At 67.4% G+C, this 56,318-nt stretch carries 50 protein-coding genes and 1 other RNA gene (2 of these 51 cut by a window edge); 13 read left to right on the top strand and 38 right to left on the bottom strand.

What is annotated here, in order from left to right; genetic code table 11:
• On the top strand, window positions 1-706 hold the 3' portion of the coding sequence (locus BGO20_RS17440; RefSeq protein WP_291660477.1) for a 50S ribosomal protein L11 methyltransferase. The gene continues 242 nt to the left of window position 1, outside the view; 706 of the gene's 948 nt are visible here — the last part of the coding sequence; its start codon lies beyond the left edge, outside the window; its stop codon occupies window positions 704-706.
• 51 nt (window positions 707-757) lie between these two features.
• Here BGO20_RS17440 and BGO20_RS17435 read toward each other — a convergent pair whose 3' ends face one another.
• Both BGO20_RS17435 and BGO20_RS17430 read right to left on the bottom strand, forming a co-directional pair.
• Window positions 758-886 (bottom strand): hypothetical protein, encoded by a 129-nt coding sequence (locus BGO20_RS17435; RefSeq protein WP_291660476.1) that lies wholly within the window; start codon window positions 884-886, stop codon window positions 758-760.
• Window positions 887-934: 48 nt separating this feature from the next.
• Window positions 935-1,180 carry a hypothetical protein gene (locus BGO20_RS17430; protein ID WP_291660474.1) on the bottom strand — a complete coding sequence of 82 codons (246 nt, stop codon included), beginning with the start codon at window positions 1,178-1,180 and terminating at the stop codon, window positions 935-937.
• 299 nt (window positions 1,181-1,479) lie between these two features.
• Between BGO20_RS17430 and BGO20_RS17425 the strand changes: the two genes are divergently transcribed.
• Window positions 1,480-3,315 (top strand): aminopeptidase P family protein, encoded by a 1,836-nt coding sequence (locus BGO20_RS17425; RefSeq protein ID WP_291660473.1) that lies wholly within the window; start codon window positions 1,480-1,482, stop codon window positions 3,313-3,315.
• Window positions 3,316-3,351: 36 nt separating this feature from the next.
• Here BGO20_RS17425 and BGO20_RS17420 read toward each other — a convergent pair whose 3' ends face one another.
• The 4 genes from BGO20_RS17420 to BGO20_RS17405 all read right to left on the bottom strand — a co-directional run bounded on the left by BGO20_RS17420 (window position 3,352) and on the right by BGO20_RS17405 (window position 6,595).
• Window positions 3,352-3,651 carry an AzlD family protein gene (locus BGO20_RS17420; RefSeq protein WP_291660472.1) on the bottom strand — a complete coding sequence of 100 codons (300 nt, stop codon included), beginning with the start codon at window positions 3,649-3,651 and terminating at the stop codon, window positions 3,352-3,354.
• Entirely contained in the window at window positions 3,648-4,370 is a 723-nt protein-coding gene (locus BGO20_RS17415) for an AzlC family ABC transporter permease (RefSeq protein ID WP_291660471.1), read from the bottom strand. The genes BGO20_RS17420 and BGO20_RS17415 overlap by 4 nt, the downstream gene beginning before the upstream one ends.
• 26 nt (window positions 4,371-4,396) lie before the next feature.
• Window positions 4,397-5,260 carry an AraC family transcriptional regulator gene (locus tag BGO20_RS17410; protein ID WP_291660469.1) on the bottom strand — a complete coding sequence of 288 codons (864 nt, stop codon included), beginning with the start codon at window positions 5,258-5,260 and terminating at the stop codon, window positions 4,397-4,399.
• A 96-nt stretch (window positions 5,261-5,356) separates the two neighbouring features.
• Window positions 5,357-6,595 carry an MFS transporter gene (locus BGO20_RS17405; protein WP_291660468.1) on the bottom strand — a complete coding sequence of 413 codons (1,239 nt, stop codon included), beginning with the start codon at window positions 6,593-6,595 and terminating at the stop codon, window positions 5,357-5,359.
• Between the two features lie 95 nt (window positions 6,596-6,690).
• On the opposite strand from BGO20_RS17405, the gene BGO20_RS17400 reads away from it, so the two are divergent.
• A complete protein-coding gene (locus tag BGO20_RS17400) occupies window positions 6,691-7,665 on the top strand; it encodes an AraC family transcriptional regulator (protein WP_291660467.1) in 975 nt (324 codons plus the stop codon).
• A gap of 3 nt (window positions 7,666-7,668) precedes the next feature.
• Here the strand turns inward: BGO20_RS17400 and ligA are convergent, their stop codons facing one another.
• Window positions 7,669-9,837: an NAD-dependent DNA ligase LigA gene (ligA, locus tag BGO20_RS17395; RefSeq protein ID WP_291660466.1), complete on the bottom strand. Its 2,169-nt coding sequence runs from the start codon at window positions 9,835-9,837 to the stop codon at window positions 7,669-7,671.
• Between the two features lie 214 nt (window positions 9,838-10,051).
• Here ligA and BGO20_RS17390 point away from each other — a divergent pair, with 214 nt between their 5' ends.
• Window positions 10,052-10,843 carry a DUF2189 domain-containing protein gene (locus BGO20_RS17390; protein WP_291660465.1) on the top strand — a complete coding sequence of 264 codons (792 nt, stop codon included), beginning with the start codon at window positions 10,052-10,054 and terminating at the stop codon, window positions 10,841-10,843.
• Window positions 10,844-11,129: 286 nt separating this feature from the next.
• Here the strand turns inward: BGO20_RS17390 and BGO20_RS17385 are convergent, their stop codons facing one another.
• On the bottom strand, window positions 11,130-13,181 hold the full coding sequence (locus BGO20_RS17385; RefSeq protein ID WP_291660464.1) for a DEAD/DEAH box helicase: 2,052 nt from the start codon (window positions 13,179-13,181) through the stop codon (window positions 11,130-11,132).
• 227 nt (window positions 13,182-13,408) lie between these two features.
• Here BGO20_RS17385 and aidB point away from each other — a divergent pair, with 227 nt between their 5' ends.
• On the top strand, window positions 13,409-14,233 hold the full coding sequence (gene aidB, locus BGO20_RS17380; protein WP_291660462.1) for an AidB family quorum-quenching N-acyl homoserine lactonase: 825 nt from the start codon (window positions 13,409-13,411) through the stop codon (window positions 14,231-14,233).
• Here the strand turns inward: aidB and recN are convergent, their stop codons facing one another.
• From recN to BGO20_RS17320, 12 genes are all read right to left on the bottom strand, one after another.
• Window positions 14,234-15,913: a DNA repair protein RecN gene (gene recN / locus BGO20_RS17375; protein WP_291660460.1), complete on the bottom strand. Its 1,680-nt coding sequence runs from the start codon at window positions 15,911-15,913 to the stop codon at window positions 14,234-14,236. It abuts the gene before it with no gap.
• Between the two features lie 60 nt (window positions 15,914-15,973).
• Window positions 15,974-16,834, bottom strand: coding sequence for an outer membrane protein assembly factor BamD (locus BGO20_RS17370; RefSeq protein ID WP_291660851.1), 861 nt, complete (start codon window positions 16,832-16,834; stop codon window positions 15,974-15,976).
• A gap of 229 nt (window positions 16,835-17,063) precedes the next feature.
• Entirely contained in the window at window positions 17,064-18,011 is a 948-nt protein-coding gene (lpxC, locus tag BGO20_RS17365; protein ID WP_291660458.1) for a UDP-3-O-acyl-N-acetylglucosamine deacetylase, read from the bottom strand.
• A gap of 289 nt (window positions 18,012-18,300) precedes the next feature.
• The gene (gene ftsZ / locus BGO20_RS17360) at window positions 18,301-19,986 is read right to left on the bottom strand and encodes a cell division protein FtsZ (protein ID WP_291660457.1); all 1,686 of its coding nucleotides are present in this window, start codon (window positions 19,984-19,986) and stop codon (window positions 18,301-18,303) included.
• 123 nt (window positions 19,987-20,109) lie between these two features.
• Complete coding sequence (gene ftsA / locus BGO20_RS17355) at window positions 20,110-21,405, bottom strand: cell division protein FtsA (RefSeq protein ID WP_291660850.1); 1,296 nt, start codon at window positions 21,403-21,405, stop codon at window positions 20,110-20,112.
• Between the two features lie 32 nt (window positions 21,406-21,437).
• Window positions 21,438-22,406, bottom strand: coding sequence for a cell division protein FtsQ/DivIB (locus tag BGO20_RS17350; RefSeq protein WP_440142740.1), 969 nt, complete (start codon window positions 22,404-22,406; stop codon window positions 21,438-21,440).
• A complete protein-coding gene (locus tag BGO20_RS17345; protein WP_291660454.1) occupies window positions 22,373-23,287 on the bottom strand; it encodes a D-alanine--D-alanine ligase in 915 nt (304 codons plus the stop codon). The genes BGO20_RS17350 and BGO20_RS17345 overlap by 34 nt, the downstream gene beginning before the upstream one ends.
• Before the next feature lie 98 nt (window positions 23,288-23,385).
• Window positions 23,386-24,312 carry a UDP-N-acetylmuramate dehydrogenase gene (gene murB / locus BGO20_RS17340; protein ID WP_291660452.1) on the bottom strand — a complete coding sequence of 309 codons (927 nt, stop codon included), beginning with the start codon at window positions 24,310-24,312 and terminating at the stop codon, window positions 23,386-23,388.
• Window positions 24,313-24,351: 39 nt separating this feature from the next.
• A complete protein-coding gene (gene murC, locus BGO20_RS17335; protein WP_291660451.1) occupies window positions 24,352-25,755 on the bottom strand; it encodes a UDP-N-acetylmuramate--L-alanine ligase in 1,404 nt (467 codons plus the stop codon).
• Window positions 25,756-25,771: 16 nt separating this feature from the next.
• On the bottom strand, window positions 25,772-26,875 hold the full coding sequence (gene murG / locus BGO20_RS17330) for an undecaprenyldiphospho-muramoylpentapeptide beta-N-acetylglucosaminyltransferase (protein WP_291660450.1): 1,104 nt from the start codon (window positions 26,873-26,875) through the stop codon (window positions 25,772-25,774).
• Between the two features lies 1 nt (window position 26,876).
• Window positions 26,877-28,010, bottom strand: a complete 1,134-nt coding sequence (locus tag BGO20_RS17325) for an FtsW/RodA/SpoVE family cell cycle protein (RefSeq protein WP_291660448.1) — start codon at window positions 28,008-28,010, stop codon at window positions 26,877-26,879.
• Between the two features lie 136 nt (window positions 28,011-28,146).
• Entirely contained in the window at window positions 28,147-28,764 is a 618-nt protein-coding gene (locus BGO20_RS17320; RefSeq protein ID WP_291660446.1) for a TetR/AcrR family transcriptional regulator, read from the bottom strand.
• 192 nt (window positions 28,765-28,956) lie between these two features.
• Here BGO20_RS17320 and BGO20_RS17315 point away from each other — a divergent pair, with 192 nt between their 5' ends.
• From BGO20_RS17315 to BGO20_RS17305, 3 genes are read left to right on the top strand one after another with little or no spacing between them, the layout of a single operon-like run.
• Window positions 28,957-29,415, top strand: coding sequence for a (2Fe-2S)-binding protein (locus tag BGO20_RS17315; RefSeq protein ID WP_291660444.1), 459 nt, complete (start codon window positions 28,957-28,959; stop codon window positions 29,413-29,415).
• Window positions 29,416-29,418: 3 nt separating this feature from the next.
• Window positions 29,419-31,599 carry a xanthine dehydrogenase family protein molybdopterin-binding subunit gene (locus BGO20_RS17310; RefSeq protein WP_291660443.1) on the top strand — a complete coding sequence of 727 codons (2,181 nt, stop codon included), beginning with the start codon at window positions 29,419-29,421 and terminating at the stop codon, window positions 31,597-31,599.
• Window positions 31,599-32,222 (top strand): Isoquinoline 1-oxidoreductase subunit, encoded by a 624-nt coding sequence (locus BGO20_RS17305; RefSeq protein WP_291660441.1) that lies wholly within the window; start codon window positions 31,599-31,601, stop codon window positions 32,220-32,222. The genes BGO20_RS17310 and BGO20_RS17305 overlap by 1 nt, the downstream gene beginning before the upstream one ends.
• A gap of 14 nt (window positions 32,223-32,236) precedes the next feature.
• Here BGO20_RS17305 and murD read toward each other — a convergent pair whose 3' ends face one another.
• The 9 genes from murD to BGO20_RS17260 all read right to left on the bottom strand — a co-directional run bounded on the left by murD (window position 32,237) and on the right by BGO20_RS17260 (window position 42,464).
• A complete protein-coding gene (murD, locus tag BGO20_RS17300) occupies window positions 32,237-33,685 on the bottom strand; it encodes a UDP-N-acetylmuramoyl-L-alanine--D-glutamate ligase (RefSeq protein WP_291660439.1) in 1,449 nt (482 codons plus the stop codon).
• A gap of 66 nt (window positions 33,686-33,751) precedes the next feature.
• Window positions 33,752-34,834 (bottom strand): phospho-N-acetylmuramoyl-pentapeptide-transferase, encoded by a 1,083-nt coding sequence (gene mraY / locus BGO20_RS17295; protein ID WP_291660437.1) that lies wholly within the window; start codon window positions 34,832-34,834, stop codon window positions 33,752-33,754.
• A 104-nt stretch (window positions 34,835-34,938) separates the two neighbouring features.
• Window positions 34,939-36,363 carry a UDP-N-acetylmuramoylalanyl-D-glutamyl-2,6-diaminopimelate--D-alanyl-D-alanine ligase gene (locus BGO20_RS17290; protein WP_291660436.1) on the bottom strand — a complete coding sequence of 475 codons (1,425 nt, stop codon included), beginning with the start codon at window positions 36,361-36,363 and terminating at the stop codon, window positions 34,939-34,941.
• A complete protein-coding gene (locus BGO20_RS17285; protein WP_291660434.1) occupies window positions 36,360-37,811 on the bottom strand; it encodes a UDP-N-acetylmuramoyl-L-alanyl-D-glutamate--2,6-diaminopimelate ligase in 1,452 nt (483 codons plus the stop codon). The genes BGO20_RS17290 and BGO20_RS17285 overlap by 4 nt, the downstream gene beginning before the upstream one ends.
• A 104-nt stretch (window positions 37,812-37,915) precedes the next feature.
• On the bottom strand, window positions 37,916-39,697 hold the full coding sequence (locus tag BGO20_RS17280; protein ID WP_440142561.1) for a peptidoglycan D,D-transpeptidase FtsI family protein: 1,782 nt from the start codon (window positions 39,695-39,697) through the stop codon (window positions 37,916-37,918).
• Window positions 39,694-40,080, bottom strand: coding sequence for a cell division protein FtsL (gene ftsL / locus BGO20_RS17275; RefSeq protein ID WP_291660432.1), 387 nt, complete (start codon window positions 40,078-40,080; stop codon window positions 39,694-39,696). Before ftsL ends, BGO20_RS17280 begins: the two co-directional genes overlap by 4 nt.
• Window positions 40,081-40,082: 2 nt before the next feature.
• A complete protein-coding gene (gene rsmH / locus BGO20_RS17270) occupies window positions 40,083-41,099 on the bottom strand; it encodes a 16S rRNA (cytosine(1402)-N(4))-methyltransferase RsmH (protein WP_291660430.1) in 1,017 nt (338 codons plus the stop codon).
• Window positions 41,096-41,620 carry a division/cell wall cluster transcriptional repressor MraZ gene (locus BGO20_RS17265; protein ID WP_291660428.1) on the bottom strand — a complete coding sequence of 175 codons (525 nt, stop codon included), beginning with the start codon at window positions 41,618-41,620 and terminating at the stop codon, window positions 41,096-41,098. The genes rsmH and BGO20_RS17265 overlap by 4 nt, the downstream gene beginning before the upstream one ends.
• A gap of 361 nt (window positions 41,621-41,981) precedes the next feature.
• The gene (locus BGO20_RS17260) at window positions 41,982-42,464 is read right to left on the bottom strand and encodes a MarR family winged helix-turn-helix transcriptional regulator (protein ID WP_291660426.1); all 483 of its coding nucleotides are present in this window, start codon (window positions 42,462-42,464) and stop codon (window positions 41,982-41,984) included.
• Window positions 42,465-42,609: 145 nt separating this feature from the next.
• On the opposite strand from BGO20_RS17260, the gene BGO20_RS17255 reads away from it, so the two are divergent.
• On the top strand, window positions 42,610-43,032 hold the full coding sequence (locus tag BGO20_RS17255) for an organic hydroperoxide resistance protein (RefSeq protein WP_291660424.1): 423 nt from the start codon (window positions 42,610-42,612) through the stop codon (window positions 43,030-43,032).
• A gap of 166 nt (window positions 43,033-43,198) precedes the next feature.
• Here BGO20_RS17255 and rnpB read toward each other — a convergent pair.
• Window positions 43,199-43,590, bottom strand: an RNA gene (gene rnpB / locus BGO20_RS17250) — RNase P RNA component class A.
• Window positions 43,591-43,646: 56 nt separating this feature from the next.
• Window positions 43,647-44,180, bottom strand: coding sequence for a lytic transglycosylase domain-containing protein (locus BGO20_RS17245; RefSeq protein ID WP_291660423.1), 534 nt, complete (start codon window positions 44,178-44,180; stop codon window positions 43,647-43,649).
• Window positions 44,181-44,660: 480 nt separating this feature from the next.
• Here BGO20_RS17245 and BGO20_RS17240 point away from each other — a divergent pair, with 480 nt between their 5' ends.
• The 3 genes from BGO20_RS17240 (at window position 44,661) to BGO20_RS17230 (ending at window position 47,241) form a co-directional block, all read left to right on the top strand.
• Window positions 44,661-45,410, top strand: a complete 750-nt coding sequence (locus BGO20_RS17240; RefSeq protein WP_291660421.1) for a TerB family tellurite resistance protein — start codon at window positions 44,661-44,663, stop codon at window positions 45,408-45,410.
• 5 nt (window positions 45,411-45,415) lie between these two features.
• Entirely contained in the window at window positions 45,416-46,216 is an 801-nt protein-coding gene (locus BGO20_RS17235) for a peptidoglycan recognition protein family protein (protein ID WP_291660419.1), read from the top strand.
• 107 nt (window positions 46,217-46,323) lie between these two features.
• Entirely contained in the window at window positions 46,324-47,241 is a 918-nt protein-coding gene (locus tag BGO20_RS17230) for a GGDEF domain-containing protein (protein ID WP_291660418.1), read from the top strand.
• A gap of 26 nt (window positions 47,242-47,267) precedes the next feature.
• On the opposite strand, the gene BGO20_RS17225 is transcribed toward BGO20_RS17230, so the two are convergent.
• The 6 genes from BGO20_RS17225 to BGO20_RS17200 form a co-directional block, all read right to left on the bottom strand.
• Window positions 47,268-47,681: a GNAT family N-acetyltransferase gene (locus tag BGO20_RS17225; RefSeq protein WP_291660417.1), complete on the bottom strand. Its 414-nt coding sequence runs from the start codon at window positions 47,679-47,681 to the stop codon at window positions 47,268-47,270.
• Window positions 47,682-47,694: 13 nt separating this feature from the next.
• Complete coding sequence (locus BGO20_RS17220) at window positions 47,695-47,997, bottom strand: alkylphosphonate utilization protein (RefSeq protein ID WP_291660416.1); 303 nt, start codon at window positions 47,995-47,997, stop codon at window positions 47,695-47,697.
• A 151-nt stretch (window positions 47,998-48,148) separates the two neighbouring features.
• Window positions 48,149-51,901, bottom strand: coding sequence for a methionine synthase (metH, locus tag BGO20_RS17215; RefSeq protein ID WP_291660415.1), 3,753 nt, complete (start codon window positions 51,899-51,901; stop codon window positions 48,149-48,151).
• Window positions 51,902-51,905: 4 nt separating this feature from the next.
• Complete coding sequence (metF, locus tag BGO20_RS17210; protein ID WP_291660413.1) at window positions 51,906-52,817, bottom strand: methylenetetrahydrofolate reductase [NAD(P)H]; 912 nt, start codon at window positions 52,815-52,817, stop codon at window positions 51,906-51,908.
• On the bottom strand, window positions 52,817-53,830 hold the full coding sequence (locus BGO20_RS17205) for an ArsR/SmtB family transcription factor (protein ID WP_291660411.1): 1,014 nt from the start codon (window positions 53,828-53,830) through the stop codon (window positions 52,817-52,819). The genes metF and BGO20_RS17205 overlap by 1 nt, the downstream gene beginning before the upstream one ends.
• 461 nt (window positions 53,831-54,291) lie before the next feature.
• Window positions 54,292-54,495: a cold-shock protein gene (locus tag BGO20_RS17200; RefSeq protein ID WP_291660410.1), complete on the bottom strand. Its 204-nt coding sequence runs from the start codon at window positions 54,493-54,495 to the stop codon at window positions 54,292-54,294.
• Window positions 54,496-54,818: 323 nt separating this feature from the next.
• Between BGO20_RS17200 and BGO20_RS17195 the strand changes: the two genes are divergently transcribed.
• The gene (locus BGO20_RS17195; RefSeq protein ID WP_291660408.1) at window positions 54,819-55,988 is read left to right on the top strand and encodes an alpha-hydroxy acid oxidase; all 1,170 of its coding nucleotides are present in this window, start codon (window positions 54,819-54,821) and stop codon (window positions 55,986-55,988) included.
• 137 nt (window positions 55,989-56,125) lie between these two features.
• Here the strand turns inward: BGO20_RS17195 and BGO20_RS17190 are convergent, their stop codons facing one another.
• Window positions 56,126-56,318, bottom strand: the 3' portion of a protein-coding gene (locus BGO20_RS17190; protein ID WP_291660406.1) for a peptide ABC transporter substrate-binding protein. Its footprint extends 1,595 nt past the window's final position; 193 of the gene's 1,788 nt are visible here — the last part of the coding sequence; its start codon lies off the right edge, out of view; its stop codon occupies window positions 56,126-56,128.

Genomic DNA, 56,318 nt, shown 5'->3' with positions numbered 1-56,318 from the left:
CGTCGGCGAGGTCGTCGACGCAACCCCCTTCACGACGGTGAACCAGCAGGACTGGGTCGCGACGAGCCTCGACGGCCTGAAGCCGGTGCGGGCCGGCCGCGTGCTCGTCCACGGCGCGCATGACCGCGGCACGGTTCGGTCCAACGACATCGCCATCGAGATCGAGGCGGCGCTCGCCTTCGGCACCGGCCATCACGGCACGACATCAGGCTGCCTGCTCGCGCTCGACGCCGAGTTGAAGAAGTGCCGCCCCCGCCACGGACTCGACGTCGGTACCGGCACGGGCATCCTCGCGCTGGCGCTCGCCAAGCAGACGAAGCGCAAGGTGGTCGCGGGCGACATCGATGCGGTGGCGGTCGAGGTTTCGGCCCACAACGCCCGTCTCAACCATGCCCCAGGCGCGCTCGACCTCTATGTCGCGCCCGGTCTGCGCCACGCCAAGGCCGACCGGCCCGGCCATTTCGATCTGATCTTCGCCAATATTCTGGCTGGGCCGGTAAGGCGCCTCGCGCCGGCTCTGGCCCGCGCCCTGGCGGCGGACGGAACGCTCATCCTGTCCGGCCTGCTCGCGATGGATGTCGCCGGTGTCGTCTCGGCCTACAGGCACCAGGGCCTCGCGCTGGCAAGCCGGTCCCTGCGCGAAGGCTGGGCGACGCTGGTCATGAAAAAGGGCGGCGCGGCCCCGAGGCCCCGCCGCCCTGCCTGACCTGCTGCATCGCCGGATCTGGCCGGCGGCGCGAGGCCGTTATCCTTCGGCTCAGAAACCGAGAAGGCCGTATTTCTGCTCGGCTTCGCGCTGGAGGCCGCGTGCGTCGTGCCAGACGGCGGCGGCGAACTTCACCGCATCGGCAATCCGCTCGACAGTATGCTTGATGACAGCGATCATCGCTTTGATCCGTTCGGTTATGGTGCCCCTGTCGGGCGCACCGGAAAATCAGCGGTTGAAGGGGAGCGTGGCGTCGTTCGACAGGCGCGTGAACGGAATACCGCCGAGCACGATGCCTGCCTCGTTGACGACGATGTTGCGGGCCCGCAGTTCGCGCGCCGCCGAGCGCATGCGGCTCTCCAGAATCGCGGCATAAAGGCGCTGCAGCAGGCCCGGCTTCCCCGTGCGCTTCGCGTCCGTCTCGGCCATGACAGGCACGGGCAGCACATCGGCGTTGTTCAGTACGTAGGTCATGGGTCTATCTCCGATCGAAACGAAGGACAGTCCCGGTCGCTTCCTCGTTCTCTTGTACGACTAAAGTGGATGCATTTCGCATGTGCGAGAAGATGTGTTCGCATATGCGAGATATGCACAAAACGCATGCAGTAAGTTCGATCTCTTTAATGTTTGCGCAGATTGCATAACGAGACGGCACAATGCGGTTTCAGCGGGCAGCGCGCTCCCGCCAAATGGGCATCGCCCTGCCGCCGTATTTGCGCTGGCGCTTTCGTCCCGGGGGCGCAACCATCGCGCATGTTGCGCCGGACCCTGCCATGATCGAATCGTCTTCTCCGACCTGCCGCTTCCAATCCTTCACCGAGCCGAGCGACCCCGCCCAGGTCGCCGGCCGGATCGCAGCTTTGCGTCAGGCTCTGATCGCATTGGGACTCGACGGCTTCGTCGTGCCCCGTGCCGACGAGCATCAGGGCGAGTACGTGCCGGCGCATATGGCCCGCCTCGCCTGGCTGACCGGTTTCACGGGTTCGGCCGGCAATGCCGTGGTGCTGGCCGACAAGGCAGCGCTGATCGTCGACGGCCGCTACACCATCCAGTCGGCCGAGCAGACCGACACCAGGGTCGTCACGCCGGTGCGCATGGAGGAGACCCCGTTGGACCTCTGGATTGAGCGGAATCTGCCGGCTGGCGGCAAGCTCGGCTACGATCCCTGGCTCCACACCGTCGACGGCGTGGCGCGGCTGGAAAAGGCGGCCGCGGCGGCCGGCGGCTCTCTGGTACCCGTCGCGAAAAACCCGATCGATGCGCTCTGGTCGGACCGCCCTGCCCCGCCTGCCGCACCCGTCAAGGCGCACCGCGCCGACTATGCCGGCGAGGACGCCGCCTCCAAGCTCGCGCGCATCCAGAAGGCGCTGGCCGAGGCAAAGGTCGATGCGCTGATCGTCTCCGATCCGCATGCACTGGCCTGGACCTTCAATGTCCGCGGCGGCGATGTCGAGCACACGCCACTGCCGCTCGGTTATGCCATCGTTCCGCGCACCGGGCGCCCGACCGTCTTCCTCTCGCCGGAAAAGATCACCAACGAGGCAGGCGACGCCATCGGGGCCGTCGGCGAGATCGCGCCTCCGAGCGATCTCGAGCGGCAGATCGCGAGGCTCGGCGCGGCGGGGGCCAGGGTCCGGCTCGACGCGGCGACAGCCGCCTCAGCCCTGGCGACCCTGATCCGCGATGCCGGTGGCACGCCCGATGCCGGCGCCGATCCGATCGCCCTGATGAAGGCGCGCAAGAACGCGGCCGAGCTTGCAGGCTCCCGTGCTGCCCACCTGCGCGACGGCGTGGCAATGGCGAACTATCTGTCGTGGCTCGCGCGCGAGGCGCCGAAGGGCGGCCTCACCGAGATCGACGCCGTCGCGGCACTGGAGAACGAGCGGCTGAAGACCGGCCTGCTGAAGGACGTCTCCTTCACCACCATCGCCGCTGCGGGTCCCAACGCGGCGCTGCCGCATTACCGCGTGACCGCGGCCAGCAACCGGCCGATCGAGCCCGGCATCTTTCTTGTCGATTCCGGCGGCCAGTACGAGGACGGGACGACCGACATCACCCGCACCATCGTCGTCGGCGAGCCGACGGCCGAGATGCGCGATCGCTATACCCGGGTGCTCAAGGGCCATGTCGCCATCTCGCGGCTCGTCTTCGTCAAGGGTACATCGGGCGCGCAGCTCGACGCCTTCGCCCGGCTGCCGCTCTGGCAGGGCGGCTTCGACTTCGACCACGGCACCGGCCATGGCGTCGGCAGCTATCTCTCGGTGCATGAGGGGCCGCAGCGCCTGTCGAAGCTCGGCACCACGCCGCTGGAGCCAGGCATGATCCTTTCCAACGAGCCCGGCTACTACAAGGAAGGCGATTACGGCATCCGCATCGAGAACCTGATCGTCGTGGAGGAGCGTCATATCCCCGGCGCGGAGCGCACGATCTACGGCTTCGAGACGATCACCTGGTGCCCCTATGAACGGGCGTTGATCGACTTGAATCTGCTCGACGACGGCGAGATCGCGTGGATCGACGATTATCACGCCAAGGTCCGGGCGAAGCTATCACCGCAGGTCGAAGGCGAGGCAAAGGCCTGGCTGGAGGCGGCCTGCCGGCCGTTGTGACGATTCGTCCGTGTCTCTTGAAGAGCAGGACGCCGGTCACAGGACCATCCTGAAGGCCACCACGGCGACGACGCCGACCGCCACCACGGCCAGCAGCGGCAGCCGCGTCGCAGCCAGCGCCGTGATCGCTGCGGCGGCGGTCTCGGCCCAGCCGGTGGCGAGCGCGCTGGGCGCGATCACCGCGACGAGCACGGCAGGCGGAATCGCGTCGAACGCAGCCTGCGCACGCGGGGAGAGATTGAGGCGTCCCACCAGCGCCAGCCCGGCGACACGCGTGAAATAGGTCACGATCGCCATGCCGAGGAAGGCGACGAGATTGATCGGATCGACGCTCACGCCTTGGCCTCCTCGATGACGACGGCTCGCGCCCGCGGCTCGCGGCCCGCCGCGAGCCAGGCGGCCAGCAGGCCACAAAGTGCGCCGGCCGCGACATGCCAGGGCGGTCCGGCGAGCCGATAGGTCGCGGCCGAAGCGACACCGGCTGCAGTCACGGTCCAGAACGTCACCCGCCCCTTCCAGAACGCCGCGACGAGCGCGATGAACAGTGCCGTGAAGGCGAAATCGGCACCGAGCCGCTTCGGATCGCCGAGAACGGCGCCGATCACGGCCCCGAGCGTCGAGTTGACCAGCCAGCCCGCCACGAAGGGAACGACCATCGCGAACCAGTAGGCCGGCGTCAGGCGGTGCGTACGGGCGCGCTTCTCGGCCAACGCCCAGTTCTCGTCGGCCATGTAGTAGAGGCCGAGGAATTTCTGCCAGCGGCCGAAGCCCTGCAGCTTCGGAGCGAGCGACGCGCCCATCAGCACATGGCGCGCATTGATGAGCAGCGTCGAGAACACCAGCGCAGCGACCGGCGCCGGGCTCGCCCAGAGCTCGATCGCAGCGAACTGCGCCCCGCCGGCGAAAACCATGATGCTCATCAGGAAGACCTCGAGCGGCGAGAGCCCCTTGCTGGCGGCAACCGCCCCGAACAGCAGGCCGATCGGGGCCGCCGCTACCGCAGCCGGCCAGATATCGCTCAGGCCGCGCCTGATGTCGTCGCGCATCGTGGACATGGTTTCGGTTCTCTCGAAGGGCCGGCTCAACCGGCGTGCGCTGCCCGGAAGGCGCCGGGGGTCACGCCGAAGCGCGCCTTGAAGGCCCGCGTCAGATGCGGCTGGTCGCAGAAGCCGGTCGCCGCCGCGACATCGCCCGGCATCTCCCCGCGCCTGAGTCGCTCCCGGGCGCGCCGGACGCGGACGTCGACGAGGTAGGCATGCGGCGTCAGCCCGGTTTCCCGACGGAAGGCCCGGATCAGATGGTGTCGCGGCAGGCCGGTCAACCGCGCCAGATCGGCGAGCGACAAGTCCTCCTCGTAGCGAGCCTCGAACAATTCACGCGCCTTGGCGACCGGTCCCTCCTCCACGCCGACGGTCCGAACCGTCAGCTCGGCATGACGGGCCAGGCAATGCGCGTAGAAGCGCAGGAGCATTTCCTCGCCCGCCAGCAGGTCCTCGCCATCCTCGATCGCGCGATGAGCTGCGGTGAAGAGCGCCGCGCCTTCCGCATCCTCGACGAGAGGTTCGGGAAAGAACGGCGTCCCGTTCATCTCCCGGCCGCTGAGCGAAGCCGCGACCTCGCGAATCAGCCCGATCTCGGGATAGGTCATGCGATAGCTGTAGCCGGGCCCGTAGGGCTCACCGTCATGGGTCTCCAGCGGGTTGACGAAGGTGATCAGCCCCGGCCGCGCGTAGTGGCGGGCGCCGCGCACGCGAAAGGTTTCGCAGCCGGCTTCGATGGTGCCGAGGACATAGCTTTCATGCCGGTGCGGCGCATAGGCGTGGCGGCGGAAGGTCGCGGCCAGGCAGTCCAGCCCGTCGAAGCGGGCGGCCGGAAACAGCTTCGCCCGCTCGCCGGCGACGAGCGGTTCGAGGCAGAATGTTTCGCCTTGGGTGACTGCTTCCATGCCGTGAGCATAAACCTTCCCGCGGCGGCGCTGTCTTGAAGAAAAGTGATCGGGCGCATCACGCGCCCGATCTGTTCTATCGGCCTGCCGATAGGGTCAGAGGGCGTGGGCCGCGGCTCCGACGCGCTCGGGGCTTTTCCCTCCGAGCAGCAGCACGCCGAGCCCCCCAACCAACGTTGCGATCATCGCGTAGGCCATCACGCCGAGCGTCCCGAAGCCGTCGACCAGCAGCCCGCCGAACACGGCGCCGCTGGCGATCGCAACCTGGAAGGCAGCGACGAGCAGGCCACCGGCCGACTCGGCCTCGTCCTCCGGCGCAACGCGCACCAGCCAGGTTTGAAAGCCGACCGGCAGCGCGCCGAAGGCAAAACCCCAGAGCCCGACGGCGACGGCCGAGGCGATCGGTGATGTCCCGATCAGGAGCAGACTCGCGCCCATCAGCGCAATCGCGAAGGCGCCGAAGATCACCGAGGCCTTGGCGCTGCGCGCCGTGATCGCCCCGCCCAGCAAGTTGCCGAAGAACCCACCGACGCCATAGGCCAGCAGCACCAGCGAGATCGCCTCGACGGAGAGCTTCGGGATCTGTTCCAGGAACGGGCGGACATAGGTGAAGCCCGCGAAATGCCCCGAGATCACCACGACGATGCCGGCGAGGACGAGAGCGATGCTGGGCTGGCCGAGGAGGCGGAACAGCGTGCGGATATCGGGCGAGCCGCGCGCCGGCAGCCGTGGCAGCACCGCCATCTGGACGATGAGCGTCACCACGCCGATCAAGGCCGAAAGCCAGAACACGAAGCGCCAGCCCATCAGGTTGCCGATATAGGCGCCGATCGGCGCCGCGCTGACGGTTGCGACCGAGACGCCGGTAAAGATCAGTGACATCGCCTTTGGCAGGGCGCTCGGCGGCACCAGCCGCATCGCGGTCGCAGCGACCATCGACCAGAACGCTCCGAGCCCGATTCCGAGCAGTACGCGGGCGAACAGCAGCGTCGGCAGGTTGGTGGCGATCGCGGCGATGGCGCTTGACAGGATCAGCAGGCCGGTGAGCGACCAGATCACGACGCGGCGGTCGATGCCGCGGGTGACGATGGCGGCGGCGAGGCCGGCAATGGCGCCGACCACGGCCGTGGCCGTGACCGCCTGCCCGGCGGCGCCGACCGAGACGCCGATGTCGTTAGCCATCGGCGTCAGCAGGCTGGCGGGCAGGAACTCGGCCGTGACCAGGCCGAAGACGCCGAAGGTCAGCGAGACGACCGCGGCCCAGGCGGGCCTTTCGCGGGTCTCGTCCTGCGTGTCATCGAGTTGAAAGGAGGGAGCGGATAGAGCGTCAGACATGGGGTTCTCCATGAAGTCGCCGGAAGATGGGAGTAGCGCCATGGAGTTTCCATGCTATATAATCCGCATCTCATGACTGTTCGTCCAGGATTGCGATGACCGTTCCCGTCGACCATCTGACCGAGATGCTCCGCGGCCTGAGGCTCGACGGGGTCGATTACAGCCGCTGCCAGATGGCCGCGCCCTGGGGCGTCGTCTTCCCCCAGACCCATGAGGCCTATTTCCATTTCGTCTCGCGCGGGAACTGTTGGCTGAAGACTTCCGCGGGCGAATGGCTGGAGCTGCAGGACGGCGACGCCGTGCTGCTGCCGCGCGGCGGCGGCCATGTCCTCGCCAGTTCGCCGGAGGTCGTGCCCTCCCCTCCCTGCAACTGCCGGGTGCGCGAGTTCTACGGCAATATCTTCGATGTCGAAGGCGGCGGCAGCGGCGAGCACATGCTGGTCTTCACCGGCCGCATGACCTTCAATGTGGATACCGGCCACCCGCTGCTCAGGCTGATGCCGGATTTGATGCGGATGTCCGACTTCATCGCCAACGAGCCCGGCATCCCGCATCTGCTCGAGGCGATGGGTCAGGAGGTCGCGCTGGACCGGGTCGGCGCCGGCGGCATCATGGCGCGCCTCGCCGACGTGCTGGCCGCGACGATCATCCGCGCCTGGGTCGAAAGCGGCTGCGGCACCAGCAAGGGCTGGGTCGCGGCGGCGCGCTGCCCGCAGATCGGCAAGGTGCTCGCGGCGGTCCACGCCCATCCCGAAACCGACTGGACGGTCGAAAGCCTGGCGGAACTGATGGGCGCCTCGCGCTCCGGCTTCGCCCAGCGCTTCGCCGAGGTGGTCGGCGAGACGCCGGCGCGCTATGTCGCGCAGGTCCGGATGCATCAGGCGAGGCAATGGCTCGCCCGCGACAGGCTGCGGATCGCCATCGTGGCTCAGCGCCTCGGCTACGAGTCGGAAGCCTCGTTCAGCCGCGCCTTCAAACGCATTACCGGCGCCGCGCCAAGCCAGGTGAGGTCGGCGGGCGAAGCGCCGCCAGCGGCAATGTTCGGACCGTCCACAGAGGCGGCGGAATAATCCTCACCCACCGACCAGATCGAACCAGCCGGCCTCGTCGATCACCTCGACGCCATGCTTGGCCGCATCCTTGAGCTTCGAGCCGGCACCCGGCCCCGCGACCAGCAGATCCGTCTTCGACGAGACCGAGCCCGCCACCTTCGCCCCCAGCCGCTCCGCCATCGCCTTGGCCTCGTCGCGGGTCATCCGTTCGAGCGCGCCGGTGAAGACGACCGTCTTGCCCGCGACCGGACTCGTCGTGGTGACCGCCTCCAGCGGCTGCGGCTGAACCTGCTCCAGCAGCCGGTCGAGCAATGCCTGGTTGTGCGGCTCGCCGAAGAACTGCAGCAGCGCCTCGACGACGGTCGGCCCCACGCCGTCGATCGCGTCCAGCTCCTGCCGCTGCGGCGAGGCCGGGTCGGCCGCGGCGGCGACCGCCTCCCGCAACGCTTCGAACGAGCCGTAGTTGCGGGCGAGCAGCCGCGCATTGGTCTCGCCGACATGGCGGATGCCCAGCCCGAAGATCAGCCGGTTGAGCGGCGGCGTGCGCGCGGCCTCGATCGCCTCGAACAACTTCCTGACGCTGACAGCACCGAAGCCCTCCTTGTCCTTGAGCTTCTTGAAATTGGCCTCGTCGCGCCGGGCGAGCGTGAAGATGTCGGCGGGCTCTTTCACCGGCAGGTCCGGATCGGTATGGAAGAACTCGATCTGCTTGTCGCCGAGCCCGTCGATGTCGAGCGCATCGCGCGAGACGAAGTGCTTGAGCCGCTCGACCGTCTGCGCCGCGCAGATCAGTCCGCCGGTGCAGCGGCGCACCGCGTCCTCCTTGCCCGAACGCGGATTGTGCTCGCGCGTCGCATGGCTGCCGCAGACGGGGCAGAGCGTCGGGAACTCGTACGGCTTCGAATCCGCCGGCCGCTTCGTCAGATCGACAGCCTCGACACGCGGGATGACGTCTCCCGCACGCTTCACCGTCACCGTGTCGCCGATGCGGATATCGACTCCGTCCCGGATGGGCAGCCCCTTCGAATCGAAGCCGCGGATATAATCCTCGTTGTGCAGCGTCGCATTGGTCACGACGACGCCACCGACCGTGACCGGCTTGAGCCGCGCAACCGGCGAAAGCGCGCCGGTACGGCCAACCTGGATGTCGATGGCTTCGAGGATCGTCGTCGCCAGCTCCGCCGGGAACTTGTGCGCGATCGCCCAGCGCGGCGCCCGCGAAACGAAACCGAGCCTGGCCTGCAGCGCGAGATCGTCGACCTTGTAGACCACGCCGTCGATATCGTAGCCGAGGGTGGCGCGCTGGCTCTCGATCAGCCGGTACTGCGCGACCATCTCGGCCACGCTCTCGCAGCGCTTCATCAGCGGATTGGTGCGAAAGCCCCAGCGCTTGAAGGCTTCGACCACGCCCATCTGGGTCGCAGCCGGCAGCACCGGCATCTCGCCCCAGGCATAGGCGAAGAAGCGCAAGGGCCGCGAGGCGGTGATGCTCGCGTCGAGCTGGCGCAGCGAGCCGGCGGCGGCATTGCGCGGATTGGCGAATTCGGGCAGCCCCCTCTCGCGCTGGCGCTCGTTGATCCCGGCAAAATCGGCATGGCCGAGATAGACCTCCCCGCGTATCTCGGCGATCTCCGGCACGCCCGGCCCGGTCAGCGCCTGGGGAATCTCGGAAATGGTGCGGGCATTGACGGTGACGTCCTCGCCCTCCTCGCCGTCCCCGCGCGTCGCGGCGGTTACGAGCTCGCCCCGCTCGTAGCGCAGCGACAGGGAGAGCCCGTCGATCTTCGGCTCGGCGGTAAAGGCGATGCCGCCGGCGTCTTCCTTGCGGCCGAGAAAGCGGTAGACGCGTGCCGCGAACTCCGCGACGGCCTCATCCGAGAAGGCGTTGTCGAGCGACAGCATGGGTACGCGATGGCGAATCTTCGCGAACTTGCCGGAAGGCCTCGCACCGACCGTCCCGCTGACGCCACCCGCCTCCTTCAGCTCCGGAAAGGCCGCCTCCAATGCGACGAGCCGCCGACGTTTGGCGTCATACGACGCATCGTCCATGATCGGCTGGTCTTCCTGGAAATAGGCATCGTTCGCCGCCTGGACCTCGGCGGCCAGTCGCTTGTGCTCGAGCTTCGCTCGGCGCGGAGTCAGGTCCGCTACCGGCGTTTCAGGAGAGGCGGTGTCGTCGACGTCGCTCATGCGGGAAGCATTAGGCGAGAAGCCGCTGACGAGGAAGGGCAGCAGTCTCCTGCGCGGCGTGCGTCTCACATCTGCGCGAAAGGTTGCGGCAAATCCCGTCGCCGCGTGTATAGTTCCGAGGCTGGGAATTGGAAGCTCGACGCCGGACGGCCGTTGACACCAAGGAACATGTCGACGGCTTTTGGCGAACCGGGCCGGAACCGGGAGTTACGCCATGGCCAATCTCGACGGCACCATCCATCACATCGGCAGGGCCGCGGAACCGCAGGTCCGCACCATCACGACGATGGACCTGCGCGATGCGCTCTGGCGCGGCTGGGAGGATTTCAAGGCGCAGCCGAGCCATCTCGTCTTCATCGCCCTGATCTATCCGGTCGCCGGCGTGCTGCTGGGGCAGATCACCGTCACCTACAACATATTCCCGCTGCTCTTCCCGCTGCTCGGCGGCTTCGCCCTGCTCGGCCCCTTCGCCGCGATCGGCCTCTACGAGATCAGCCGGCGGCGCGAACAGGGGCTGGATTCGTCCTGGCGCCATGCCTTCGAGGTCCTGCAATCTCCGGCCATCGGCCAGATCGTGCTGCTCGGGCTGATGCTGACCGGTCTGTTCCTGGCCTGGCTGGCTTGCGCCTGGCTGATCTACCGCGCGCAGCTCGGCTTGCCGGCTGACGTTTCGACGGCGGAATTCCTGCGCGCCACCTTCACCACCTTCAACGGCTGGGTGATGATCATTCTCGGCAATTCGATCGGTCTGCTCTTCGCCATCCTCGCCTTCGCGATCTCGGTCGTCTCCTTCCCGCTGATTATCGACCGGCATGTCGATGTGCCGACAGCGGTGCGCACCTCGATCGCGGCGGTCGAGGCCAATCCGCGGGTGATGATGTATTGGGGCCTCGTCGTCACGGGGCTTCTGGTGCTCGGCTGCCTGCCGGTGCTGGTCGGGCTGGTCGTGGTGATGCCGGTGCTCGGCCACGCGACCTGGCATCTCTACCGCAAGGTGGTGGCCTGAGCCGCCGCGCCGTCAGCGCAGGATGACGAGCCGGACGGGTGTCATCCCGCCCGGCCAAGCTCCGCGCCGAGCGGAACCTTTCACCGCCGAAAGCGGTTCACCCCCAGAAATCGTGCCTCGCGGCCGATCTAGTCAGGGGGTTTTCATGAACAATATCATCTATCTTGTCGGCCTCATCGTCGTCGTCCTCGCGATCCTCTCGTTCCTCGGCCTGCGTTGACGGGCATGGAGAGGAGCGGCGGCCTTCGCCGCCGGAGGCCGGGCGCGGGCGATCGGGTTTCGACGATCAGCCGCGGCGCGGAGGTTTGCCCTTGCCGAAAGGCTTTCCGGCCGGGCGGCCGCCGCCAGGACGCTCAGCCTTGCCCGGAAAGCGCTTTTCCTTCGGGTTGAATGTCTTCTTGCCGGCGGGACGGCCTTCTCCGCGATCCTCATACGGCTTCCGTTCGCCGGTTTCGCGGCCGGCAGCCGCTCGACGCGGCCCGGCTGCGTCGCGTTCGTCGAAGCGATCGCGCGCCCGGTAGGGCGCCGCCGCCCGCTCCGGCTTGCCCGCGCGGTCGAACTTGCCGCCGCGCGCCGGCCTCTCCCCGCTGTTGTCGTCATCCGCGCCCGGCTTGCGCGAAGGCGCGCGCCGCTCGGCAGGCTTGTCCTCGAAAGAGCGCGCAGCGCGCCGCTCCTCGGTTGCCGGCTCGATCGTGATCCGGTCGCGATCCGACACCTTGGCGGATTCGTAGAAACGATCGGCGACATCCGCGTCGATCTCGACCTTGGTCTCGCGGTCGAAGATGCGGATGGCACCGACCTCGTCGCGGGTGATGCGTCCGCGCCGGCACAGCATCGGCAGGAGTTGGCGCGGGTCGGCGCCCTGCTTGCGGCCGATATCGAGCCTGAACCAGACCGTGTCGCCGCGCGGCCCGGACGCCTTGCGCGGCCGTTCGCCGTCATCCGCCTCGCGGCCTGCACCGAAGGGCCGGCGCTGCGCGGCATAATCCTCATTCGAGCGGGGAGCCCGCCGCTCCTCGCGGCCGAAGCCCGGATCGGCCGCTTCCTCGGCGGCCGGCAGGCGCGAGCGATAGAGCCTGACGAGCGCGGCCGCGATTTCGCGCGCCTCGCGGCCCGCCATCAGCGCCTCGACCATGCCGGCATCGTCCTCGCCTTCCTCGCCTTCGAGCAGCGGGTCCTTCAAAAGCCGTTCCTGATCGAGCGCGCGGATTTCCTCGGCGGTCGGCGGACCGATCCAGTCGGCCTCGACCTTGCCTTCCAGGAGCAGCCGCTCGGCCTTGCGCCGGCGCGAGGGCGGCACCAGCAGCACGCTGGTGCCCTTGTTGCCGGCACGGCCGGTACGGCCCGAGCGATGCTGCATCACTTCGGAGTCGTGCGGCAGTTCCGCATGGATCACCAGGTCGAGACCGGGCAGATCGATTCCGCGGGCCGCAACGTCGGTCGCGACGCAGACCCGGGCCCGGCCGTCGCGCAACGACTGCAGCGCGGCATTGCGCTCGTTCTGGCCGAGCTCGCCGGAGAGCGCCACGGCCGTGAAGCCGCGCTCCAGCAGGATCGCTTCGAGATGGCGCACGGCGTTGCGCGTGTTGCAGAAGACGAGCGCCACCGGCGCATCATGGAAGCGCAGCAAGTTGACGACCGCCAGCTCCGCTTCCTTGGGATAGACGCGCACGGCCTTGTAGGCGATGTCGGCATGGCCGCGCGCCGCGGCCTGGACCTCGATGCGCAGCGCGTCGTGCTGATAGTTCTGCGCGAGCTGGATGATCTCCTTCGGGAAGGTCGCGGAGAACAGCAGGCTGCGGCGGCTCTCGGGCGCGCTCTTCAGGATGAATTCGAGATCGTCGCGGAAGCCGAGATCGAGCATCTCGTCGGCTTCGTCGAGCACGACGGCCTTGAGCTCCGACAGGTCGAGGCGCCGCCGCTCGATATGGTCGCGCAGGCGCCCGGGCGTCCCGACGACGATATGCGCGCCCTCCTCGAGCAGCATCGCCTCGCGGCGCGGATCCATGCCGCCGACGCAGGAGATCACGCGCGCGCCTGCCTGGGCATAGAGCCAGGCCAGTTCGCGCTGCACCTGCAAGGCGAGTTCGCGCGTCGGCGCGATGATCAGCGCCAGCGGCTGCTCGGCGCGGCCGAGCTTCTCGGCACCGTCCAGCAGGGTCTCGCCGATGGCGAGCCCGTAGGCGATGGTCTTGCCCGAGCCGGTCTGCGAGGAGACCAGCAGGTCGCGCCCGCGCGCGCCCTCTTCCAGCACGGCGCTCTGCACCGGCGTGGGTTCGGAATAATTGCGGTCGGCGAGCGCGCGCGCGAGCGGCGGGCTCGTGAGGGAAAAGGACATGCGGAAGGCCTGGTTCTACGGCTCGAAACGCGAAACGTCGCGAAACTGGGGACGGGAAAGCGGTGCTGACAGCACCTGCAGGCCGTCGATCGAAAGCGGCTCATAAAGCAAAGCGACACAAAAGGAAATGGCGGAACCGAGCGCCGACCGCAGGACTGCTCCTTGCCCGGCGGCGTTGCCGATGCCCGACGCCCTCGGCTAGGTCGACGACAGACAGGAGGCGCCCGATGAACGCTCAGACTCTTCACTTTGCCGGATATGACGTCGTCACCTTGCTCGACGGCATCTTCGAAGCCCCTGCGGACATTCTCGTTCATCAGGGCGGAGAGACGGCCCGGGCCGAGGCCATCGCTCGTTTCGGGCAGCCGAAGATCAGCATCGACGTCAATTGCTTCCTGCTGCGCGGGCCCGGCGGCATCACGCTCGTCGATGCGGGCACGGGCAGCGCCTGGGGCGAAGCGCTCGGCCATGCCCGCGCCGCCATGCAGAAGGTAGGGGTCCGGCCGGACGACGTCGACCGGGTGCTGATCACGCATCTTCACGGCGACCACGCTCTTGGCCTGTTCGATGGCGGGGAGCCATGGCTCCCCCGGGCGGAGGTGATCGTGCCGCAGGCCGATTTCGGCTACTACAGCGACGAAACCAACCGCGCCGGGACACCGGAGCGCAAACGCGGCGCCTTCGACATCACCGCGACGCTGCAGCGCCTCTATGGCGGCCGCGTCCGTGCCGTGGGGCCGGGCGCCGTGATGCCCGGCATCGAGCTTCTCCCGCTGCCGGGCCACAGCTTCGGACATAGCAGCTACCTCGTCGGCGACGACGCGAAAGCCTTGCTTCTCTGGGGCGATGCGCTGCATCTCGGGGCATTGCAGGCTGCCGATCCCGATATCGGCGTGGTCTATGATCTCGATGCCGCCCAAGCGGCGCGCTCGCGCCGGGAGATCCTGGAGCGCGCCGCCGCGGACGGCTGGACGGTCTCCGGCGGACATATCACCGGCTTCCAGCAGGTGCGCCGGCAAGGTGCGGGGTATCGGCTCGTCCCGATCGGCTGATCAGCCGCGCAGTGCGGCCTCAAGCAGACGCCGCGCCGCCGCCCGCGCCTCTTCCGTGATCGAGGCGCCGGCGAGCATCCGGGCGATCTCCTCGCCTCGAGCCTGATCGGCCAAGGCCTCGACCCTGGTGACGGTACGCGATGCATCGCCTTCGCCGGCCGATTTGGCGATCAGGAAATGGCGCCGGGCCTTGGCCGCGACCTGCGGTGCGTGGGTCACGGAGATCACCTGCACCCGGTCCGCGAGCCGTGCCAGCCGCTCGCCGATCGCATCCGCCACCGCGCCGCCGACACCGGTATCGATCTCGTCGAAGACCAGCGTCGGAGCCGAACCACGCTCGGCGAGCACGACCTTGAGCGCGAGCATGAAGCGCGAGAGCTCGCCGCCGGATGCGACCTTCATCATCGGCCCCGGCCGCGTGCCGGGGTTAGTCTCGACCCAGAACTCGATCCGGTCGAAGCCTTCCGGGCCACGCGCCGTCTCGTCGCTCTCGATGCGGGTGATGAAGCGCGCCCGTTCCAGCTTGAGCGGCGGCAGCTCCGCCTTCACGGCGAGGTCGAGGCGAGAAGCCGCCCCCCGGCGCGCCTGCGAGAGCGCCTGCGCTCCGGCCAGGAAAGCAGCCTCGGCGGCTTGCATCTCGGCTTCCAGGCGGCCGAGCGACGATTCGCTCTCGTCGAGCGCCGCAAGGTCGCTCGCCATAGTTTCCGCAAGAGCCTTGAGCCCGTCCACCGGCACGTCGTATTTGCGCCCCGCGGCGCGCAGCGCGAACAGCCGCTCCTCGACGCGCTCCTGCTGGCGGGGATCGTATTCCGCGGCGCGCATCGCCACCGCGAGCGCCTCCCCGGCCTCTTCCAGCGCGATGATCGCGGTGTTGAGCGCCGCCAGCGACGGTTCGACCAGTTCGGGGGCCTGACCCGCGCGGCGCTCGAGCCGGCGGAGCACCGCCGCCAGCGCTGGCATCGGCGAGCCCTGACCGCCGACGGATTCATGGGCCTCGCTGAGGTCGCGCGCGACCTTCTCGGCTTGCATCATCGCCTGGCGCGTCGCGGCGAGTTCGTCCTCCTCGCCGGGTTTCGGCGCGAGCTTGCCGAGTTCCTCGACCGCATGGCGCAGGAAATCCGCCTCCTTGCGCGCCGCCTCGACACGTAGCCGCTGCGCCTGCAAGGCTTGTCGCGCACGTTTCAGCCGCTCACTCGCTTCGGCGACGTCCTGCGCCTGCCCCTCAAGCCCGCCGAACCCGTCGAGCAGGGCGCGGTGCTGGGCCGGGTCGGTCAGAGCCCGGTCGTCATGCTGGCCGTGGATCTCGACGATCGCCGAACCGATCGAGCGCAGTATCTGGACCGAGACCGGCTGGTCGTTGACGAAGGCGCGGGTGCGCCCGTCGGCATACTGCACGCGGCGCAGGATCAGATCGCCGTCGGTGTCGATCGCCTGCGCCTCGGCGAGCTTGCGCGCCGCGTGATCGAGCGGCAGGTCGAAGACGGCGCTGACCTGGCCTTGCGCCTCGCCGTGGCGGACGAGCGAGCCGTCGCCCCGCCCGCCGAGCGCCAGCGCGAAGCCATCGAGCAGGATCGACTTGCCGGCACCGGTCTCGCCGGTCAGCACGCTCAGCCCCTCGCGGAAGCTCAGGTCGAGCCGGTCGATCAGGACGATGTCGCGGATCGAGAGCTGCGCCAGCATGGCGCTCAGCTCAGACTTTGGAGCCGGCGGGGATGTCCGCAGCGGGGCATGCGCGGGCTATCAGAAGCGCAGCCCGACGATGCCGCCGACCGCGCGCTGGAAGCCGTCGAAGGCCCGGCTGATATAGGACCCGCGATCCTCGCGCGGCTCCAGTCCGTGGCTCTGCAGCAGCGTGTAGGCGTCCTTGTACCACGGGCTGTCGGGGAAATTGTGCCCGAGCACCGCGGCGGCGGTCTGCGCCTCGTTGGTGATGCCCATCGCCATATAGGCTTCGGTGAGGCGTTCCAGCGCCTCCTCGACATGGCGGGTGGTCTGGTACTTGATGATGACCTCGCGGAAGCGGTTGACCGCCGCGGTATAGTTGCGCCGCTCGAGATAGTAGCGCCCGACATTCATCTCCTTGCCGGCGAGCTGGTCCTTCGCCACCAGGAGCTTTTCCCGGGCGTCGACCACGTATTCCGACTTCGGATAGCGGCCGATCAGTTCCTCGAACGCCTGGATCGCCTGGCGCGTCCGTTCCTGGTCGCGAGTCGTGTCGGGGATCTGGTTATAGTAGGACATCGCCAGGATGTACTGGGCATAAGCCGCGTCCGGGCTGGCCGGGTTCTGGGCGATGAAGCGCTTCGAGGCGGTGATCGCCTCTTCCCACTTGTTCGCCTGGAAATTGGTGTAGGCCGTCATCAGCAGGCCCTTGCGGGCATAGGGCGAGAACGGCGCCGTCTTGTCGATGTCCTCGAACCGCTTGGCAGCCCCTTCGCTGTCGCCGTTCTGCAGGCGCGCGAGACCTTCATTGTAGAGTTTGTCGGCCGGCGTGGGCGGTGTCAGGTCCGGCTTGTAGACCTCGGGCTTGTCGAAGGGATTGAGCGAGGACAGCGTATCGCAGCCGCCAAGCAGCATGGCGGCACCGAGCGCCAGGGCCATGCCCTTGCGCGGGGATAGGCCGCGATGGATTGCCGGAAGGCTTTGCCGCGTCACGCTCACGTCGTCCGTCCTCTTTCGCTTCGTCCCTGCCTGCGGGAAGCATGCCTTACCTCAGACGCTTCCCACGCGCCACTGCCGAAAGCCGGTCATGGCACGATTCCGCAGCACTGCGGCATCTCGGACAAAAACCGGGCGAAGGAAAGGCGAAGCCGCGTTTGCCGCTGCGATTTCAGTGGAGATCGGGCGCGTAGGCCGCCGGAGCGACCGCGGCCATCTGCACGGCGCGGGCCGGAGCGAAGACCGGCTGGGATTCGACGATCGCGAAGTTCGCGCGATCGGCGAACAGCGCCTCGAGGATGCGGACGTTCATGCGGTGACCGCCGCAATAGGAGCGGAACTCGCCAATGATCGGGTAGCCGGCGAGCGCGAGGTCACCGATGGCGTCGAGCACCTTGTGACGCACGAACTCGTCACCATAGCGCAGGCCCTCGGGATTGATGACCTTGTCCTCGCCGATCGCGACCGTGTTGTCGAGCGACGCTCCCTGCGCGAAGCCCGCCTTCCAGAGCTGCTCGACATCGCGCATGAAGCCGAAGGTCCGCGCCTTCGAGATCTCGCTGGCATAGGCTTGGGCCTCGAGATCGAAGATCTTACGCTGCCGGCCGATCACGGCCGTGTCGAAATCGATCTCCACATCGAGCCGAAAGCCCTGCTCGGCCGGCGCCAGCTCGGCAAAGGCGCGACCCTGCTCGATACGGACGGGCTGGAGAACCTTGAGATAGCGGCGCGGTGCGGCGAGCGAGACCATGCCGGTCGCTTCGATGGCGCGGACGAACTCGATGGCACTGCCGTCCATGATCGGCATCTCGGGACCGTCGATCTCCACCAGCACGTTGTCGAGGCCGAGGCCCGAGCAGGCCGACATCAGGTGCTCGATGGTCGAGACAGATGCCGGGCCGCGGTCGCCGATCACGGTGCAGAGCTCGGTGGCGCTGACCTTCGTGTGCTTGGCGTGGATGAGTTGGGGCGGCATGCCCTCGATGCCGGTGCGCAGGAAGACGACGCCCGAATTGGCGCTGGACGGCTTCAGGCAGATGCTGGCGGGCGCGCCGGAATGGACACCGATCCCGGTGAGGGTCACTGCAGCCCGCAGGGTCGTCTGCCGATCGAAATTCATTCCGTTATCCAATCCCGGTCACCGCGGACCGCCCCCGGGGCGACGATCTCTGGCGGCGACATGTCCGAACCCGGCACCAGCCGAATCCGGTATGCTCATCCTTGATGCGGCCGCAACATAGGCCCTCGCGGCAGCCGATCAAAATCACGCTTTCTTTCGCTGTGTTACAGTCGGAAGGATCGCGCGTGGGAACAATAACAGACTGAAAGATAACGATTTTTTAACGTGCAAAACCCGCCGCGCGAATGGCGCGACGGGCATTGTTGCAATGCCGTGAGAAAGCCGGTTTTCAGTTCGCCTGACGGCGGAGGAAGGCCGGAATCTCCAGATGATCGTCCTCGGTGCGGGCGGGCGCCGCACGACCGTGCGGATCAAGCTGACCCTGGGCCGGGCGCGAGACCGGCTGGGCAGGGCGGCGCATGTATTCGGCATGGGCAGCGCTCGGAGCCGCGGCCTGCGGCATGGCGGGAGCCTGCCGTGCCGGGACGGGCGCCTGCGCGGGAGCTTCGGCCTCGTCCTCCTTCCGGCCGAAGCCGACCGAGGCGAGACGCTGCATCAGCGACATCCGCTTCTGCTCGGCGGTGGGCGCCTGCGGCACGGGCTGGGCACCGCGCTGGGCATGCAGCTGGGCCTGGCCCGGAGCCGGCAGGTCCTCGATCCGCGGCATGCGGGTCGGGCGCACTGCCCGCTCCGGCATCGGCGGGATGAAGCTCTCCTCGAGATGCAGGCTCGGCTCGGCCGGAGCCGTCGGCTGCGGAGGCGGCGCGGCGACCATCACCGGGCGCGGCTGCACCGGCTCGATGCGGATGTCCTGCAGCTGCGCGGCCGGCGCCGGCTCGGCGGCGGGCGCGACACGGGCCGTTTCGACCACCGGCATGGCGGCCGGCTGCGGCGCCGGGCGGGCGGCCTGCGGAGTGGCGGTCGAGCGCAGGCGGGCTTCCTGCTTCAGGCGCTCGGCGACCTGTGCGATGCGGGCCTCGGTCTCGTCGACCTCGCCGACCTGCGAGATCGGCTTGTCGATGCCGGTGGCGACGACGGAGACGCGCACGGTGCCTTCAAGCGATTCGTCGAAGGTCGCGCCGACGATGATGTTGGCCTCGGAATCGACCTCCTCGCGGATGCGGGTGGCGGCCTCGTCGACCTCGTAGAGCTTCATGTCGCGCCCGCCGGTGATCGAGATCAGCAGGCCGCGCGCGCCCTTCATCGAGATGTCGTCGAGCAGCGGGTTGTTGATCGCGGCCTGGGCCGCAGTCAGCGCGCGCTTCTCGCCCTGCGCCTCTCCGGTGCCCATCATCGCCTTGCCCATGCCGCGCATCACGGCGCGCACGTCGGCGAAGTCGAGGTTGATCAGGCCGGGGCGGACCATCAGGTCGGTGATGCAGGCGACGCCGGAATAGAGCACCTGGTCGGCCATGCCGAAGGCGTCGGCGAAACCGGTGGTCTCGTTGGCGACGCGGAACAGGTTCTGGTTCGGGATGACGATCAGCGTGTCCACGGCCTCGTTCAGCTCGGCGATGCCGGCCTCCGCCATGCGCATGCGGCGCTGGCCCTCGAACTGGAACGGCTTGGTCACGACGCCGACGGTCAGGATGCCCATGTCGCGAGCGACCCGGGCAATGGCCGGAGCAGCACCGGTGCCGGTGCCGCCGCCCATGCCGGCGGTGATGAAGACCATATGCGCGCCCGCCAGGTGATCGCGAATCTCGTCGATGACTTCCTCGGCCGCGGCCCGGCCGACTTCCGGCTGCGAGCCGGCGCCGAGGCCCTCGGTGACCTGCAGGCCCATCTGGATGATGCGCGAGGAGCGCGACAGCGCCAGCGCCTGGGCGTCGGTGTTGGCGCAGACGAAGTCGACGCCGTCGAGGCCCGCCTCGATCATGTTGTTGACCGCATTGCCGCCCGCGCCGCCGACACCGAAGACCGTGATCCGGGGCTTGAGTTCCCGGATGTCCGGGGCTTGCAGATTCATCGCCATGATTGCCTCTTCTGATCCCTTTGACCGGCGCCTGGCGGGAGCCGTCTGATTGCTACGTTTGACGCCGTGCCCACCGGAGCGGGCGGTACTCACTCAAATCTCGAACCCGGCTTTAGCCGCGTCCTAGAAACTGTCCTTCAGCCACCGCCCGACGCGCGAGAAGTAGCCGTCCGTCCCGGTCGCGAAATAGCGCCCGCCGGCGGCGCGCGGTTCGAAATGCTCGACATGGGCGACCTGCGGGTAGACCAGCAGGCCGACCGCTGCGGAGAAGGCTGGGCCCTTGCCCGCCTCGGGCAGGCCCTTGATGCCGAGTGGCCGCCCGGTGCGGACCTGGCCGCCGAGGATGCGGCGCGCCACTTCCGGCAGGCCGGTGAGCTGGCAGGCACCGCCGGTCAGGACCACGCGCCGCCCTGCCTGGGCCGAGAAGCCCGCATGGGCCAGCCGGTCGCGCACCAGTTCGAGGATTTCCTCGACGCGCGGCTTGATGATCCGGATGAGATGCGACTTGGCGAGGTGGTTCGGCATGTCGCGCTCGTCATCGTCGACCTGCGGCACGGCGATCATGTCGCGCTCGTCGGAGGCGCTCGCGATGCAGGAGCCGTGCAGCGTCTTCAGCCGCTCCGCCGCGGAGACGCGGGTGGAGAGGCCGCGCGCAACGTCCATGGTGATGTGGTTTCCGCCGACGGCGATGGCGTCGGCATGCATCATATGACCACCGGAAAAGACGCCGAGGCTCGTCGTGCCGCCGCCGAGATCGACCACGACCACGCCCATCTCCGCCTCATCGTCGACCAGCACCGACAGGCCAGAGGCATAAGGCGTTGCGACCACCGCCTCGACTTCGAGATGGCAGCGCTCGACTGCGAGCATGACGTTGCGCGCCGCCGCCGCCTCGCTGGCGACGACATGCATGTCGACCGAGAGCTTGCCGCCGATCAGCCCGCGCGGATCGAGCACGCCCGGCACGCCGTCGAGCGCATAGCCGGTCGGCAGCGCATGGAGCACGGCCTTGCCGGGGCGGATCGCATGGGTCGCTGCCGTGGCGAGCACGCGCTTGATGTCGGCATCGCCGACCGAGCCGGAGCGCAGGTCGACGCCGGCGGCATAATGCTGAGAGCCGATGCGCCCGCCGGTGAGGTTGACGATGACCGACTGGACCTCGACCTTGGCCATGCGCTCGGCGGCGTCGACGGCGGCCCGGATGGCGCGCTCGGCGCTTTCCAGGTCGATGATCGCCCCGCCCTTCAGGCCGAGCGAGCGCTGATGGCCGATGCCGATGATACGGGCGACATGGGTGCGCCCGCGCAGCCGTTCGTTCGCCTCGGCCGGGTTGAGCTCGGCGATCAGGCAGACGACCTTGCTGGTGCCGATGTCGAGGATCGAGAGCGTCGCGCTCTTGCGCGCCGAGAGCGGGCGCATGCGCGGCGTCAGACCCTGGGAGGTGAAGTGGTTCACGCCTCCCCTCCCTTCTTCTTGGCCTTGTTGCGGTTCTTCAGCATTTCGGCACGCGCTGCAGCCGCCTCTTCGGAGAGTCGTGCCACCACCCGGTCGGGCTGGCGCAGATCGAGCGCCAGGATGTCCTTGTCCAGGATGCGGTCGCTCTCCTCTAGCGAAACAAGCCGCTGCATCGCGACTTCGGGCTTGGTCTCGGGCAGACGCACATCCATGCCGTTGTCGAGCTTGATGTCCCAGCGCCGATCGGAGACCAGCATGCCGGCGCGGATATGCTCGGCCAGCGGCCCGGCTTGCTTGCGCAGCTCGAGATACTCGCTGGCGCGATTGTTGGCGTTCTTGCCGACGACCAGCGGCAGATAGGCGAAGCGGCCGTCATCCATCTTGTCGATCACCGTGCCATCGGCCGCGATGACGAAAAGCTCGCCCTTGACCTGCCAGAGCGCGTAGGGCTCACGCTCGGTCAGCGAGATCGAGATCTCGCCGGGATACAGCTTGCGGACCTGAGCCTCGCGAATCAGCGGGTTGGCTTCGAGCTGGCGGCGCGCCGCATCGGCGTCGAAGAACACCAGCGAGGTCTTGGCATCGATGCCAGCGGCGACGAGCACCTCCTGCTCCGACAGCCCCCAGAGCCCCGAGATCGTAACCCGGTCGATGCCGAATCCGAGCATGCGCGCGATGATGTGCCGCGGCTCGCCATAGGTATCCTGCATCGCCTGATACTGCCCGCCGATGACGAAGCCTGAGCCAAGGCTGAGCGTGAGGAAGCCGAGGGCGAGCCAGGAGCCGATGCCGCGCGGCACCCGCTCCGCCAAGGGCTGGACCGAGCGCCGCTGGCGGCGCAGCCAACGCCCCTGCCGCTCGCTGCCGATCAGCAGTTGCGGGCCGGTCGCCGCGACCGGCAGGCGCGAAGAGGGTTTCGCCTTCATCGCATTCACCGATCGAGGGAGGCGTCCTGCACCATCCATTTGACGAGCTCACCGAAATTCAGGCCCGCATGGGCAGCCAGTTCGGGCACCAGGCTGGTCTCGGTCATCCCGGGCTGCGTATTGACTTCCAGCCAGACGAGCGTGTCGGTCTCGTCGTCGTAGCGAAAGTCAGATCGGCTGACGCCCCGGCATCCGATTGCTTGATGCGCCGTTAACGCACACTCTTCGATCTGCTGGTAAATTTTCGGTAAAATTTGAGCCGGGCAGATGTGAATCGAGCCGCCTTTGGCGTACTTCGCGTCGTAGTCGTAAAATTCGCCGGTTGCGGCTTGTATTTCGGTCACACCCAAGGCCCGGTCGCCCATGACGGCACAGGTCAGCTCGCGCCCGGCGATGAAGGTCTCCGCGAGCAGCATCTCGCCGCAGGGCCAGTCCGGCCGGGCGATCTCCTGCGGCGGATGCTCCCTGTCCCTCTTGACGATGACGACACCGACGGAGGAGCCCTCGTCGATGGGCTTCAGCACATAGGGCGGCGGCAGCACATGGCTCTTGGCGGCGGCGAAGCGCGAGACGTTGACGCCGTGCGCGACCGGCACCCCTGCCGCCTTGACGACCGTCTTCGCCCGGTCCTTGCGGATCGCCAGCGCCGAGGCCAGCACGCCGGAATGGGTATAGGGGATGCGCAGGATCTCGAGCACACCCTGGATCGTGCCGTCCTCGCCGAAGCGGCCATGCAGGGCATTGAAGGCGACGTCCGGCCTCAACTTCGCCAGCACCTCGGCGATGTCGCGCTGCACGTCGACGCGGGTGACGCGATAGCCTTGGCCTTCCAGCGCCCGCGCGCAGGCCGCTCCGCTGTTGAGGCTGACCTCCCGCTCGACGGACCATCCGCCCATCAGCACTGCAACATGTTCGACCATCGGAGCCCCGCGCCGCTGCGTTGGGTCCAACCTCGTTAAACATGGTTAACAGCGCGTTAACCGGCGCGTGCTCCGGTTACCGCCGCGCGCCGAAGTGGTTACGCCGCAATCCCGAGCCGCTTGATCTCCCATTGCAGCTCGAAGCCGGAGTTCTCCTTGACCCGGCGGCGAACCTCCTCGCCGAGCCCCTCGACATCGGCCGCCGTCGCGCCGCCGGTGTTGATCAGGAAATTGCAATGCATCTCCGAAACCTGCGCCCCGCCGACGCGCAGACCGCGGCAGCCCGCGGCATCGATCAGCTTCCACGCCTTGCCGCCCTCGGGATTCTTGAAGGTCGAGCCGCCGGTGCGCTCCTTGATCGGCTGGGCCGCCTCGCGCGCCTGCGTCACCCGGTCCATCTCGGCCTGGATCGCGACCTGATCGCCCGGCCTTCCCTGGAACAGGGCGGAGGTGAATATGATGTCGCGGGTAGAGGCCGCGCTGTTGCGATAGGTGAAGCCCATCTGCGCGTGGCTGAGCGTGACGAGTTCGCCCTTGCGGGTGACGCCGCGCGCCGAGACGAGCACATCGGTGGTCTCGCCGCCATGCGCGCCAGCGTTCATGCGCAGCGCGCCGCCGATCGAGCCGGGAATGCCACGGTAGAAGGCGAGGCCGTCGAGCGCGGCATCGGCCGCCGCGCGGGCCACCTTGACGTCCGGAACCGCCGTTCCGGCGCGCAGGCGGCTGTCCGGCTCCGGGGCGATCTCTGTGAAACCCTTGCCACCGAGCCGGATGACGAGCCCGGGAATGCCCCCGTCGCGCACGATCAGGTTGGAACCAAGCCCGATCACCGTGACCGGGATCTCCTCGGGCAGCCGGCCGAGCAGATAGGCGAGGTCTTCCTCGTCCGCCGGCGTGAACAGAAGCTGCGCCGGCCCGCCGACGCGAAACCAGGTCAGGGCCGAAAGGTCCTGATTGGCGAGGAGCCGCCCCCGAAGAGCGGGCGCGGCGGCGCGGATGTCGGAGGTGAGGTCCTGGAATGCCATGGCGTCGCTTTAGCCTGTGCGCAATGCAGCGGGAAGGCCTCAGCCCAGCGCGGCCAGTTCCCCCGGCAGCGCATAAGCCCATTGCGTGATGTTGCCGGCGCCGAGGCAGACGACGTAGTCGCCCGGCCCGGCCAGCTCCGCCACCATGCCGGCGAGCTTGTCGGGCGCCTCCAGTGGCAGCACATGGCGATGGCCGCGTGCCTTGATGCCCGCGGCCAGCGAATCGCGATCGGCGCCCGAGATCGGCGCCTCGCCTGCCGCATAGGTATCGGCCACGATCACCGTGTCGGCATCGTTGAAGCAGGCGGCGAAATCGTCGAACAGGCTCGACAGGCGGGTGTAGCGATGCGGCTGCACGATCGCGATCACCTTGCTCTTCGTCGAGGCGCGCGCTGCCTTCAGCACGGCGGCGATCTCGACCGGATGATGGCCGTAATCGTCGAAGATCAGCGCGCCGTTCCACTCGCCGGTCTTGGTGAAGCGGCGCTTGACGCCGCCGAAGCCGGCCAGCGCCTCGCGGATCCGCGGCACGGGAATGCCGAGATCATAGGCGACCGCGATCGCGGCCGTGGCGTTCAGCGCGTTGTGATGGCCGGGCATCGGCATCACGAGGTCGCGGATCACTTCGTCGCGGCCGGTCTTGCGGTCGCGGATCAGCAGCGTGAATTGAGCCTGCCCGCCCGAGAGATCGATGTCGATCAGGCGGAAATCGGCCTGCGGGTTCTCGCCATAGGTGACGACGCGGCGGTCGGTGATCTGGCCGACCAGTCCCTGCACCGTCGGATGGTCGATGCACATCACCGCAAAACCGTAGAACGGCAGGTTCTCGACGAAGGAGCGGAAGGCCGCCTTGATCGCATCGAAGGTGCCGAAATGGTCGAGATGCTCGGGATCGATATTTGTGACGATCGCCACGTCGGCCGGCAGCTTCAGGAAGGTGCCGTCGGATTCGTCGGCCTCGACCACCATCCAGTCGCTCTCGCCCATGCGCGCATTGGTGCCGTAGGCGTTGATGATGCCGCCATTGATCACGGTCGGGTCGAGCCCTCCCTTCTCCAGCAGCGTCGCGACCAGCGAAGTCGTGGTGGTCTTGCCATGGGTGCCGGCGATGGCGACGCAGCTCTTCAGCCGCATCAGCTCGGCCAGCATCTCGGCCCGGCGGACCACCGGCAGGCGCAACTCGCGCGCGGCGAGAAGCTCGGGATTGTCGCGCTTGATCGCGGTCGAGACCACGACGACCTCGGCCTCGCCGAGATTCTCCGCCTTGTGCCCGACGAAGGTGGTGATGCCCTTCTCCGCCAGGCGCTTCACATTCGCGCCGTCGGAGGCGTCCGAGCCCTGCACCTTGTAGCCGAGATTGTGCAGCACCTCGGCGATGCCGGACATGCCGATGCCGCCGATGCCGATGAAATGGATGGAGCCGAGCTTCGGCGGCAGCTTCATGGTCCTGCGTGTCCTGTCAGTTCTGAAAGTTGGCCGTCGCGATCACGAGATCGGCCAGGCGGTCGGCAGCGTCGGGGATGCCGGCGCTCTTCGCGTTTGCCGCCATCGTCGTCAAGTGCGCCGGCTGTGCGATCAGCTTCGACAATTCGGCGGCAAGATGGCGCGGTGTGAATTCCGGCTGGAGAATGCGGATCGCTCCGCCCACCCCTTCGAGGAAGGCCGCGTTCGCAGCCTGGTCCTGGTCGAGCGAGCCGGGCAGCGGCACGAGAATGGCGGGTCGCCCGATAGTGGTCAGCTCCGCAACGGTCGAGGCGCCCGAGCGCCCGACAACGAGATGAGCCGCCGCCATCTGCGCCGGCAGGTCCTTGAAGAAGGGCGAGATCGTCGCACGAATGCCGAGCTTCTCGTAGATGCCGCGGACGCGCTGGTCATCCTCGGCCCGCGCTTGCTGAACGATCGTCAGCCGAGCCCGCTCGGCCTCGCTCAGGAGCTCGATCGCCGGCGGCACGATATCGGCCATCACCCGGGCGCCCTGGCTGCCGCCGAAGACAAGCAGCCGGATCTTGCCCTCGCCCGGCCACTCGTAATTCCGGTCCGCCACCTCGAGCACGGCCGGGCGCACCGGGTTGCCGACATGGCGGCACTTCGCCTTGAGCGGCTCGGCGATGCCGCCGACCTCGGCGAAGCCGGTCGCGATGACGGTCGCCCGCCCGGCGAGGAAGCGGTTGGCCCGCCCCATCACGGCGTTCTGCTCGTGGATCACTGTCTTGACGCCCGCGAGCGAAGCGCCGAGCACCGGCGGCACGGTCGGATAGCCGCCGAAGCCGACGACGACGTCGGGCTTGAGCCTGCCGACGATCCGCCGCGCCGCGAAGGTGCCCTGGGCGAGCTTAATCAGCGCCGCGGCCATCTTGAGCGGCGAGCGGCCGGACGGTGTCGCGGCCGGCACGGCATGCACGGCCTCGGCCGGAAAGCTTCCGGCGTACTCGGCTGCGCGCGTATCGGTCATCAGCACGACGCGTTGCCCGCGCGCATGGAGCGCATGGCTCAGCGCCTCGGCCGGGAAAAGATGGCCGCCGGTTCCGCCGGCGGCCAACATGATGAGCTTGCCCGCGGCCATCTCAGCGCCCGTAGGAGCCGAACTCGGCCGAGCGCGGCCGCCGCCGCGTCAGTGCCAGCAGGAAGCCGGTGCCCACCGCCAGCGAAAGCAGCGAGGAGCCGCCGTAGGAGATGAAGGGCAGCGTCATGCCCTTGGCCGGCATCATGTGCAGGTTGACCATCATGTTGATCGCGGCCTGGATGCCGAAGAGCAGCGCAAGCCCCGTCACGGCGAGGCGGGTGAACGGATCTTCGGATTTCTGCGCCACGAGCAGTGACCGGATCACGATGATCGCGAAGAGCGCGACCAGGATCATGCAGACGATGACACCGAACTCCTCGGCCGTGACGGCGAAGATGAAGTCGGTATGGGCGTCGGGCAGGATGCGCTTCACCGTGCCCTCCCCCGGTCCCTTCCCGAACCAGCCGCCCTGGGCGAAGCTTTCGAGCGCGGTATCGACCTGGAAGGTGTCGCCGGAACCCTTGTCCATGAAGCGCTCGATGCGGGCGCGGACATGCGGCACCAGCTCATAGGCGATGAAGATGCCCGTGGCGCCGATGCCGCCCAGCCCGATCACCCAGAACCAGTGCAGCCCCGCGACGAAGAACAGGCCCGCCCAGACCAGGCTGATCAGCATGGTCTGGCCGAAGTCCGGCTGCAGCACCAGCGGCACGATCGAGACCGGCAGGATGAGCAGGGCGAGGATCGTGCCCGGCAGATCGGGACGACGCGTGCCCTCGGCAAAGGCCCAGGCGGCGAGCACGACGAAGGCCGGCTTGAGGAACTCGGAGGGCTGCACCGAGCCGAGGATGCTGAGCGTCAGCCAGCGCTTGGCGCCCTTGACCTCGACGCCGAAGAACAGCGTTGCGACCACCATGGCCAGCGAGACCACGTAGAGGATGAGCGCAGCGCGGCGCACCTGCCGCGGCGTCATGAACGACACCCCGAGGAAGATGACGATCGCGCCGGCAAGATACGCCGCCTGCCGGTTGACGAAATGGAAGGTCGAGAGCCCCAGGCGTTCAGCGACGGGGGGCCCGCCGGCCATGAGCAGCACGACGCCCGAAACCATCAGCGCGATGAGCGCGGCCAGGATCAGGCGGTCGATCGACCACCACCAGCGGCCGCTCAGGGAAGGTTCGGCGCGGGAGACCATGACAGCGCGTCCTATCGGCAAATCCGGCGCGGATGAACCGCGCCTTGAGTGACGAATCACTCTGTCAATGAATGGTTAACCGATTGATTCCGATGCGGCGGATTGCACGGGCCGGTCGCCGCGAACCGCAACCCCGTCAGCCGATGGTGACGGCCGCCGCGAAGATATGGGCGATGCCGGCAAGCCGCTCCGCATAGGCCTGACAGCTTGGCGGTGCGCCGGTCTTCGCCCCGGCCGCGGCGAACATCAATCCGGCGATCCAGTCCTCGGCAGTGACGGAAGCACGGGACAACGCGATCTCGCCGCGGGCTTCGGCCTCCTGGAGCAGTTGCCGCGCGAGCCTGACGAAGATCTGCTCGAACGCCTGAAGTTCGCTGGTCGCGATGGCGTTCATCACTGCCTTGAGTTCGACCAGGTGCTCCCCCGTACCGAAGCTCGCATAAGCCTGCCCGTGATGCGCCTGGATCAAGGCGGCTAACCGCTCCGGAAAAGCGCCTTCAGCCGCGACCGCCTCACGGCAATGTGCCTCGACGCGGCGCGCCAGCAGTCTCAACATCGCCCGGAAGACATCGTCCTTGCCCTTGAAATGCAGGTAGAGCGTCGCCTTGGCGAGTCCGGCCTCCTTGGCGATGTCGTCCATCGAGCTGCGCTTGTAGCCGTAGCGGGCGAACAGCCGCAGCGCCGCATCGGCGATCTGGTCGATGCGGGCATCCTCCGGAGAAACGGAGCTGGAACTTTCGCTTCGGTCCGACATTGCAGCCTTGACAAAATCCAATCTGCGCGCGACCATCCTAACTAGACTTAAACCGTCTAACTAGTCCAGTCGCGCGACCCAGGGCTACGGATCCATCGCCCGTATCTGATATGTCAGATCGGGACATCGGGGGCGAGCCCCCCGATCCGCACCATGGTGCCGCGCTGCGTCTTGCCAGCATCGGAGGCAGCCATGGTCTCTCTCAAGGTCAACGGGACGACGCACAGCGTCGACGTCGACGACGACACGCCCCTGCTCTGGGCCATCCGCGACAATCTCGGCCTCACCGGCACGAAGTTCGGCTGCGGCATTGCCCAATGCGGCGCCTGCACCGTCTTCATCGACGGCCAGCCGCTCCGCTCCTGCGTGACACCAGTCTCCGCCGTCGGCACCAGCGAGATCACCACGATCGAAGGCCTCGCCGGCAAGGAGGCGGATGCCGTCCAGGCCGCCTGGATCGCCCGCGACGTACCGCAATGCGGCTATTGCCAGTCCGGCCAGGTGATGAGCGCGATCGCGCTGCTCAAGGAAAACAGGAAGCCGACCGACCGCGACATCGACCTCGCGATGAACGGCAACATCTGCCGTTGCGCCACTTACGTCCGCATCCGCGCCGCGATCCATGACGCGGCCCGCGCGCTGGAGATCTGAGCCATGACCGCGCATGATCCCAAACTCTCCCGTCGCGCCCTGCTGGCTGGAGCCGGCGCGCTCGTCATCGGCTTCCATCTGCCGCGCAACGCCAAGGCGCAGTCAGGCGCCGGCGCGGCCTATCGGCCCGGCGGCAACGCCACTTTCGCGCCGAACGCCTTCATCCGCGTCGCGCCCGACTCCACCGTGACCGTCCTGATCAAGCATATCGAGTTCGGCCAGGGCCCGTTCACCGGGCTTGCCACGCTCGCGGCCGAGGAAATGGACGCAGCCTGGAGCCAGATGCGCGCCGAGCATGCCCCGGCCGACGTCAAGCTCTACGCCAATCTCGCCTTCGGCGTGCAGGGTACCGGCGGCTCGACGGCCATCGCCAATAGCTGGGAACAGATGCGCAAGGCGGGCGCCGCAGCGCGCGTGATGCTGGTGCAGGCCGCGGCCACCGCCTGGAACGTGCCGGCCGGCGAGATCAAGGTCGAGGATGGCGTCATCAGCCACGCCTCCGGCCACAAGGGTTCGTTCGGCGAATTCGCGGAGGCGGCCTCCAGGTTGCCCGTCCCCGAAAACCCGCCGTTGAAGCCGGCCTCGGCCTACAAGCTGATCGGCAAGGAGGGCGCGACCAAGCGGCTCGACAGTGCCGACAAGTCACGCGGCAAGGCGCAGTTCACCATCGATATCCATGCACCCGACATGCTGACGGTCGTCATCGCCCGCTCCCCGCGCTTCGGCGGCAAGGTCGCGAGCTTCGACGCGGCCGAGGCGCTCAAGGTCAAAGGCGTCGTCGACGTGAAGTCGATCGGCTACGGCGTCGCGGTCTATGCCAACGGCATGTGGCCGGCCCTCAAGGGGCGCGAGGCGCTGAAGGTGACCTGGGACGATAGCGCCGCGGAAAAACGCGGCAGTCCCGAGCTGATCGCCGAGTACCGCAAGCTGGTCCGGCAGCCCGGCACGGTCGCCGGCAGCCGCGGCGACGCCGAGGCGGCGCTCGGCAAGGCGGAGCGCGTCATCGAGGCGGAGTTCGTCTTCCCCTATCTGGCGCATGCGCCGATGGAGCCCTTGGACGGCTATCTCGAATGGGACGGGCAGACCGCCCATGCCCGCTTCGGCAGCCAGTTCCAGACGACGGAACACCAGACGATCGCGAAGATTCTCGGCCTGCCGCCGGAGAAGGTCACGCTGGAGACGATGTTCGCCGGCGGCAGCTTCGGCCGGCGTGCCCAGGTCAGCCAGCATCTGGCAGCCGAACTTGCCACAGTCGCCAAGACCATCGGCCCCAAACGCCCGGTCAAGATCGTCTGGACCCGCGAGGACGATCTGACCGGTGGCTACTATCGCCCGCTCTTCGTTCACCGCTTCCGGGGCGCCGTGAAGGACGGGAAGATTGCGGCCTGGTCGAGCACGCTGGTCGGCCAGTCCTTCTTCCTCGGAACGCCTTTCGAGGCGATGGTCGTCAAGAACGGCATCGACGCGACGTCGGTCGAGGGCGCCAACGAAATCTTCTACGAGGTACCCGACTTTCGCTGCGACGTTCACAACCCGACGGTCGGCGTGCCGACCCTCTGGTGGCGCTCGGTCGGCCACACCCACACCGGCTATGCCGTCGAATGCTTCGTGGACGAACTGCTTCAGGCCGCCGGGCAGGATGCGGTCCAGGGCAGGCTTACCCTGATGGGCGACAAGCATCCGCGCGCCGCCGGCGTGCTCAAGGCGGTCGCCGATCTGGCCGGCTGGAAGGGCCCCGGGCCGGTCGACGGGCGCGCCCGCGGCGTGGCGGTGGTCGAGAGCTTCGGCTCCTTCGTTGCCCAGATCGCCGAGGTCTCGATGGGGCCGGAGGGCGAGCCCAAGATCCACAAGGTCTGGTGCGCGGTCGATTGCGGCGTCGCCGTGAATCCGGACATCATCCGCGCGCAGGTCGAGGGCGGCATCGGCTTCGGCCTCGGCCATGCCCTCTACGGCCAGATCACGCTCGATGGCGGCCGGCCGGTCCAGACCAACTTCCACGAGTATCGCTCGCTGCGCATCAACGAGATGCCGGAGGTCGAGGTCCGGATCATCGCCTCGACCGAGAAGCCGAGCGGCATCGGCGAGCCCGGCGTGCCGCCGATCGGCCCCGCCGTGGCCAATGCGCTGGCCGCGCTCGGCCATGGCCGGCCGCGCCAGTTGCCCATGCAGGGAGGCACCGTCTGATGAGCCGCAACCTGATCCTCGCGGCTGCCGCGGCACTCGTGGTCTGCGTCACCGGCAGCGCGCTCACGCTGGCGCAGAACGCCGCCCACCCCGGCGGCACCAGCCTGCGCCCGGCATCGAGCTTCGCCGCGATCGCCAACCAGCGCGACCGCTCGGTCGCGCTCTTCACCGAGATGGGCAAGGTCTTCCAGCATCCGCGCTGCATGAACTGCCACCCGGCGACCGAGCGGCCGCGTCAGGGCGACATCCGTAAGCTGCACGAGCCGATCGTCGTCCGCGGCAAGGACGGACACGGCGCGCCTGGCCTCCACTGTGCGACCTGCCACGGCAAGGAGAATTTCGACCCCGCCCGCATCCCCGGCAACGAACATTGGGCTCTGGCATCGGCCTCCATGGCCTGGGAAGGCAAGAGCCTTGCGCAGATCTGCGAGCAGTTGAAGGATCGGAACCGCAACGGCAGCCGCGACATCCCTGCGCTGATCAAGCACGTAACCAGCGACAGCCTCGTGCTCTGGGGCTGGAAGCCCGGCAGGGGGCGGGAGCCGGCGCCAGGGACCCCGGCTGAATTCGGCGAACTGATGCAGGCCTGGGCCGACAGCGGCGCGGCCTGCCCGGCCTCCTGAGCGGCACGCTATCCCTAGGGGCGGTCCGTGGCTCTGGCCGCCCCGAAAGGCACGAACCCGGGCAGCGCCGCCACCAGCTTGCGGAAGGTGTCGCCGCGCACTTCGAAATTCGGGAACTGGTCGAAGGAGGCGCAGGCCGGCGAGAGCAGCACAGCGATCTCACCCTCGCCCGGCTGTGCCAGCGCATCGCGCGTCGCATCGGCCACCGCCTTGTCGAGCGTGACGCTGCGCTCATAGGCGACGCGGCCGTCAGCGTCGAAGGTCGCCGCGAAGAGGTCGCTCGCCGCGCCGATCAGGTAGGCCCGGGCGATGTTCGGGAAATAGCGGCGCAGCGATTCGATACCCCCCTCCTTGGCCTTGCCACCGAGGATCCAGAAGATGTCGCGGAAGGAGGTCAGCGCCTTCTCGGTCGAATCCGCATTGGTCGCCTTGGAATCGTTGATGAACACGACACGGCCGATCCGGCCGAGTTCCTCCATGCGATGCGCCAGCCCCGGATAGCTCCGGAAGCCGGCGGCGATCTCGGCATCGCTCAGGCCCAGCGCCGCGCAGGCGGCGAAGGCGGCCGCCGCGTTCTGGGCATTGTGCGAGCCGCGCAGCGAACCGATGTCCGCCAGGCTGGCGACGACGCGCCGTTTGCCGCTCTGCGCCACGACGATCAGCGTCTCGCGCCGCCCCTCATGCTCGACGACCTCGGCGAAGACGCCTTCGTCGAGCGGTCGCTCGCCGCTGATCTCGACCAGCGATCGCCCCCCGGCCATGCGTCTCAGCGCCATCTGCCGCGAGGGCTCGTCGTCGACGCCGACCACTGCGATGTCGGCCGCCGAAACCAGCCGTTCCTTGATGGCCGCATAGTTTTCCAGCGAGCCGTGCCGGTCGAGATGATCGGGCGTCAGGTTCATCTGGATACCGACGGTGGGCTTGAGCGAAGGAGCGAGATCGATCTGGTAGCTCGAGCACTCGATGACATGGACGCGGTTCGCGGCCGGCGGCGCCAGCGCCAGAACGGCAGTGCCGATATTGCCGCCCATCTGCGCGTCGCGGCCTGCCGCCTTGAGCACATGCGCGATCAGCGCCGTCGTCGTCGACTTGCCATTGGTCCCGGTGATGCAGACGACCGGTGCGGCCGGAGCGATCTCCGCCCGCTCGCGGAAGAATAGCTCCACGTCGCCGATGATCTCGACGCCTGCGGCCTTGGCCTTCGCCACCGTCCAATGCGGTTCGGGATGGGTCAGAGGCACGCCCGGCGACAGCACGAAGGCGGCGAAGCCCGACCAGTCCGCACGCGCCAGGTCGATGACCGCGATGCCCTCGGCCACGGCCTTGTCGCGGCTCTTCTCGCTGTCGTCCCAGGCCGCGACCTCGGCGCCGCCGGCCTTGAGCGCCTGTGCGGTCGCGAGCCCCGAGCCACCGAGGCCGAACAGGGCGACCTTATGCCCGGCGAAGACGGTGACGGGCGTCATCGCGGTATGATGCCGAAAAGTGGGAACCGGTTTTCGGGGGACATCATACCCTTCATACCCTCGCTCTCAGCGCAGCTTCAGCGTGGCGAGGCCGACCAGCGCCAGCACGACCGAGATGATCCAGAAGCGGATCACCACCTGCGGTTCGGTCCAGCCCAGCTTCTCGAAATGATGGTGGATCGGTGCCATCAGGAAGACCCGTTTGCCGGTGCGCTTGAACACGAAGACCTGGATGATGACCGAAAGCGCCTCGACCACGAAAAGCCCGCCGACGACGGCCAGCACGATCTCGTGCTTGGTCGCGACGGCGATGGTGCCGAGCAGGCCCCCTAGACCGAGCGACCCCGTGTCGCCCATGAAGATCTGGGCCGGCGGCGCGTTGAACCAGAGAAAGCCGAGCCCCGCCCCGATCACCGCCCCGCAGATCACCGCCAGTTCGCCCGCGCCAGGCACATGGTGGATCTGCAGATAATTGGCGAAGATGGCGTTGCCGACGAGATAGGAGATGAAGCCGAAGGTGCCGGCAGCGATCATCACCGGCACGATGGCGAGCCCGTCGAGCCCGTCGGTCAGGTTCACCGAATTGCCGGCGCCCACCACGACGAAGGCTGTGACCAGCGGGAACAGGATGCCGAGCGGGATGATCGCTTCCTTGAGGAAGGGCATGGCGAAGCCCGAGGCGATCGCCGGCGGCTGCGTCTGCATCACGAAGAAGCAGGCGACGACGGCGACCACGACCTCGATGGCGATGCGGGCCTTGCCGGAGAAGCCTTTGTGCGACTGCTTCGTCACCTTGAGATAGTCGTCATAGAAGCCGATGGCGCCGTAGGACGCCGTGACGAACAGCACGATCCAGACATAAGGGTTGCGCAGATTGCCCCAGAGCAGGACCGCGACGAACAGGCCGGTCAGGATCATAAGCCCGCCCATGGTCGGCGTGCCGCGCTTGGCGAGATGGGATTCGGGCCCGTCGGTGCGGATCGGCTGGCCCTTGCCCTGCTTGATCCTGAGCCAGGAGATCGCCGCCGGCCCGAAGAAGAAGACGAAGAGCAGCGCCGTCGCCGTCGCCCCGCCCGCTCGGAAGGTGATGTAGCGGAAGACGTTGAGGGCCGGGAAGGTGCCGGACAATTCGGCGAGCCAGGCGAGCATGGGCGGGCGATCTCTCGGGAAACGGTCGGAAAGGTCGGATCAGAATCGTTTGGTATGTCGCATTTTCTTCACGCGAACCGGTATCCACTTCGCTTGAAAATGCTTCAGTCGTCGGCGGGCACGGCAGGAAAGCGCGCAAGGAGCGCCTTGACGATCGGCCCCATGCGCGAGCCCAGCGATCCCTTCACCGTGACGACGTCGCCGGCGCGGATTGCATCGAGCACGAGCGGTTCCAAAGCGCCCGATGCGGGGGCATAAGCCCCCCGCATGGCCGAAGGCAAGCTCTCATAGAGCTCCTTCATCAGCGGTCCGCAGGCAAAGACCTTGTCGATTCCGTTGGCGGCGAGCGGTTCGGCCAGGCCCTTGTGCAGCTCGCCTCCGCTCGGACCGAGTTCCAGCATGTCGCCGAGCACGGCGATCCGCCGCCCCCTGCCTTCGACCGGCAGGCGTCCGAGATTTTCGATCGCCGCGCGCATCGAGGCCGGATTGCCGTTGTAGCTCTCGTCGAGCAGCGTGAAGCGCCCGCCGGGAGCCTGCAGCGTCTGCCGCGCTCCACGCCCGGCCGGCGGCTTGAGATCGCCCAATGCGAGAGCCGCCAGCGCGAGGTCGGCGCCGAGCGCCTGCACCGTCGCCAGTACCGCGAGCGAATTCAGCACGATATGCTTGCCGGGACTGCCAAGCCTGTAGGTCACCGATTGACCCAGCACCCGCGCCTCGACCGTCGACATGTCCGCTTTGAGAGCGCAGGAGATCAGCCGGACATCGGCGTCGGGGCTTTCGCCGAAGGTAACGATCTGCCCGGCCGGGCCGGACCGGGCGATGTCGCGCAGCAGTTCCGATTGCGGAATATCGGCATTGATGATCGCCGTACCGCCCTTCTCGAGTTCCCAGAAAACACCGGCCTTCTCCTCCGCGATGCCTTCGAGCGAGGCGAAGGCCGCCAGATGCACTGGGGCGATCGTGGTGATGATGGAGACTTGCGGCCGCACCATGCGCGCCAGCGGCAGGATCTCGCCGGGGCTGTTCATGCCGATCTCGTAGACGCCATAGGCGACCTCGGCCGGGGTACGCACCAGTGTCAGCGGCACGCCCCAATGGTTGTTGTAGGAGGCGACCGGCGCATGGGTCTTGCCCTGGCGCGAAAGTACGAGGCGCAGCGCTTCCTTGGTGCCGGTCTTGCCGACCGAGCCGGTGACCGCGACGATGCCTGCCTTGAGCGCGGCGCGGCGGGCCGCACCCGCGTGCTCCATCGCCTTCAACACGTCCGGCACGACGGCGAGCGCGCCTGCGCCCTCGAATTCAGCCGCATGCGCCTCGTCGATCACGGCCAGCGCCGCGCCCTTCTCCAGCGCGCCCTTGACGAAATCATGCCCGTTTCGCGCCTCGCCGGTGATGGCGAAGAAGATGTCGCCGGGCTCCAGCGTGCGGGTATCGATCGAGGCGCCCGTCACGACCGGCGGCACCGCGCCCTCAGGCTTCGCGCCGAGCGCCGCAATCAGCTTGTCTCCGGTCCAGAGCGGGGCGCTCATCCTTGAATCTCCGACAGCGCTTTCCGCACGACCTCATGGTCCGAGAAAGGCAATGTGCGCTCGCCTATGATCTGGCCGGTTTCATGGCCTTTTCCGGCCACCACCAGCAAATCCCCAGGCTTCAGCATCGTCACGGCGGCGCGGATCGCTTCCTCGCGGTCGCCGATCTCCGTGAGCTTCGGCGAGGCGGCCATGATCTCGGCCCGGATCGTCGCCGGATCCTCGCTGCGCGGATTGTCGTCGGTGACGATGGCGATATCGGCCTTCTCGGCGGCGATCGCGCCCATCAGCGGCCGTTTGCCCTTGTCGCGGTCTCCGCCGCAGCCGAAGACGCAGATCAGCCGCCCGGTCGCATAGGGCCTGAGCGTGGCCAGCACCGCCGCCAGCGCATCGGGCTTGTGGGCATAGTCGACGACGACGAGCCCGCCATTCGCCTCGCCCACGCGCTCAAGCCGGCCGGCGACGCCTGTGAGTCCGGAGATCGCCTCCAAAGCCTTGCGCCCATCGGCGCCGGTCGCGATGGCTAATCCCGCCGCGACCAGCGCATTGCCGGCCATGAAATCGCCGACCAGCGGCAGCGAGACGGAAACCGGCTCGCCGTCGATGCCGACAGTCAGGCGCTGTGCAAAACCGTCCCGCTCATTGGCCAGCAGCCTCAGAGTCTCGCCCTTGCGACCGATGCCGATGATCGGGTGCCCGCCGGATTCGGCAGCTCGCGAGGCCTCCTCCGCATAAGGCTCGTCGCGGTTGATGACGACCGGCGCGCCGGCCGGCAGCAACTCCCAGAGTCTCAGCTTGGCGGCAAGATAGTCTTCGACGCTGGGATGATAGTCGAGATGGTCGCGCCCGAGATTGAGAAAGGCGCCGGCCTTGAGCCGCACCCCGTCGAGCCGACGCTGGTCGAGCCCATGCGAGGAAGCTTCCATGGCGAGATGGGTCACGCCCTCTCCGGCCAGCCTGTCGAGCGAAGCGTGCAGCGACAGCGGGTCGGGCGTGGTCAGCGAGCCGTAATCGGCACCTTTCGCGGTGACCACGCCGATGGTGCCGAGACTGGCGGATTCATGACCGAGGGCCTGGAAGATCTGGCGGGTGAAGTCAGCCACGGAGGATTTGCCGCTCGTTCCCGTCACCGCGACGATGGTCTCGGGCTGGCGCGGATGGATCGTCGCGGCCGCCAGCGCCAGCGCCAGCCTCGGATCCTTGACCTGCGCGAAGGCGACGCCGGCCGGCAGGTCGGCCGGGCGCGGTCCGCCCGAGACCACGGCGACGGCTCCATGCCCGACCGCATCCAGGATGAAGCGCTCGCCATCCGTCCTGGCGCCGGCAAGCGCGACGAAGACGTCGTCCCCGGTGACCTTGCGGCTGTCGAACGCGACGGCGTGCACCTGCTGGCTGGCCGCCTCCGGATCGAATATCTCGGGGAAAAGCTCGTCTAGTCTCCAGGACATCGCATTCACCATTCCGCTGCCGTCCCGGAGCCTCCGCTTGGCTCAAGCCGAGGCGCATCCGCAACCCGGCTCAACTGGACGGTCGCGCGGGCCAAGGTCAAGCCTCAGCGCGAGCCCCAGGCGCCGAGCTTCGCCATCAGCGGGAAGGGCGATGGCGGGGGATCGAAGCGCGGCACGATACCGAGCAGGGGAGCGGCGCGCTCGATCAGCTTGCCAGTGGTGACGCCGCCGTTCCACGCGGCCGTCGAATAGCCGCCGCTCTCGGCGTAGCCCTTCGGCTCGTCGTAGATGGTCAGGAACAGGTACCTCGGTTTGTCGGACGGCACGATCGCTGTGAAGGTCGTGAAGTTCTTGTTCTTCGCATAGCGGCCGTTGATGACCTTCTCGGCGGTGCCAGTCTTGCCGCCCACGAAATAACCGGGGATGTCGGCCTTGCGCGCCGAGCCCTTCTCGCCGTTGATGCGCATGATGAAGCGCAGGGCCTCCGAGGTCTCCGGCTTGATCACACGCGTCGCGACCTTCATCGCCTCTTCCTGTGAACGCTTCAGGAAGGTCGGCTTCATCAGGTAACCGCCATTGACCAGCGCAGCGACGGCGGCGAGGGCCTGGATCGGCGCGACGGCGAGGCCATGGCCGAAGGCGATGGTCGCGGTGTTGATCTCGCCCCAACGCTGCGGAACGATCGGCGCCGCGCTTTCCGGCAGCTCCGTCTGCATGCGGTCGAGCTGCATCATCTTCTTGAGGAAGGCCTTGTGCCCTTCGACGCCGACGGCGAGCGCCATCTTGATCGAACCCATGTTCGAGGAATGCACGAAGACTTCGGGGACCGTCAGGGTCCGCCCGGTGCCATGGTACTCCTTGATCACCTGGCGGCCGAACCGCATCATTCCGCCGGCCGTCGAATAGGTCGAATTGATGGTTGCCTTGCCGGAGTCGAGAGCCATCGCGATGGTCAGCGCCTTGAAGGTCGAGCCCATCTCGTAGACACCGACGTTCATCCGGTTGATCCGGTCCTTTTCCAGCGCATCGACCGGGTTGTTAGGGTCGAAATCCGGCAGCGAGACCAGCGCCAGCACCTCGCCGGTGGTCACGTCGAGGATCGCTCCGGCGGCGGCGATGGCACGGAAGCGCTCCATGCCCTTGACCAGTTCGTCCCGCAGGAGGTGCTCGATGCGCAGGTCGATCGAGAGCTTGACCGGCTTGAGGTCGCTCGCCTCGGTGGCCAGGCCGGCCCCGTTCAGGTCCTGCAGCCCCTGCGAGTCGATATATTTCTCCATGCCGGCGATGCCGATATTGTCGATATTGGCGAAGCCGAGCACATGGGCTGCGGCCGGGCCGTTCGGGTAGAAGCGCTTGTGCTCGGGCAGGAAGCCGACGCCCGGGATGCCGAGGCGGTAGACCTCAGCCTGCTGGCGCGGCGTGATCTCGCGCTTGACCCAGACGAAGCCCTTCTTGGTGCCAAGCTTGTCTCGCAGCTCCTTGGCGTCGAGGTCGGGCAGGACCGCGGTCAGGAGTTCAGTCGCCTCGTCCTTGTCGAGGATCTTGCGCGGTTCGGCGAAGACAGAGACCACGTTGATGTCGGTGGCGAGGATCTCGCCATTGCGGTCGACGATGTCCGGCCGCGCGGCGGAGATGGCATTGGAGCTCGCGCGGCGGATACCGACCTGCTCGTTCGGCAACGTCGCCAGCAGGGCCAGCCGGCCGGTGATGGCGATGAACAGGGCCGAAAATCCGAGGATGATCAGGCCGACGCGCGGCTGGGCCTTCTCGCCGCTCATGCGGAAGACGTCGCGCAACCAGGCGAAGCGCGAGCGCGGCATGGCCGGAGCCGCGACGGTCTCGGCCTCGGTCTCCAGGCCAGGCTCGACCCGATGCGTTTCCGTCATGGCATGGCTCCAGGCGTGGTCGCACCCGACTTGGCGCTTCGCGGGGTCTCCGTCGGCAGGCCGAGGCCGAGATCGGCGAGCTTGCGGCCGATGGCGTCGACCTTCGGGCCGCGGTTCGGAATTTCCGACGGCTTCACCACCTGCGTCGCCTGGAAGGGCTGCAGGTCGAGATGGCGGTCCGCCAGAACCTGGATACGATCCGGACGATTGAGGAACTGCCACTCCGCCTTGAGCACCTGGATGGCGTCGCGCTCGCGCTGCGTCTTGGCCTTCAGCTTCTGCAGATGCTCGGTCGCCAGCGTCGTCTCGTATTTGATCGAGTAGGCATAGACCGCCGAGGAAACCAGGGCGCCGATGGCGATGATGTGGAGAAACTTGATCACGCTCAGGATCTCCGGCGCGGCGCAGGTTCGGGGATGCCGGCGAGCGCGACCAGGCCAGCCTCCGCGCGGCGCGGCGCGGCCTCGTTGCGCTCCGCGGCGCGCAGCTTGGCGGAGCGCGCCCGGGGATTGGCCCGCATTTCCGCCTCGGACGGGCCGATGGCCCCCTTCTCGACAAGGCGGAAGGTCGGTTGCGCTGCGGCGACCGCCGGCGCGTGACGCGAGCCGGACGGCAGGCGGCCCGAGCGCTCTGCCAGGAACTGCTTGACGATACGGTCTTCCAGCGAATGGAAGGTGACGACGACGAGACGCCCGCCCGGCGCCAGCACGGCCTCGGCGGCGTGCAGCGCCCGGACGAGCTCGCCGAGCTCGTCGTTGACCGCGATGCGCAGCGCCTGGAACACCCGCGTCGCCGGATGCGCGCCGCCGGGCTCGGTCCGCACGATGCCGGCGACGAGATCGGCCAATTGCTTGGTCGTGCTCAGCGGCGCCTTGCGCCGCGCCTCGACCACGGCGCGGGCGACGGCGCGCGAGCGGCGCTCCTCGCCGTAATGGTAGAAGATGTTGGCGAGCAGCCCTTCCTCGGCTTCGTTGAGGATATCGCTCGCGCTTTGCCCCTCGCCGCTCATGCGCATGTCGAGCGGACCGTCGAAGCGGAACGAAAAGCCGCGCTCCGGCTGGTCGATCTGCATCGACGAGACGCCGATGTCGAGCACCACCCCGTCGAGCGGGACCATCCGGAAGCGCTCCGCCTCCTCGGCAAGATCGCCGAAGCGCGCCTGCGACAGCGTCAGCCGCCCGGCCATCGCCGCGACGAGATCGGCCCCGCCGGCGATCGCGCTCGGGTCGCGGTCGAGCCCGAGCAGGATCGAGCCGGGCGCCGCATCGAGGATCGCCTTGCTGTAGCCCCCTGCCCCGAAGGTACCGTCGAGATAGCGCCCGCCTGCCCTGGGCGCGAGCGCCGAGAGCACTTCTGCAAGCAGCACGGGCACATGGCGGGTCGAACCAACCTGGTCCGTCATGAACCCGAACCTCCCGCCGAACCCGCGAGTCCGCCCAACGTCCGCTTCACGTCGCGCAGCCGCGACCGCGCCGCATCGAGATGCGCCCGGAAGCGTTCCGGCTCCCAGATCTGGAATTTGTGGCCGTGCCCGACGAAGGTCACCGCATCGCCGATGCCGGCATGGGCCTTGAGCGCTTCGCTGAGCACGATACGCCCTTCCGGATCGACCTTCAGCACCTCCGAGGTGCCGTTCAGCGCCGTCGAGAGTAGTTCCCACTCGTCCGAGAAGGGCGAGAACCGCGCCAGGATGTCGTCGATCGTGGCTCGCAGCGCATTGCCGCCGGCATCGAGCGCCGGCAGGTCCAGCCCCTGGTGGACATAGAGTCCCTCGTAGCCGTCCTTGGCGAGAACCGAGCGGAAGCTCGAGGGAATTGAGACGCGCCCCTTGGCGTCGAGCCGGTTGGTGAAGTTCGAGACGAAGCGGTCCGTCAACGCCGCCTCCCGGCCTGCTCTCCACATCACCGCCGGACGCCCGTCCATGCGGCCAAGAATCCCCCCGTCGAAGCAGGCAAGCAGTACCCGGCGACCAAAATCCGCGCGGCACACGGACCCTGACCTGAGAACTGCCTGTCGGCTTCGACGGGATGATTTGGGATAGCATGGGAGAACATGGGCGTCAATGGAATCGTAAGCACGAGTCGATGCTTGCGAAGGCTCGCCGCCATCACATCCCGTTATGGTTAAGCAACCGTAAGCGCGGGGAATTCCGTGCCGGCAGCTGGATATTCCACCGGCCACGGCAGATCAGGCGTAACCGAAAAAAGTCAGCCGCGAGCGCCACGGATCGAGAAAAGCCGCGCTTCGACGAGGCCATCGAAAGCCAGCACGGCAAGTGGCGCGTCTACCCCTCGCGCGCGGCAGCGAGCAGCGCGTCGCGTATCTGCCCGAGACGCTCGCGCAACTCGGTCGCCCCTGCGGCGCTCGAGCCCAGCGCGCAGCCGATCGCTTCCTGGACCCGACGCCCTTCGGCGCTCAGGGCCTGCCCCTTCGCGGTCAGATGGATACGAACCTGCCGCTCGTCGGCAGCGTCACGCTCGCGCCGGATGAAGCCGGCCGCTTCAAGGCGCTTCAGCAGCGGCGTCAGGGTTCCTGAATCCAGCAGAAGCTTCTCGCCGAGCACCTTCACGGTCGGCCCGTCGTCAGCCCACAGCACGAGCATCACCAGATATTGCGGGTAGGTCAGTCCGATCGCCGCGAGCACCGGCCGATAGACGCGGTTGAAGGCGTGCCCGGCCTGATAGACGGCGAAGCAGAGCTGCTGTTCCAGCCGGGGAGCATCGCCCGCCCTCACCTCGCCATCGGATGCGTTTTCGGACACTGTCATGCCTCTGCCACCATCCATTCAACGCAAAGCGGAAACCGAAGCGACAATCAACTCCGCGTGATCGCTCATATTGAATTGTTGACAATCTAATTGTGCACAATATGAATAGCAAGCACGGCTTCACTCGAAAACGAAGGAAACGATCATGAAGATCCTTTACACCGCCCATGGTTCCGCCACCGGCGGCCGCGAAGGTCAGGCCGCGACCGACACCGGCAACGTCAAGCTTGTCCTGAACACGCCGAAGGAACTCGGCGGCGGCGGCGGCGAAGGCACCAATCCCGAACAGCTCTTCTCGATGGGCTATTCCGCCTGCTTCCTGGGCGCGCTCAAGTTCGTCGCCGGCAAAGAGAAGGTGAAGATCCCGGAGGACGCCCGCGTCAGTGCCGATATCGGCATCGGCCCGCGCGACGATGGGCAGGGCTTCGGCATCGCTGCCAAGCTGACGATCTCGGTCCCCGGCGTCGACAGGGCCGTGGTCGAGGACCTCGTCCAGAAGGCCCATATCGTCTGCCCGTATTCCCACGCCACCCGCGGCAATATCGACGTCGAACTCAAGGTCGCCTGAGGCAAGGGACCGACTGCTTCGGCATCGATTGCTTGACGCCCGAAAATCCGCTCCAGCGTGACCGTTGGCGCGGTCGCCGAGAACCGGTGCAGGCGACAGACCGTCGGCACCGGAAGCGCAGGTGATCGCTTCAGGCATCCCGTTGGAGCAGGAATTGAGAGCGGTAGGCGCCAGCCGGCCTGTAAGCCGGGTTCTGGATGGCCGGAGGATCGCTCCCCCGACGTGACGGCCATTCCTCTGGGGCGCGCATCGCTGCGCGCCTCGAGCAACCAACCCGGACGACAGGGCACAGAAACCTGCCCCTCTCCGCTTGCGCGGAAAGCATCGTCCCTATTCGGTTTTGCTCCCGGTGGGGCTTGCCGTGCCGTCCCCGTTGCCGGGTCCGCGGTGCGCTCTTACCGCACCTTTTCACCCTTACCCCGCGCCGAAGCGCCGGGCGGTTCGATCTCTGTGGCGCTTTCCCTGGGGTCGCCCCCGCCGGACGTTATCCGGCACCGTGTTTCCGTGGAGCCCGGACTTTCCTCCCTCGCGAGCGAGAGCGGCCGTCCGGCCGACTGGCGAGGGGGAAATGCGCGCTGCCGCGGCCTGCGTCAAGCGTGACCGCCCGACAATCGTCAGTTCCGGGCGGTGATCGTGCGCACCTTCGCGCAATAAACCCGGTTTGCGCCGTTCATCCGCGTGGTCATATGGCCGCTCTGGTACTTCATCACGGTGCGGCAGGTATCGCCGCCGGCCATCTTGTAGGCCATGGCAAGGTACTTCATGCCGTAGCGCGCATTGGTCTCGGCATCGAGCAGACCGCTCGCGCTGCCGGAATAGCCGAGGCCCCGCGCCGTCTGATGCCGGATCTGCATCAGGCCGTAGTTCCCCGCATGGGACGCGCGCGGATTGTAGCGGCTCTCGATCCGGACCACCGCGTCAGCCAGAGAGAACGGCACGCCGTTGGCTGCGGCATGGCGCGCGACCAGCGCGCGCAAACCTTCCGTACCGGCCGGAGCAGCAAGCGGCACGGAGCCGCGCCGTTCGGCCTTGGCCGTCTTCGCATCGGCCTTTCCTGCAGCCTTCTTCGAAGCCTGGGCTTCGGCCCGGGCCTCGCCCGCGTCGCCGGACTGGTCGGCCTTTTCGCGGGCGATTTCGGCATCGCGCATAAGGAGTGCTCTGGGATCCATCTCCGAATTAACGAATTCCTCCGCCGACGCCATCGCGGGGAGGCTAATCAGAATCGCCGCAGCCAGACCGCCGAAGATATACCGCATGATGAACCGGACCTCGTCTGTTCAGATCTGATGAGAAGGCGCGGTCAATTGCTGATAGAATGTGTCCATAATCTGACACATGCGTAAGAAAAGCGCGTAGAAAAGTGCGTATACAGGAATTTATTCTATATTTAACCATGAAGTATTCCCAGGTATTCGGCGCCCTCATAAGCTTTGCCGGCGCAGCCCGCTCCGGCGCGAATCAGAAAAACGGCTCGCGCGCCCCGTTCCCGCCACAATCTCCGGAAAATGCGTGATTCCCTGCGGCAGGCGGTCGCGACGGCGCCCTGCCCCTTGATTGGAGGGCGGCTCCCCTCACATCATGCAGCCGCGCTTCGGCGCCCGACCGATTCACCGGAGACCCGGCCCTTCATGGCTTCATCATTCTGGGGTGCGCTTGGCGGCGGCGGCCTTGGGCTCGCGCTCGGCGGCCCTTTGGGTGCGCTTGTCGGCGCCGTTGCCGGGCATGTCCTGATCGATCGCGAGGGTGCGCCTTTCGGGTCCCCCCCGCGCGAACTGGTCTTCACGACCGGGCTGGTGGCACTGGCGGCCAAGATGGCCCGGTCCGATGGCGTCGTGACCTGCGACGAGGTCACCGCCTTCCGGCGCATCGTCGAGGTGCCGGCCGAGCAGCAGCAGCGTGTCGAGGCGCTGTTCGATCTCGCCAAGCAGACGAGCGCCGGCTTCGAAGCCTATGCCGCGCAGATCGCCGATGCCTTCCACGACGAGCCCGCCCTGCTCGAGGACGTACTCGACGGGCTGTTCCTGATCGCCGCGGCCGACGGCGCGATCCATGAGGCCGAGCACGCCTATCTGCGTGCCGTTGCCGGCATCTTCGCCATTGCCGACGGGGATTTCGCCCGCATCGAGGCACGTCACGTCCGCCGCCCGGACGATCCCTATCTGGTCATCGGTGCGAGCCGGGAGATGGGCGACGAGGAGCTGAAGCGGCATTATCGCCGTCTCGTGGCGGAGACCCACCCCGACCGGGGAATCGCTCGGGGCCTTCCGGCGGAAGCGATCGCGATCGCGACGAGGCGGCTCGCCGCGATCAACGCCGCCTGGGACGCCATCGAACGCGAGCGCGGCCTCCACCGCCGGCTTTCGCATCAGCCTGCCTGACCGCCATGAGCGACACCACCGACGCTGCGGCAAGGCCTGACAGCCGCTTCGCCGCGAAGATCTTCCCCTCCCCCAATCACGGCGAGCGCAAGCTGAGCGACGGAACGCCGGGTCGGCGGCCCGACATGCTGATCCTGCATTACACCGGCATGCCGATCGCAGGCGAAGCATTGCAGTGGCTGTGCAACCCGGTCTCGCAGGTCTCGTCACATTATTTCGTCTTCGAGAACGGCCACACGCTCCAGCTCGTGCCGGAAGGCCGCCGCGCCTGGCATGCCGGCGCCTCGCATTGGGCCGGCGAGACCGACATCAACTCCTGCTCGATCGGCATCGAGATCGCCAATCCAGGCCATCCCGGCGGCCTGCCGGATTTCCCGGACGAGCAGATCGCGGCGACGCTCAACCTCTGCCGCGATATCTGCGAGCGCTGGTCGATTCTGCCCGAACGGGTCCTCGCCCATTCCGACATCGCGCCCGGCCGCAAGATCGATCCCGGCGAGAAATTCCCCTGGCGGCACTTCGCCGAAGCCGGCGTCGGCCTCTGGGCGGAGCCGGCCCCGATCCGGGGTGGGAGATACTTCGCCCGCGGCGATGCCGGCCAGCCGGTCGAGGCGCTGCAGGCCATGTTCGCCATGCTCGGCTACGGCGTCACCGTCGACGGCATCTTCGACGACAAGCTGGAAGCCGTGGTCGCGGCCTTCCAGCGTCACTGGCGGCCGGAAAAGGTCGACGGTGTCGCCGATTCCTCGACGATCACGACCCTGCGCGACCTGCTTGCCGCCAGCCGTGGCTCGCGCAGCGCCTGATCGCATTTCCGTGATGAACAGCAAGGCTCGCTTAACCCCCTCGTTTTAGTGTAGTTTTCCCGCAGGGCAGACCGCAGGGGGCAGCCTTGAACATCCAGCAGCAACACTTGGCCAGCGAACTCTGCCGGTTGTCCGGCAAATCGTCCGCCATCGGCGCCTGGGAGTGCAACCTGGCCAACGAGGCGCTGAGCTGGACCGACGGGGTCTATGACCTGTTCGGCCTGGCGCGCGGTTCGACGATCCAGCGTTCGTCGATCCTCGATCTTTACGAGGAGGCATCGCGCAGCGAAATGAACCGGATGCGCGGCAGCGTCATCCGCAACGGCGGGGCTTTCTCGCTCGACTGCCGCATCCGCACCGCGAGCAACGAGAAGCGCTGGATGCGGCTGATCGTCGGCGTCGGCCATCAGCATGGGCGCCCGATCCGCATCTTCGGCTCGAAGCAGGACGTCACGGCGGAAAAGGGGCTGTGGAGCGGGCTCGCCGCGCTGTCGCGTCACGAACCGATCATCGAGGCCTCGACCCGCGATGATTTCGAAAACCGCCTCGGCCGGGCCTTGTTCGATCCTCGTTTCGAGCGCGACTGCTTCGCCCTGGTGCTGTTCGACATCGACGATTTTCACGACATCGCCGAGACCTTTGGCCGCGCGGCCAGCGACGAACTGCTCTGCCGTTTCGAGGAACGGCTGAATCGGCTTTTCCCGGATGCGCTGGCGAGCGGCCGCATGGGCGAGAGCGAGTTCGCATTGCTGTTGCGCATGCCAGCCGGGCAGCGCCGGCTCACGCTTAGCCTCGACAATGCCCAGCACCTGCTCTGCCGGCCGGTTTCGCGCGGCAATATGGTGATCGATTTCACGATTTCGATCGGCGGCGCTGCCCTCGAAGGCAACCGCAGGCGTGAGCCGGCCACGCTGTTCGCCGAGGCGCAGGCGGCCCTTCACGTCGCCAGCATGGCAGGCGGCAACACCTTGCGCATGTTCGACAGGCCTCCGGTGAACGGGACCAGAAGTCTGCCTGCGAGCTGATTCCCCAGTGGAGCGCGACGGAGCCTTTAGAGCGCGCGGATGAAGACGATCTGGCCGTCGAGCGAACGGCCCATCTCGCGCCAGCCATGCCGGCGATAGAAGCGCTCGGCCCGGGTGCCGGCGCCCGTCGTCAGCCAAGCCTGCGCGTGGCCGGCGGCCTGGAGTTGCGCCAGCGTTTCGTCGAGCAGCGCCCGGCCGTGGCCGCGTCCTTCCCGCTCCGGATCGACGAACAGCGCCCAGACCAGACCGGTCTGATGGTTGGCGCAGGCGAAGCCAGAAACCTCGCCGGCCTCCTCGCAGACCAGGAAGATCGCATGCTCGCGATACCAGTCGATCTCCGCGGCCGTCACCAGCGCCGGATTGCTCAGTACGTTCTCGCGCACGTCCATGCGGATCGCGTGGACGCGCGGCTGGTCGGCGAGGGTCGCTTTGCGGATCATCGGGCCGGAAGCCTCAGCGCTTGCGTACGAATTCGGTGCGCAGCACGAGCCCCCTGATCGTGTCGTGGCGGCAGTCGATCTCCTCCGGATCGTCGGTCAGTCTGATCGAGCGGATCACCGTACCCTGCTTCAGCGTCTGCCCCGCGCCCTTGACCTTGAGGTCCTTGATCAGCACGACGGAATCGCCGTCCGCAAGGACATTGCCGGCGGAATCCCGCACCTCGACCCGCGTCGCGGCGGCAGCCGCAGCCGCAACCTCCGAGGCCGGCCGCCACTCGCCCGTCACATCGTCATAAACGTAATCATCGTCGGCCATGACCGTTCCGCTCGCCCCGTCACTGCCGGGCAGCCCCGACAGAGCCGGCGTTAAACGAGCCGGCAGGATAATTCAACAAGCCGCGTCTGTATAATCTGCCGCCGCGCACCTGCCGAACGGTAGGCCAAAAGCGCCGCCCGGAAGCGGGCCCCTATTCCGCCGCCTGCAAACGATAGGCGGCGGTGTCGTAGTTGAGGATCGGCATCAGCCAGCGCTCGACCTCCTCGACGCTCATGCCTTTGCGTTGGGCATAGTCCTCGACCTGGTCGCGCTCGACCTTGGCGACGCCGAAATAATACGCCTCCGGATGCGCGAAATAGAGCCCGGAGACCGAGGAGCCCGGCCACATCGCATAGCTCTCGGTCAGCTTCACGCCGACGCGGCGCTCGGCCTCCAGCAATCGGAAGAGCGTTTCCTTCTCGGTATGATCGGGCTGGGCCGGATAACCCGGCGCCGGGCGGATGCCCCGATATTCCTCGCGGATCAGGTCCTCGTTCGAGAAGGCCTCGTCCGGCGCGTAGCCCCAGAACTCCTTGCGCACGAGCTGGTGCATCCGCTCGGCGAAGGCCTCGGCGAAGCGGTCCGCCAGCGCCTTGACCATGATCGAACGGTAATCGTCGTTGTCGCGGGCAAACTTCTCGGAGATGCGCTCTTCCTCGGCGCCCGCCGTGACCACGAACGTGCCGATATAGTCCGGCGCCACGCCTTCCGGCGCGACGAAATCGGACAGGCACATGTTCGGCTTGCCGTCGCGCTTCGAGAGCTGCTGGCGCAGGCCGTGGAAGGTCGCGAGCGTCTCCTGCCGGCTCTCGCCGGTATAGAGGCGGATATCGTCGCCGACGGCGTTGGCCGGCCAGAAGCCGATCACCGCCTTCGGGTTGAACCAGCGCTCCTCGACGATGCGCTTCAGCATCGCCTGCGCATCGTCCCAGAGCGCGCGCGCCGCCTCACCCTGCTTCTCGTCCTGCAGGATCGCCGGGTAGCGGCCCTTCAATTCCCAGGTCTGGAAGAACGGCGTCCAGTCGATCACCGGCACGAGATCGGCGATGTCGTAGGTACGGAAGGTCCGCGTGCCCAGGAAGCTCGGCTTCGGCGGCTGATAGGCAGCCCAATCCGTCTTGAAGGGATTGGCGCGCGCCTTGGCCAGCGGCAGGCGTTGCTTGTCGGCCTCCGAGCGGCGATGCGCCTCGGCGACCTTGGCGTACTCGGCCTGCACCCCGGCGACATAACCCGGCTTCTGCTCGGACGAGAGCAGGCTCGACACCACGCCGACGGCGCGCGACGCGTCGTTCACATGCACCGCCTGGCCCTTCTCATAGGCCGGATGGATCTTCACCGCCGTATGGACGCGGCTGGTCGTCGCGCCGCCGATCAGGAGCGGGATGTCGAAGCCCTCGCGCTCCATTTCGGAGGCGACCGTCACCATCTCGTCGAGCGAGGGGGTGATCAGGCCGGAGAGGCCGATGATATCCACCTTCTCCCGGCGCGCTGTCTCCAGGATCTTCTGGGTCGGCACCATCACGCCGAGGTCGATCACCTCGTAATTGTTGCACTGGAGCACGACGCCGACGATGTTCTTGCCGATATCGTGGACATCGCCCTTCACCGTCGCCATCAGCACCTTGCCGGCGGCCGAGCGCTCGGAGCCGCCGTTCAGGCGCTTCTCTTCCTCCATGTAAGGCATAAGATAGGCGACGGCCTGCTTCATCACGCGGGCGGACTTCACCACCTGCGGCAGGAACATCTTGCCCGAGCCGAACAGGTCGCCGACCACGTTCATGCCCGCCATCAACGGGCCCTCGATCACGTGCAGCGGCTTCTCGGCCCGCTGACGGGCTTCCTCGGTATCGACGTCGATAAACTCGGTGATCCCCGCGACCAGCGCATGCTCCAGCCGCTTCTCGACCGGCAATTCGCGCCAGGCGAGATCCTTGCCGGAAGCCGCGACCGAGCCGTCGCCCTTGAAGCGCGGTGCCGCCTCCAGCAGCCGCTCGGTCGAATCCTTGCGGCGATTGAGGACGACGTCCTCGCAGAGCTCGCGCAATTCGGGATCGAGATCGTCATAGCTGCCGAGCTGGCCGGCATTGACGATGCCCATGTCCATCCCCGCCTTGATGGCGTGGTAGAGGAACACGGAATGCATGGCCTCGCGGACCTTCTCGTTGCCGCGGAACGAGAAGGACAGGTTCGAGACGCCGCCCGAGATATGGGCATGCGGCAGCGTCTCGCGGATGGCGCGGGTCGCGTCGATGAAGTCGTTGCCGTAGTTGTCGTGCTCCTCGATGCCCGTCGCCACCGCGAAGATGTTCGGGTCGAAGATGATGTCCTCGGGCGGGAAGCCGATCGTCTCGGTCAGCAGCTTGTAGGCCCGCGTACAGATCTCGATCTTGCGCTGGAACGTGTCGGCCTGCCCGACCTCGTCGAAGGCCATCACGACGACCGCCGCGCCATATTGCCGGCAGATGCGCGCCTGCTCGAGGAAGGCTTCCTCGCCCTCCTTCATCGAGATCGAATTGACGATCGGCTTGCCCTGGATCGTCTTCAGGCCGGCCTCAATCACGGGGAATTTCGACGAGTCGACCATGATCGGCACGCGCGAGATGTCCGGCTCGGAGGCGATCAGGTTGCAGAACTCGGTCATCGCCTTCTCGGAATCGAGCAGGCCCTCGTCCATGTTGATGTCGATGACCTGCGCGCCATTGGCGACCTGATCGCGCGCCACGTCGAGCGCGGCGGCATAGTCGCCGGCCGTGATCAGCTTCCTGAACTTGGCCGAGCCGGTGACGTTCGTGCGCTCGCCCACGTTCACGAACGGAATGGTCTCGTCGAGCGTGAACGGCTCCAGCCCTGCAAGCCTGAGATAGGGCTTCACCTCGGGAGCCTGGCGCGGCGCCTTGCCGGCGACGGCCTCGGCGATGGCCTTGATATGGCCGGGCGTGGTGCCGCAGCAGCCGCCGACCATGTTGACGAAGCCCGCATCGGCGAACTCAGCCAGCATCTCGGCGGTCGCCTCCGGCCGTTCGTCATAGAGGCCGAATTCATTGGGCAGGCCGGCATTCGGATAGGCGCAGACCAGCGTGTCGGCAATGCGCGACATGTCCTTGATATGCGCCCGCATCTCGCGTGCGCCGAGCGCGCAATTGAGGCCGATGGTCAGGGGCGCGGCATGGCGCACCGCATTCCAGAAGGCCTCGACCGTCTGGCCGGAGAGCGTGCGGCCCGAGAGATCGGTGATCGTGCCGGAGATCATCACCGGCAGGCGGATGCCCTTCTCGCGATAGACCTGCTCGATCGCGACGATCGCCGCCTTGGCGTTCAACGTGTCGAAGATCGTCTCGATCAGCAGCAGCTCCGAGCCGCCATCGATCAGGCCCCTCACCTGCTCGGCATAGGAATCGCGCACCTGATCGAAGCTCACGGCGCGGAAGCCGGGATTGTTGACGTCGGGCGAAATCGAGAGCGTGCGATTGGTCGGTCCGATCGCCCCGGCGACGAAGCGGCGGCGCCCGTCTTCCTTCTCGGCGATCATCGCCGCCTCGCGGGCGAGCCGCGAGCATTCGACGTTCAGCTCATAGACGATCGCCTCCATGCCGTAATCGGCCTGGGCGATCGAGGTGCCGGAGAAGGTGTTGGTCTCGACGATATCGGCGCCCGCCCGGAAATAGGCGAGATGGATGTCGCGCAGCGCCTCGGGCTGCGTCAGGGCGATGATGTCGTTGTTGCCCTTGAGGTCGTGGTTGAAGCCCTTGAAGCGCTCGCCGCGGAAATCCGCCTCGGAGAGCTTCAGGTTCTGGATCTGCGTGCCCATTGCGCCGTCGAGCACCAGGATGCGCTCGCGTGCGGCCTGGCGCAGCGCGCGCTCGATCTCGGCGCCGTCGACGGGGGCGGGAATGAAGTCGGACATAGGCTTACTCCGCCGCCACGGCCTGCGCCGCCGCCTTCTCGGGCTTCAACCCCACGAGATGACAGATGGCATAGACGAGATCGGCCTTGTTCATCGTGTAGAAATGCAGGTCGGTGGCGCCGCGATCGATCAGGTCCAGAACCTGCTCGGCGCAGACGGCCGCCGCGACGAGACGGCGCGTCGCGACATCGTCCTCCAGCCCCTCGAAGCGGTCGGCCAGCCATTGCGGCACGCTGGCGCCGGTCTTGCGGGCGAAATTGGCGGTCTGCTTGAAGTTCTGGACGGGCACGATGCCGGGCAGGATCGGTATCTCGATGCCCTTGGCCCGCACCTTGTCGAGATAGCGGAAATAGACGTCGTTATCGAAGAAGAACTGGGTGATCGCCCGCGTCGCGCCGGCATCGACCTTCTTCTTCAACGCATCGATATCGGCATCGAGCGAGGCCGCTTCCGGGTGCTTCTCCGGATAGGCGGATACCGTCACCTCGAAATCGCCGATCCGCTTCAGGCCGGCGATGAGGTCCGAGGTCTGGTGATAGCCGTCCGGGTGCGGCTCGTAGGCCGTGCCGAGCCCCCCGGCCGGATCGCCGCGCAGCGCCACGACATGGCGCACCCCGGCATCCCAATAGGAGCGGATGACCTCGTCGACCTCGGACCGGGAGGCCGAAACACAGGTGAGATGCGCCGCCGGCTTCAGCCCGGTCTCCTCGACCATGCGCTTGACGGTGGCGTGGGTGCGCTCGCGGGTCGAGCCACCGGCGCCATATGTCACCGAGACGAAGCTGGGTCCGAGCGGCTCGAGCCGGCGCACGCTGTCCCAGAGCGCGACCTCCATCTCCTCCGTCTTCGGCGGGAAGAATTCGAAGGAGACGCGCGGACGGCGCGAGCCGTGGCGGCTGGGGCGGAAAGCATTCATCACGCAACCTCGAGATTGATCGTGCGGACCGGCGGATCGGCCTGGACGCGCCGGTCGCGGCCACGCCAGAGCATGACCGGCAGCTGGCCCGAGCCGCCATCGGCAAGGGTGACTTCGCGGGAAAGATCGCAGGACAGGCCGGCCTCGGCGAACCAGGCGGCGATCTGCTGGCGGGAGAAGCCGAGCCGGCGATGCGCATGCTCGGTCCGCAGGAATTCCATGTCGTGCGGCGCGAAATCGACGACGATCAGGCGCCCGCCGGGCGCCAGCATCGCGGCGGCCTCGCGCACCGCCCGGCCGGGATCGTCGAGGAAATGCAGCACCTGATGGATCACGACGAGGTCGAAGGAGCCGCGCGCGAAGGGCAATGCATAGATGTCGCCCTGCCTGAGCTCGACGCGCGACAGCCCCGCCTGCTCCAGATTGGCCCGCGCCACCGCCAGCATCGCATGGTTGGCGTCGACACCGACGGCGCGGCCGAATTTCGGCGCGATCCGCTCCAGCATCCGGCCCGTGCCGGTGCCGAGATCGAGCATGGCGCCGGGCGTACCCTCGCCCACCGCCTCCTCGACCGCAGCCTCGACGGCATGATCGGGCACATGCAGGCCGCGCAAACGGTCCCAGTCGCGCGCGACGCTGGCGAAATAGTTTTGCGCAGCCTCGGCCCGCGTCGCGCGTACCGCCGCGAGACGCTCGCGATCGGCGGCGAGCACCGGATCGCTCAGGTCGAGCCAGGCGGCAAGCGAGGCGGCAAAGGCGCCCCCCGGCCCGGTCTCGTCGAGCCGGAAGAACGCCCAGGCGCCCTCGCGCGAGCGCCGAACCAATCCTGCCTCGGCGAGAAGCTTGAGATGGCGCGAAATGCGCGGCTGCGACTGGCCGAGAATATCGGTGAGATCGGAGACCGAAAGCTCGCCTTCGGAGAGCAGCGCGAGAATGCGCAGCCGCGTCTCCTCGCCCGCAGCCCGCAGGCCCGCGAGAAGCACATCTGAAGACAATGTCGTCGGCTGCCGCACGTCTTCGCACTCCCTCACGACACGAAAAGATATAAAGATATCTTTATGTCGAAAGTGTCGTTCGTGCAAGCGGATTATCGTGCGGAAAACAGGACGAAGCTACGGCAGCGCTCCCGAGCCGACTCCAGACACTCAAGAATGAGGATTCGGATCGATCCGGCGGCAGCCGGGGCGTGGCCGGCTTCGCTCGGGCTTGGCGATCCCTGTGCAAAGGACGGCTCAAACACCTGCCAGAAGCGACTTTCGATGCGGGGAGAATCGCCACGCAGGGCAGCCAGCGCACCGGCCTCTGCGAGGGACGGCCGGCTATCCCGGCCTCTGACGGCGATCCGCGCTTGGGGAACTCGGGACCGCATGCCGGCGCGGGCGGCGGCCCACGCCGTCCGCGCAGTTGGTATCGCAGGCCCTGGCCGCGCCGCCCGGGCTCGGGCGGCGTTCGGGAGCTCTGCGAGATAGGCGGTTCAGAGGACCTTGAGATCCCCCGCGGCGGTCTTGCCGCGCTCGGTCTTGAGCTCGAACGAGACTTTCTGCCCTTCCGCCAGCGTCATCAGCCCAGCTTCCTTTACGGCAGTGATGTGCACAAACACATCTTTGCCGCCATCCGCCGGTTGTATGAAGCCATATCCTTTCTCAGTATTGAACCATTTGACGGTTCCGGTCGCCATAGCCAATCCCTCGAAGCCGCGCCCGCAGGCCCGCAGACCGCAATCCACGAGCCGGCGAGCAAGAATTGTCCGAAATTTTGACCTTGTCGAGACCAAAGCTTCGGCCGCACCGGCGCGGACGATTCAAGTCTTCGCCAAGATGAGTACTTATTTCGGATCAGACCACCTCGGGGTGGCCGCGCGCCAGCTCGACGCGCCGCGCGGTTGCCTGCCGCGGCCATCTGTGCGACCGAGCAAATCTTGACTGTCCGGGGCACTGCGCGGGAGGCAAAAGCAGCCGCTCGTCCAGCGGTGCCCGAGAGGAATGCGGAGCCGCAACGACCATGGCCCAGCCCCTGACCATCGAAGACCTGCGCCTGCTGGCGAAGCGCCGCGTGCCGCGCATGTTCTACGATTACGCGGATTCCGGCGCCTGGACCGAGGGCACCTACCGCGCCAACGAGACCGATTTCGCCAAGGTGAAGCTGCGCCAGCGCGTTGCAGTCGACATGACCAACCGCTCGCTCGCCAGCGAGATGATCGGCCAGGCGGTGTCCATGCCGGTCGCACTCGCGCCGACCGGCCTCACCGGCATGCAGCACGCCGATGGCGAGATCCTCGCGGCCAAGGCCGCCGCCAAGGCTGGCGTGCCCTTCACCCTCTCGACCATGAGCATCTGCTCGATCGAGGATGTCGCGAACCACACCCAGGCGCCGTTCTGGTTCCAGCTCTACGTCATGAAGGACCGGGACTTCATCTCGCGCCTGATCCAGCGTGCCAAGGCGGCCGGCTGCTCGGCGCTGGTGCTGACGCTCGACCTGCAGATCCTCGGCCAGCGCCACAAGGACATCCGCAACGGCCTCTCCGCCCCGCCGAAGCCGACGATCGCCAACCTGATCAACCTCGCCTTCAAGCCGCGCTGGTGCCTGAAGATGCTGGACACGCCGCGCCGGCAGTTTGGCAACATCGTGGGCCATGTCACCGGCGTTGCCGACATGTCCTCGCTCTCCTCCTGGACCGCCAGCCAGTTCGATCCCAAGCTGAACTGGGACGACGTGCAGTGGATCAAGGAGCAATGGGGCGGCAAGCTGATCCTCAAGGGCATCCTCGATGCGGAAGACGCCGAGATGGCTGCCAGGAGCGGCGCCGACGCGCTCATCGTTTCCAATCACGGCGGCCGGCAGCTCGACGGCGCGCTGTCCTCGATCGAGGCGCTGCCGGGCATCGTTGAGCAGGTCGGCAACCGCATCGAGGTGCTGTTCGACGGCGGTATCCGCTCGGGACAGGATGTGCTGAAGGCGGTCGCCCTCGGCGCCAAGGGCACCTTCATCGGCCGCGCCTTCCTCTACGGGCTCGGCGCCATGGGCGAGCAGGGCGTCACCGCCGCACTCGACATCATCCGCAAAGAACTCGACGTCACCATGGCGCTCTGCGGCCTGCGCGACATCAAGGACGTCGACGAGCGCATCCTCGTCGGCGGCCGCGCCGGAGCCCTGAAGCGGCTGGCAGGCTGACGAAGCGTGCTTGCGGGCGGCTCTCGCCGGCCCATCGGCGACGACAGAAAAAGGCCCGGCGGATCGGATCCGCCGGGCCTTTCGTTAGACGGTGGTGCCCCTTGCGGAGATCGCTCCACGCAAGGGGGCCTTTCCACTCAGGTGCGGTACCAGGCCGCGAGGTTCCAGGTATCGACATCCCAGCCCGAATGGTCATGCGCCAGATTCTGCGCAGCGGAAACCACCTTGGTCCGCGACAGGACCGGCAGGATGACGTTAGCCTCGCAGAAGATCTCGTTGACCTTGATCAGCAGCGCGGCGCGCTTGGCCGGGTCGAGCTCCTTCTGGGCT

The sequence above is a fragment of the Allobosea sp. 67-29 genome (assembly GCF_001898115.1).
Classification (GTDB): domain Bacteria; phylum Pseudomonadota; class Alphaproteobacteria; order Rhizobiales; family Beijerinckiaceae; genus Allobosea.
Note: the sequence above shows the minus strand (reverse complement) of the source record. Positions and strands in the feature narration are given on the sequence as shown.

Bases quoted from the DNA above. Each gene is read 5' to 3' on its own strand.
- BGO20_RS17435 (WP_291660476.1), bottom strand. From the start codon at position 886: ATGATCGCTGTCATCAAGCATACTGTCGAGCGGATTGCCGATGCGGTG.
- BGO20_RS17430 (WP_291660474.1), bottom strand. From the start codon at position 1,180: ATGACCTACGTACTGAACAACGCCGATGTGCTGCCCGTGCCTGTCATG.
- BGO20_RS17425 (WP_291660473.1), top strand. From the start codon at position 1,480: ATGATCGAATCGTCTTCTCCGACCTGCCGCTTCCAATCCTTCACCGAG.
- BGO20_RS17415 (WP_291660471.1), bottom strand. From the start codon at position 4,370: ATGTCCACGATGCGCGACGACATCAGGCGCGGCCTGAGCGATATCTGG.
- BGO20_RS17410 (WP_291660469.1), bottom strand. From the start codon at position 5,260: ATGGAAGCAGTCACCCAAGGCGAAACATTCTGCCTCGAACCGCTCGTC.
- BGO20_RS17405 (WP_291660468.1), bottom strand. From the start codon at position 6,595: ATGTCTGACGCTCTATCCGCTCCCTCCTTTCAACTCGATGACACGCAG.
- BGO20_RS17400 (WP_291660467.1), top strand. From the start codon at position 6,691: ATGACCGTTCCCGTCGACCATCTGACCGAGATGCTCCGCGGCCTGAGG.
- ligA (WP_291660466.1), bottom strand. From the start codon at position 9,837: ATGAGCGACGTCGACGACACCGCCTCTCCTGAAACGCCGGTAGCGGAC.
- BGO20_RS17390 (WP_291660465.1), top strand. From the start codon at position 10,052: ATGGCCAATCTCGACGGCACCATCCATCACATCGGCAGGGCCGCGGAA.
- BGO20_RS17385 (WP_291660464.1), bottom strand. From the start codon at position 13,181: ATGTCCTTTTCCCTCACGAGCCCGCCGCTCGCGCGCGCGCTCGCCGAC.
- aidB (WP_291660462.1), top strand. From the start codon at position 13,409: ATGAACGCTCAGACTCTTCACTTTGCCGGATATGACGTCGTCACCTTG.
- recN (WP_291660460.1), bottom strand. From the start codon at position 15,913: ATGCTGGCGCAGCTCTCGATCCGCGACATCGTCCTGATCGACCGGCTC.
- BGO20_RS17370 (WP_291660851.1), bottom strand. From the start codon at position 16,834: ATGGCCCTGGCGCTCGGTGCCGCCATGCTGCTTGGCGGCTGCGATACG.
- lpxC (WP_291660458.1), bottom strand. From the start codon at position 18,011: ATGAATTTCGATCGGCAGACGACCCTGCGGGCTGCAGTGACCCTCACC.
- ftsZ (WP_291660457.1), bottom strand. From the start codon at position 19,986: ATGGCGATGAATCTGCAAGCCCCGGACATCCGGGAACTCAAGCCCCGG.
- ftsA (WP_291660850.1), bottom strand. From the start codon at position 21,405: ATGCGCCCGCTCTCGGCGCGCAAGAGCGCGACGCTCTCGATCCTCGAC.
- BGO20_RS17350 (WP_440142740.1), bottom strand. From the start codon at position 22,406: ATGGATGGTGCAGGACGCCTCCCTCGATCGGTGAATGCGATGAAGGCG.
- BGO20_RS17345 (WP_291660454.1), bottom strand. From the start codon at position 23,287: ATGGTCGAACATGTTGCAGTGCTGATGGGCGGATGGTCCGTCGAGCGG.
- murB (WP_291660452.1), bottom strand. From the start codon at position 24,312: ATGGCATTCCAGGACCTCACCTCCGACATCCGCGCCGCCGCGCCCGCT.
- murC (WP_291660451.1), bottom strand. From the start codon at position 25,755: ATGAAGCTGCCGCCGAAGCTCGGCTCCATCCATTTCATCGGCATCGGC.
- murG (WP_291660450.1), bottom strand. From the start codon at position 26,875: ATGGCCGCGGGCAAGCTCATCATGTTGGCCGCCGGCGGAACCGGCGGC.
- BGO20_RS17325 (WP_291660448.1), bottom strand. From the start codon at position 28,010: ATGGTCTCCCGCGCCGAACCTTCCCTGAGCGGCCGCTGGTGGTGGTCG.
- BGO20_RS17320 (WP_291660446.1), bottom strand. From the start codon at position 28,764: ATGTCGGACCGAAGCGAAAGTTCCAGCTCCGTTTCTCCGGAGGATGCC.
- BGO20_RS17315 (WP_291660444.1), top strand. From the start codon at position 28,957: ATGGTCTCTCTCAAGGTCAACGGGACGACGCACAGCGTCGACGTCGAC.
- BGO20_RS17310 (WP_291660443.1), top strand. From the start codon at position 29,419: ATGACCGCGCATGATCCCAAACTCTCCCGTCGCGCCCTGCTGGCTGGA.
- BGO20_RS17305 (WP_291660441.1), top strand. From the start codon at position 31,599: ATGAGCCGCAACCTGATCCTCGCGGCTGCCGCGGCACTCGTGGTCTGC.
- murD (WP_291660439.1), bottom strand. From the start codon at position 33,685: ATGACGCCCGTCACCGTCTTCGCCGGGCATAAGGTCGCCCTGTTCGGC.
- mraY (WP_291660437.1), bottom strand. From the start codon at position 34,834: ATGCTCGCCTGGCTCGCCGAATTGTCCGGCACCTTCCCGGCCCTCAAC.
- BGO20_RS17290 (WP_291660436.1), bottom strand. From the start codon at position 36,363: ATGAGCGCCCCGCTCTGGACCGGAGACAAGCTGATTGCGGCGCTCGGC.
- BGO20_RS17285 (WP_291660434.1), bottom strand. From the start codon at position 37,811: ATGTCCTGGAGACTAGACGAGCTTTTCCCCGAGATATTCGATCCGGAG.
- BGO20_RS17280 (WP_440142561.1), bottom strand. From the start codon at position 39,697: ATGACGGAAACGCATCGGGTCGAGCCTGGCCTGGAGACCGAGGCCGAG.
- rsmH (WP_291660430.1), bottom strand. From the start codon at position 41,099: ATGACGGACCAGGTTGGTTCGACCCGCCATGTGCCCGTGCTGCTTGCA.
- BGO20_RS17265 (WP_291660428.1), bottom strand. From the start codon at position 41,620: ATGGACGGGCGTCCGGCGGTGATGTGGAGAGCAGGCCGGGAGGCGGCG.
- BGO20_RS17260 (WP_291660426.1), bottom strand. From the start codon at position 42,464: ATGACAGTGTCCGAAAACGCATCCGATGGCGAGGTGAGGGCGGGCGAT.
- BGO20_RS17255 (WP_291660424.1), top strand. From the start codon at position 42,610: ATGAAGATCCTTTACACCGCCCATGGTTCCGCCACCGGCGGCCGCGAA.
- BGO20_RS17245 (WP_291660423.1), bottom strand. From the start codon at position 44,180: ATGCGCGATGCCGAAATCGCCCGCGAAAAGGCCGACCAGTCCGGCGAC.
- BGO20_RS17240 (WP_291660421.1), top strand. From the start codon at position 44,661: ATGGCTTCATCATTCTGGGGTGCGCTTGGCGGCGGCGGCCTTGGGCTC.
- BGO20_RS17235 (WP_291660419.1), top strand. From the start codon at position 45,416: ATGAGCGACACCACCGACGCTGCGGCAAGGCCTGACAGCCGCTTCGCC.
- BGO20_RS17225 (WP_291660417.1), bottom strand. From the start codon at position 47,681: ATGATCCGCAAAGCGACCCTCGCCGACCAGCCGCGCGTCCACGCGATC.
- BGO20_RS17220 (WP_291660416.1), bottom strand. From the start codon at position 47,997: ATGGCCGACGATGATTACGTTTATGACGATGTGACGGGCGAGTGGCGG.
- metH (WP_291660415.1), bottom strand. From the start codon at position 51,901: ATGTCCGACTTCATTCCCGCCCCCGTCGACGGCGCCGAGATCGAGCGC.
- metF (WP_291660413.1), bottom strand. From the start codon at position 52,817: ATGAATGCTTTCCGCCCCAGCCGCCACGGCTCGCGCCGTCCGCGCGTC.
- BGO20_RS17200 (WP_291660410.1), bottom strand. From the start codon at position 54,495: ATGGCGACCGGAACCGTCAAATGGTTCAATACTGAGAAAGGATATGGC.
- BGO20_RS17195 (WP_291660408.1), top strand. From the start codon at position 54,819: ATGGCCCAGCCCCTGACCATCGAAGACCTGCGCCTGCTGGCGAAGCGC.